The organism is Dyella ginsengisoli LA-4 (assembly GCF_000334915.1).
GTDB lineage: Bacteria > Pseudomonadota > Gammaproteobacteria > Xanthomonadales > Rhodanobacteraceae > Dyella_A > Dyella_A ginsengisoli_A.
Window position 1 is genome coordinate 1 of sequence record NZ_AMSF01000025.1, and the last position, 57,671, is coordinate 57,671.

48 protein-coding genes and 1 pseudogene are annotated in these 57,671 nt (G+C 68.8%); 24 read left to right on the forward strand and 25 right to left on the reverse strand.

The window, feature by feature from the left end; translation table 11 throughout:
• Positions 1 to 365 precede the first annotated feature (365 nt).
• Complete coding sequence (gene tyrS / locus C693_RS0107040; protein WP_017461552.1) at positions 366 to 1,577, reverse strand: tyrosine--tRNA ligase; 1,212 nt, start codon at positions 1,575 to 1,577, stop codon at positions 366 to 368.
• A gap of 180 nt (positions 1,578 to 1,757) precedes the next feature.
• Between tyrS and C693_RS0107045 the strand changes: the two genes are divergently transcribed.
• Positions 1,758 to 3,203, forward strand: a complete 1,446-nt coding sequence (locus C693_RS0107045; RefSeq protein ID WP_043598532.1) for an OapA family protein — start codon at positions 1,758 to 1,760, stop codon at positions 3,201 to 3,203.
• 7 nt (positions 3,204 to 3,210) lie between these two features.
• The gene (locus C693_RS0107050) at positions 3,211 to 4,329 is read left to right on the forward strand and encodes an anhydro-N-acetylmuramic acid kinase (RefSeq protein WP_017461554.1); all 1,119 of its coding nucleotides are present in this window, start codon (positions 3,211 to 3,213) and stop codon (positions 4,327 to 4,329) included.
• Here the strand turns inward: C693_RS0107050 and C693_RS21300 are convergent.
• The 3 genes from C693_RS21300 to C693_RS0107065 form a co-directional block, all read right to left on the reverse strand.
• Positions 4,311 to 4,640, reverse strand: coding sequence for a hypothetical protein (locus tag C693_RS21300; protein WP_017461555.1), 330 nt, complete (start codon positions 4,638 to 4,640; stop codon positions 4,311 to 4,313). The genes C693_RS0107050 and C693_RS21300 overlap by 19 nt on opposite strands.
• Positions 4,641 to 4,732: 92 nt before the next feature.
• Positions 4,733 to 6,031: an AmpG family muropeptide MFS transporter gene (locus C693_RS0107060; protein ID WP_017461556.1), complete on the reverse strand. Its 1,299-nt coding sequence runs from the start codon at positions 6,029 to 6,031 to the stop codon at positions 4,733 to 4,735.
• Positions 6,021 to 6,788, reverse strand: a complete 768-nt coding sequence (locus C693_RS0107065; RefSeq protein WP_017461557.1) for an exodeoxyribonuclease III — start codon at positions 6,786 to 6,788, stop codon at positions 6,021 to 6,023. The genes C693_RS0107060 and C693_RS0107065 overlap by 11 nt, the downstream gene beginning before the upstream one ends.
• A 144-nt stretch (positions 6,789 to 6,932) precedes the next feature.
• Between C693_RS0107065 and pyrE the strand changes: the two genes are divergently transcribed.
• Both pyrE and C693_RS0107075 read left to right on the forward strand, forming a co-directional pair.
• Entirely contained in the window at positions 6,933 to 7,580 is a 648-nt protein-coding gene (gene pyrE / locus C693_RS0107070) for an orotate phosphoribosyltransferase (RefSeq protein ID WP_017461558.1), read from the forward strand.
• A 73-nt stretch (positions 7,581 to 7,653) separates the two neighbouring features.
• Complete coding sequence (locus tag C693_RS0107075; RefSeq protein WP_017461559.1) at positions 7,654 to 8,304, forward strand: hypothetical protein; 651 nt, start codon at positions 7,654 to 7,656, stop codon at positions 8,302 to 8,304.
• Between the two features lie 9 nt (positions 8,305 to 8,313).
• Here C693_RS0107075 and C693_RS0107080 read toward each other — a convergent pair whose 3' ends face one another.
• The 3 genes from C693_RS0107080 to coaBC are packed head-to-tail and all read right to left on the reverse strand — an operon-like array spanning position 8,314 to position 12,317.
• The gene (locus C693_RS0107080; protein WP_017461560.1) at positions 8,314 to 10,644 is read right to left on the reverse strand and encodes a phosphomannomutase/phosphoglucomutase; all 2,331 of its coding nucleotides are present in this window, start codon (positions 10,642 to 10,644) and stop codon (positions 8,314 to 8,316) included.
• Positions 10,645 to 10,659: 15 nt separating this feature from the next.
• Positions 10,660 to 11,115, reverse strand: coding sequence for a dUTP diphosphatase (gene dut, locus C693_RS0107085; protein WP_017461561.1), 456 nt, complete (start codon positions 11,113 to 11,115; stop codon positions 10,660 to 10,662).
• Positions 11,112 to 12,317: a bifunctional phosphopantothenoylcysteine decarboxylase/phosphopantothenate--cysteine ligase CoaBC gene (gene coaBC / locus C693_RS0107090; RefSeq protein WP_017461562.1), complete on the reverse strand. Its 1,206-nt coding sequence runs from the start codon at positions 12,315 to 12,317 to the stop codon at positions 11,112 to 11,114. The genes dut and coaBC overlap by 4 nt, the downstream gene beginning before the upstream one ends.
• Before the next feature lie 153 nt (positions 12,318 to 12,470).
• On the opposite strand from coaBC, the gene C693_RS22970 reads away from it, so the two are divergent.
• From C693_RS22970 to C693_RS0107115, 5 genes are all read left to right on the forward strand, one after another.
• Complete coding sequence (locus C693_RS22970) at positions 12,471 to 12,617, forward strand: LysR substrate-binding domain-containing protein (RefSeq protein ID WP_198506848.1); 147 nt, start codon at positions 12,471 to 12,473, stop codon at positions 12,615 to 12,617.
• A gap of 81 nt (positions 12,618 to 12,698) precedes the next feature.
• Positions 12,699 to 13,370: a RadC family protein gene (gene radC / locus C693_RS0107100; RefSeq protein ID WP_017461564.1), complete on the forward strand. Its 672-nt coding sequence runs from the start codon at positions 12,699 to 12,701 to the stop codon at positions 13,368 to 13,370.
• Positions 13,371 to 13,854: 484 nt separating this feature from the next.
• Positions 13,855 to 15,543: an arginine--tRNA ligase gene (gene argS / locus C693_RS0107105; RefSeq protein WP_017461565.1), complete on the forward strand. Its 1,689-nt coding sequence runs from the start codon at positions 13,855 to 13,857 to the stop codon at positions 15,541 to 15,543.
• Positions 15,544 to 16,248: an SPOR domain-containing protein gene (locus C693_RS0107110; RefSeq protein WP_017461566.1), complete on the forward strand. Its 705-nt coding sequence runs from the start codon at positions 15,544 to 15,546 to the stop codon at positions 16,246 to 16,248.
• 22 nt (positions 16,249 to 16,270) lie between these two features.
• The gene (locus C693_RS0107115) at positions 16,271 to 17,026 is read left to right on the forward strand and encodes an SDR family NAD(P)-dependent oxidoreductase (RefSeq protein ID WP_017461567.1); all 756 of its coding nucleotides are present in this window, start codon (positions 16,271 to 16,273) and stop codon (positions 17,024 to 17,026) included.
• Positions 17,027 to 17,052: 26 nt separating this feature from the next.
• Here C693_RS0107115 and C693_RS0107120 read toward each other — a convergent pair whose 3' ends face one another.
• The 4 genes from C693_RS0107120 to speA all read right to left on the reverse strand — a co-directional run bounded on the left by C693_RS0107120 (position 17,053) and on the right by speA (position 21,856).
• Positions 17,053 to 18,255 (reverse strand): DUF3734 domain-containing protein, encoded by a 1,203-nt coding sequence (locus C693_RS0107120; RefSeq protein ID WP_017461568.1) that lies wholly within the window; start codon positions 18,253 to 18,255, stop codon positions 17,053 to 17,055.
• Positions 18,256 to 18,265: 10 nt separating this feature from the next.
• A complete protein-coding gene (locus C693_RS0107125; RefSeq protein WP_017461569.1) occupies positions 18,266 to 19,015 on the reverse strand; it encodes an acetoacetate decarboxylase in 750 nt (249 codons plus the stop codon).
• Between the two features lie 80 nt (positions 19,016 to 19,095).
• On the reverse strand, positions 19,096 to 19,881 hold the full coding sequence (locus C693_RS0107130) for a 3-hydroxybutyrate dehydrogenase (RefSeq protein ID WP_017461570.1): 786 nt from the start codon (positions 19,879 to 19,881) through the stop codon (positions 19,096 to 19,098).
• An 85-nt stretch (positions 19,882 to 19,966) separates the two neighbouring features.
• The gene (gene speA, locus C693_RS0107135) at positions 19,967 to 21,856 is read right to left on the reverse strand and encodes a biosynthetic arginine decarboxylase (RefSeq protein WP_017461571.1); all 1,890 of its coding nucleotides are present in this window, start codon (positions 21,854 to 21,856) and stop codon (positions 19,967 to 19,969) included.
• Positions 21,857 to 22,113: 257 nt separating this feature from the next.
• Here speA and speE point away from each other — a divergent pair, with 257 nt between their 5' ends.
• Entirely contained in the window at positions 22,114 to 22,968 is an 855-nt protein-coding gene (speE, locus tag C693_RS0107140; RefSeq protein WP_017461572.1) for a polyamine aminopropyltransferase, read from the forward strand.
• A 63-nt stretch (positions 22,969 to 23,031) separates the two neighbouring features.
• Here speE and C693_RS0107145 read toward each other — a convergent pair whose 3' ends face one another.
• Positions 23,032 to 23,196 (reverse strand): hypothetical protein, encoded by a 165-nt coding sequence (locus C693_RS0107145; RefSeq protein WP_026107247.1) that lies wholly within the window; start codon positions 23,194 to 23,196, stop codon positions 23,032 to 23,034.
• A 192-nt stretch (positions 23,197 to 23,388) separates the two neighbouring features.
• On the opposite strand from C693_RS0107145, the gene C693_RS0107150 reads away from it, so the two are divergent.
• The 5 genes from C693_RS0107150 to C693_RS0107170 all read left to right on the forward strand — a co-directional run bounded on the left by C693_RS0107150 (position 23,389) and on the right by C693_RS0107170 (position 28,143).
• The gene (locus tag C693_RS0107150; protein WP_017461574.1) at positions 23,389 to 24,441 is read left to right on the forward strand and encodes a hypothetical protein; all 1,053 of its coding nucleotides are present in this window, start codon (positions 23,389 to 23,391) and stop codon (positions 24,439 to 24,441) included.
• A 90-nt stretch (positions 24,442 to 24,531) separates the two neighbouring features.
• Entirely contained in the window at positions 24,532 to 25,164 is a 633-nt protein-coding gene (locus tag C693_RS0107155) for a ParA family protein (protein WP_017461575.1), read from the forward strand.
• Positions 25,165 to 25,212: 48 nt separating this feature from the next.
• Positions 25,213 to 25,686: a SixA phosphatase family protein gene (locus tag C693_RS0107160; RefSeq protein WP_017461576.1), complete on the forward strand. Its 474-nt coding sequence runs from the start codon at positions 25,213 to 25,215 to the stop codon at positions 25,684 to 25,686.
• Positions 25,683 to 26,252, forward strand: a complete 570-nt coding sequence (locus tag C693_RS0107165; protein WP_017461577.1) for a YceI family protein — start codon at positions 25,683 to 25,685, stop codon at positions 26,250 to 26,252. The genes C693_RS0107160 and C693_RS0107165 overlap by 4 nt, the downstream gene beginning before the upstream one ends.
• Positions 26,253 to 26,274: 22 nt before the next feature.
• The gene (locus tag C693_RS0107170; protein WP_017461578.1) at positions 26,275 to 28,143 is read left to right on the forward strand and encodes a phospholipase D-like domain-containing protein; all 1,869 of its coding nucleotides are present in this window, start codon (positions 26,275 to 26,277) and stop codon (positions 28,141 to 28,143) included.
• Positions 28,144 to 28,159: 16 nt separating this feature from the next.
• On the opposite strand, the gene C693_RS0107175 is transcribed toward C693_RS0107170, so the two are convergent.
• Together C693_RS0107175 and C693_RS0107180 are read right to left on the reverse strand one after the other, a co-directional pair.
• Positions 28,160 to 28,678, reverse strand: coding sequence for an energy transducer TonB family protein (locus tag C693_RS0107175; RefSeq protein ID WP_017461579.1), 519 nt, complete (start codon positions 28,676 to 28,678; stop codon positions 28,160 to 28,162).
• Positions 28,679 to 28,697: 19 nt separating this feature from the next.
• Complete coding sequence (locus C693_RS0107180; protein WP_017461580.1) at positions 28,698 to 29,981, reverse strand: acetyl-CoA C-acetyltransferase; 1,284 nt, start codon at positions 29,979 to 29,981, stop codon at positions 28,698 to 28,700.
• Positions 29,982 to 30,145: 164 nt separating this feature from the next.
• On the opposite strand from C693_RS0107180, the gene C693_RS0107185 reads away from it, so the two are divergent.
• Both C693_RS0107185 and C693_RS0107190 read left to right on the forward strand, forming a co-directional pair.
• Positions 30,146 to 31,276, forward strand: coding sequence for a hypothetical protein (locus C693_RS0107185; RefSeq protein WP_017461581.1), 1,131 nt, complete (start codon positions 30,146 to 30,148; stop codon positions 31,274 to 31,276).
• A gap of 69 nt (positions 31,277 to 31,345) precedes the next feature.
• A complete protein-coding gene (locus tag C693_RS0107190) occupies positions 31,346 to 33,871 on the forward strand; it encodes a sensor domain-containing protein (RefSeq protein WP_017461582.1) in 2,526 nt (841 codons plus the stop codon).
• Here C693_RS0107190 and C693_RS0107195 read toward each other — a convergent pair.
• The 7 genes and pseudogenes from C693_RS0107195 to C693_RS0107220 form a co-directional block, all read right to left on the reverse strand.
• Positions 33,868 to 35,253 (reverse strand): FAD-containing oxidoreductase, encoded by a 1,386-nt coding sequence (locus tag C693_RS0107195; RefSeq protein WP_017461583.1) that lies wholly within the window; start codon positions 35,251 to 35,253, stop codon positions 33,868 to 33,870. The genes C693_RS0107190 and C693_RS0107195 overlap by 4 nt on opposite strands.
• Before the next feature lie 118 nt (positions 35,254 to 35,371).
• Complete coding sequence (locus C693_RS0107200) at positions 35,372 to 35,833, reverse strand: GNAT family N-acetyltransferase (protein WP_017461584.1); 462 nt, start codon at positions 35,831 to 35,833, stop codon at positions 35,372 to 35,374.
• 15 nt (positions 35,834 to 35,848) lie between these two features.
• A complete protein-coding gene (gene ntrC, locus C693_RS0107205; RefSeq protein ID WP_017461585.1) occupies positions 35,849 to 37,249 on the reverse strand; it encodes a nitrogen regulation protein NR(I) in 1,401 nt (466 codons plus the stop codon).
• Positions 37,242 to 38,288, reverse strand: coding sequence for a two-component system sensor histidine kinase NtrB (locus tag C693_RS0107210; RefSeq protein WP_017461586.1), 1,047 nt, complete (start codon positions 38,286 to 38,288; stop codon positions 37,242 to 37,244). The genes ntrC and C693_RS0107210 overlap by 8 nt, the downstream gene beginning before the upstream one ends.
• 314 nt (positions 38,289 to 38,602) lie before the next feature.
• Positions 38,603 to 39,889 (reverse strand): hypothetical protein, encoded by a 1,287-nt coding sequence (locus tag C693_RS23600; RefSeq protein WP_157798569.1) that lies wholly within the window; start codon positions 39,887 to 39,889, stop codon positions 38,603 to 38,605.
• A gap of 162 nt (positions 39,890 to 40,051) precedes the next feature.
• Positions 40,052 to 40,372 (reverse strand): annotated as a pseudogene (locus C693_RS0107215) (IS5/IS1182 family transposase); the annotation flags it as partial.
• 96 nt (positions 40,373 to 40,468) lie between these two features.
• Positions 40,469 to 41,308: an energy transducer TonB gene (locus tag C693_RS0107220; protein ID WP_017461588.1), complete on the reverse strand. Its 840-nt coding sequence runs from the start codon at positions 41,306 to 41,308 to the stop codon at positions 40,469 to 40,471.
• A 219-nt stretch (positions 41,309 to 41,527) separates the two neighbouring features.
• Between C693_RS0107220 and C693_RS0107225 the strand changes: the two genes are divergently transcribed.
• The 7 genes from C693_RS0107225 (at position 41,528) to C693_RS0107255 (ending at position 52,954) form a co-directional block, all read left to right on the forward strand.
• Complete coding sequence (locus tag C693_RS0107225; protein WP_017461589.1) at positions 41,528 to 43,954, forward strand: DEAD/DEAH box helicase; 2,427 nt, start codon at positions 41,528 to 41,530, stop codon at positions 43,952 to 43,954.
• On the forward strand, positions 43,951 to 44,805 hold the full coding sequence (locus C693_RS0107230) for a ribonuclease H-like domain-containing protein (RefSeq protein ID WP_017461590.1): 855 nt from the start codon (positions 43,951 to 43,953) through the stop codon (positions 44,803 to 44,805). The genes C693_RS0107225 and C693_RS0107230 overlap by 4 nt, the downstream gene beginning before the upstream one ends.
• Before the next feature lie 128 nt (positions 44,806 to 44,933).
• A complete protein-coding gene (locus C693_RS0107235) occupies positions 44,934 to 45,989 on the forward strand; it encodes a LacI family DNA-binding transcriptional regulator (protein ID WP_017461591.1) in 1,056 nt (351 codons plus the stop codon).
• 267 nt (positions 45,990 to 46,256) lie between these two features.
• Complete coding sequence (locus C693_RS0107240) at positions 46,257 to 48,761, forward strand: TonB-dependent receptor (protein ID WP_017461592.1); 2,505 nt, start codon at positions 46,257 to 46,259, stop codon at positions 48,759 to 48,761.
• Positions 48,758 to 50,710 (forward strand): alpha-amylase family glycosyl hydrolase, encoded by a 1,953-nt coding sequence (locus tag C693_RS0107245; protein ID WP_017461593.1) that lies wholly within the window; start codon positions 48,758 to 48,760, stop codon positions 50,708 to 50,710. The genes C693_RS0107240 and C693_RS0107245 overlap by 4 nt, the downstream gene beginning before the upstream one ends.
• On the forward strand, positions 50,703 to 51,653 hold the full coding sequence (locus C693_RS21305; protein ID WP_017461594.1) for a PfkB family carbohydrate kinase: 951 nt from the start codon (positions 50,703 to 50,705) through the stop codon (positions 51,651 to 51,653). Before C693_RS0107245 ends, C693_RS21305 begins: the two co-directional genes overlap by 8 nt.
• The gene (locus C693_RS0107255; RefSeq protein ID WP_017461595.1) at positions 51,650 to 52,954 is read left to right on the forward strand and encodes an MFS transporter; all 1,305 of its coding nucleotides are present in this window, start codon (positions 51,650 to 51,652) and stop codon (positions 52,952 to 52,954) included. The genes C693_RS21305 and C693_RS0107255 overlap by 4 nt, the downstream gene beginning before the upstream one ends.
• Before the next feature lie 67 nt (positions 52,955 to 53,021).
• Here the strand turns inward: C693_RS0107255 and glnA are convergent, their stop codons facing one another.
• The 4 genes from glnA to C693_RS0107275 form a co-directional block, all read right to left on the reverse strand.
• Positions 53,022 to 54,431, reverse strand: coding sequence for a type I glutamate--ammonia ligase (gene glnA / locus C693_RS0107260; protein WP_017461596.1), 1,410 nt, complete (start codon positions 54,429 to 54,431; stop codon positions 53,022 to 53,024).
• Positions 54,432 to 54,626: 195 nt separating this feature from the next.
• Positions 54,627 to 55,910 carry an ammonium transporter gene (locus tag C693_RS0107265; protein WP_052329368.1) on the reverse strand — a complete coding sequence of 428 codons (1,284 nt, stop codon included), beginning with the start codon at positions 55,908 to 55,910 and terminating at the stop codon, positions 54,627 to 54,629.
• Positions 55,911 to 56,004: 94 nt separating this feature from the next.
• The gene (locus C693_RS0107270; RefSeq protein ID WP_017461598.1) at positions 56,005 to 56,343 is read right to left on the reverse strand and encodes a P-II family nitrogen regulator; all 339 of its coding nucleotides are present in this window, start codon (positions 56,341 to 56,343) and stop codon (positions 56,005 to 56,007) included.
• A gap of 69 nt (positions 56,344 to 56,412) precedes the next feature.
• Complete coding sequence (locus C693_RS0107275; RefSeq protein WP_026107248.1) at positions 56,413 to 57,174, reverse strand: TorF family putative porin; 762 nt, start codon at positions 57,172 to 57,174, stop codon at positions 56,413 to 56,415.
• Positions 57,175 to 57,671 lie beyond the last annotated feature (497 nt).

Here is a 57,671-nt window from a genome sequence, read left to right on the forward strand (position 1 = left end):
GTTTCTCGAATCGCCCCGAAGCGTTTCGCCTCAGGTGAGCCGCTCATTCTACATCGATTTCACTGCCCGTCAACACCTTCGTCACACTTGATTTCGAAGTTGTTGCCGCTCAGCCAGAAGTCGTTTTGGAAGAGAAGCGAGCCGCCTACTGTACAACATTTTTTCGATCTGGCAACACGAGCAGAAGAATTTCTTCAGCGATGTGTTTCCGGTCGAAGCAGTGTCGCCACGGCGGGGGGCGCATAGTAGGCACACCCCCATGGGTTGGCAAGCGTTTTCCCGAAGATTGTCTGGTCCGCCACGCAAGTCGTTGTCCGGAAAGGCGCCCGCCTCGAGCGCCGGCGTCGCTGGGGCGAGCGGCGGGCTCAGGAAGCCTTGAGGAGCACGCGGGCGAAGTTGCGCTTGCCCACCTGCAGGACGCCTTCGAAGCCCGCAACGAACACCTGCTGGGGATCTTCGACCACCTGGGCATCGATCTTGACCGCGCGCTCCTTGAGCTTGCGATTGGCCTCCGAGTTGCTCGCCGTGAGGCCCGCTGCTGTGAGCAGCGCCGGCAACCTGAGTCCATCGGCGGGGACGGCGATCTCGGACAACGGAAGCAACGACGTGTCGCCCTCACCCCGCACCACGGCGTGCCAGCCGGCAATGGCCTGGTCGGCGGCGGCCGCATCATGGAACCGGGTCACCAGCTCACGCGCGAGACGCAGCTTGGCGTCGCGCGGATTCAGGACGCCGCTGGCCACGTCGACCTTCATGCGAGCCATTTCCTCCAGCGACACCTCGAAGCTGAGCAGCTCGAACCATCGCCACATAAGCTCGTCGCCAATCTTCATCGTCTTGGTGACGATGTCGATCGCCGGCTCGTTGATGCCGATGTAGTTGCCCAGGGACTTGGACATCTTGTTGACCCCGTCCAGCCCCTCCAGCAACGGCATCGTCAGAACGATCTGGGGCGGCTGCCCGTGGTGTTCCTGCAGTGCGCGCCCCATCAGCAGGTTGAACTTCTGGTCGGTACCGCCGAGCTCGACGTCGCACTTCAGGGCCACCGAGTCGTAGCCCTGTACCAGCGGATACAGGAACTCGTGGATGGCGATCGGCTGCTGTCCCGCGTAGCGCTTGGCGAAGTCGTCGCGCTCGAGCATGCGGGCCACGGTGTGCTGCGCAGCCAGCTTGATCATGTCGGCCGCGGTCATCTGGCCGAACCACTCGGAATTGAAGCGCACCTCGGTGCGCTCCTTGTCCAGCACCTTGAAAACCTGGGATGCGTACGTTTCGGCGTTGGCGAGCACGTCTTCACGCGACAGCGGCCGGCGGGTGACGTTCTTGCCGGTGGGGTCGCCGATCATGCCGGTGAAGTCGCCGATCAGGAAAATCACCTGGTGCCCCAGGTCCTGGAACTGACGCATCTTGTTGAGCAGTACGGTGTGCCCGAGGTGGAGATCGGGCGCCGTCGGATCGAAACCCGCCTTGATCCGCAGCGGGCGACCCGCCTTGAGACGCTGCTCCAGCTCCTCGCGCTTGATGATCTCGTCCGCTCCGCGAGCGATGGTGGCCAACGCCTGTTCCAACTCGTTCATGCAATCCTCGGATTTAGTTGTCTAGACAGCCACTCGGGTGACCGACTTCACAGGGGTGAAGTTAATTGTGCGTTAACCAAGAACCTAGCGCAAACCATTGATGGAAAAGGCGTTGACACCCTTTACACATGGCCGTTACGGTACCGGCCGGTCGCAGGTTTTCGGGTGGGGTCATGCATTATGAGTGAGGGGTCGCAGGTGGCGCACGCGGCGCGCAAGCAGGCCATTCGCCGCAAGGCGCAGCGCAGGCACTCCCACTTTTACGAGCGTTGCTCGCACTGGTCGTTCAACCGCAACGGCGAAGCCGAGCCTATCCGCTGGCATCGCGAGCGCTGGGTGCTCGCCGCCACTGCATTGTTGATCACTGCGCTGTCCGGCTTCCTGCTTCCCGCCTGGGCATCGGCCATGCGCACGCCGCCGGCTGCCGAAGCACACACGCTGCTGCCGCTGGCGTTGCCGAAGGCGTCGCCGGCCACGACGCAGGCGCCGACCGTCGAGGACTGGCAGCGGGTCCAGGTCGAGCCGGGTCAGACACTTTCGGACATCTTCGCCAACCAGGGCCTGAGCATGTCCGATCTGCAGCGGGTGATGGACGCCGCGGGTGACGCCCGTTCGGCGCTGCACAGCATCCGCCCGCACCAGGAATTCGACTTCCTGCTCGGCAGCGACGGCAGCCTGAAGGGCCTGCGCTTCGACCGCGACTCCGCGACCCGCGCGATGGTCCGCTTCGACGACGGCACCGCCAAACTGACGCTGGAGCCGCGCGACATGGATACGCGCGAACACGTCGCGCATGGCGTGATCGACAGCTCGCTGTACGCGGCGGGAGCTCACGCCGGGATGAGCCCGGGCATGGTCGGCAAGCTGGCGGACCTGTTCAAGTACGACATCGATTTCGTGCAGGACCTGCGCGTCGGCGACAGCTTCACCGTCATCTACGACGACATCTATCGCGACGGCAGCTACTACACCGAAGGCGACATCGTCGCCGCGGAGTTCGTCAACCAGGGGCATCGCTACACGGCCTACCGTTTCAAGAAGGCCGATGGCAACTACGGCTGGTTCAGCGAGGACGGGCGCCCGATCCAGAAATCGTTCCTGCGCATCCCGGTCGATTTCACGCGCATCTCATCCACCTTCAGCGCGGCGCGCATGCACCCGATCCTTGGCCGCATGCGTGCGCACAAGGGCGTGGACTACGCCGCTCCCACGGGCACCCCGATCCATGCCGCGGGCGACGGCGTGATCAAGTTCCGCGGCTGGATGCGCGGCTACGGCAACTTCGTGATCCTGCAGCACAACAAGTCGATCTCCACGGCCTACGGCCACATGTCCCGCTTTGCGGCGGGCGAGCGCGTCGGCCAGCACGTGCGCCAGGGCCAGGTGATCGGTTATGTCGGCATGACCGGCCTGGCCACGGGCCCGCACCTGCACTACGAATTCCGTGTCAACGGCGTGCAGCGCAACCCGCAGACTGTGACGCTGCCCAAGCCCGAGCCGCTGCCGCAGGCCCAGCTCGCGAAGTTCGAAGCCCAGGTCGTGCGTCCGCAGCTGGCGCGTCTCAAGCAGGTGGACCAGAACGTCAAGCTCGCGATGGCCAACAGCCGCCAGCACAGCGACGAATGACCCCTGCGTGGAACCCGCGGATTCGCTTTATCTCGGCCTGATCTCCGGCACCAGCGCCGACGGCATCGATGCGGCGCTGGTGAGTTTCGACGGCGGCGCGCCGCGTCTGCTGCTTGGACTGACCCATCCGTGGCCCGAGGAACTGCGCCAGCAGATCCTCGGCGTCGCACAGGGGGAACTCCCGGTTGACCTCGACCTGCTCGGGCGACTGGATGTCGCCATGGGCTACGGCTTCGCCGAGGCGGTGAATCGCGTGCTGGACGCGGCCGGGGTGACACCCGATCGGGTCCGCGCGATCGGCTCGCATGGACAGACCCTGCGGCATCGGCCGACCGGCAGGCATCCCTTCACCCTGCAGCTCGGCGATGCCAGCGTGATCGCCGAACAGTGCGGCATCGACGTCGTCGCCGACTTCCGTCGCGCCGATGTGGCCGCAGGTGGCCAGGGCGCGCCACTGCTGCCGGCCATGCATGCCATGTTGCTTGGCCAGCCGGGGGAGGCCCGGGTGGTGCTCAATCTCGGCGGCATCGCCAACATCACCTGTCTCGGTGTCGACGGCAGCGTGCTCGGCTTCGATACCGGCCCTGCCAACGGGCTGATGGATGCATGGTGCGCCCGGCATCGCGGTGAGCCGTTCGACCGGGATGGCCAATTCGCCGGGGAGGGGCGCACGGATGAGGCGTTGCTGCACACCCTGCTCCAGGATCCCTACTTCGCGCTGGCGCCGCCCAAGAGCACCGGCCGCGAACATTTCCACCTGGCCTGGCTCGAGCAGCAGCTGGCCGGGCGTGCGATCTCGCCCGCCGACGTGCAGGCCACATTGCTGGAACTGTCCGCGCGCAGCGTCGCCGACGCGATCGCCGGGCACGCGCCCGACACCCGGCGGGTGCTGGCCTGCGGCGGGGGCGTGCACAACCGCGCATTGATGGAGCGCCTCGCCGTGCGGCTGGCGCCGGCAGCGTTGCAAAGCACCGCAAGCTACGGCGTGGATCCGGACTTCCTGGAGGCGATGGCGTTTGCCTGGTTGGCGCGGCAGCGGCTGCTGGGACGGCCCGGCAACCTGCCCGCGGTCACCGGCGCCCGCGGACCGCGCATCCTTGGCGCCATCTACTCCGCATCCCGCTGAGCGGGGCCGTGTTCTTCGTCGCCAAAAGGCGACGCGGCGACACTCACCAACTGGCTCGCGGGCGCCACCGACAGCGCCTGGACCGCTTCGTGGAAGGCCGCACGCTCGGCCGCGTCCCAGTGGCCGCTGAGTACCACCGCATCGGCATCGATCAGGTTCTCGGAGAAGGCGACCCCGCCGTCGCTCATGCCCAGGCCGTGCCGGAGGGCATGCAGCACCACGTCATTGATCGACCAATGGCGCGACTTGGCCAGCGCCTTGATGCGCTCGGCCATCACGTTGTCGATATGGCGTACGACGAGATCCGGCATGGGCGCCACTCCAAGTCACGCATGCCCCCTGTGCGCAGGATGGTCGCACAAACCCGCCGGCCGCTACCACGTACCGGGCTCCGACGCGCGACTCAGCGCACGTCGTGGCCGGCATCCCGGAAGCGTCTGCGGATCAAGGCGAACAGAACCACCGCCGGCACGATGCCCAGTACCGTGATGACGAAGAACCCGCCATAACCGACCGCCATCGCGATCTCGCCGGCGAAGAACCCCAGCACCTTGCCCGGCAGGTTAACGAGGGAGCTGAGCAGCGCGTACTGCGTAGCCGTGTGCTCGCGGTTCACCAGAGAGGAAAGGAATGCCACCGTGGGCGGGCCGAGCATGCCCAGGGTGAGGTTCTCGCCCGAGATCACCAGGGTGAGCATCCACAGGTTGCCGTGGTGCTGCATCAGCAGCAGATAAAGAAGATTGCTGGTGCCGCACAGCACGATCATCACCGCCAGCGAGCGCCAGGCACCCCATCGCGCCACCATCGCACCACCGATGAACACGCCGACGATGCCGATCCAGATGCCGTAGATCTTGGTGATCGCGCCGATCTGCGTCTTGCTGAAGCCCATGTCGCGGTAGAACGGGCTCATCACACCGCCGATGGTGGCCTGCTCGGGCATCTTGAACAGCAGGATGAACGCCAGCGTGAGCAGCGCCAGCACGGCACCGTAGCGGCGGAAGAAATCGATGAAGGGATCGACCACACCCAGCTGCATCGCATCCAGCCAACGCGGTGGCGAGCGGCGCAGGACTTCGGGTTCCCTGGCGACGAGGGTCATGGCGATCGGCGGCAGCATGCAGGCCGCCATGCCGGCATAGATCACCGGCCAATGCACGTGGTCGGCGGCGATCAGCGCCAGCGCGCCTGCGGTGAGCAGGCCGATGCGATAACCCAGCGAGTAGGTGGCGACCAGCGCGCCCTGTGCCTCGATCGGGGCGATCTCGATGCGATAGGCATCGATGGCGATGTCCTGGGTGGCTCCGAAGAATGCCACCGCCAGCGTCGCGGCGACGAAAGGAGCCAGGTGCGCAGGGGTCAGCCAGGCCATCGCCAGCAGGCCAAGCACGACCCCGGCCTGGGCAAGCAGCAGCCAGCCGCGCCGCTGTCCCAGCCGCACGAAGCCCGGCAGGCGCCAGTGGTCGAGCAGCGGCGCCCACAGGAACTTCAGCGCGTAGGTCATGCCGGCGCTGGCGATCATGGTGATCTCCGACAGCACCACGCCGTGCTCCTTCAGCCAGTACGCCAGCGTGCCGGCGACCAGCAGGAACGGCAGGCCGGAGGAGAACCCGAACACCGCCATGGTCCACGCCGCCGGCTGGGTGAACGCCTGCCAGATCGACGGGCGCGGGGCCGGGGTGGCCACCGGCTCAGTCGGCATAGTCGACCGTGTACGGCGCGTGGTCGGAGAAGCGCTGGTCGCGGTAGATCGAGCAGTCGCGCAGGCGGTCGCGCAGCGCGGGCGAGACGATCTGGTAGTCGATGCGCCAACCCACGTCATTCTCCCGCGCGCGCCCGCGGTTCGACCACCACGTGTAGTCCTCGCCTTCCGGCCGGAGCGTGCGGTAGCTGTCGACCCAGCCGCGCTCGACCAGGCCGTTGAGCCAGTCGCGCTCCTCCGGCAGACAGCCGGAGTTCTTCTGGTTGGACTTCCAGTTCCTGATGTCCTTTTCGCTGCGCACGATGTTCCAGTCGCCGCAGATGACGTACTGGCGGTCGCTCTTCAGCCAGCCGTCGAAGATCGGTGCGATCCATTCCATGGCGCGGAACTTGAACTGCTGGCGCTCCTCGCCGGACGAACCGGAGGGGAAGTACAGCGACACCACCGAGAGCTTGCCGAAACGCGCCTCGATGTAGCGCCCCTCGTTGTCGAACTCGTCCCAGCCCAGCTCGGTGAGCACCGTGTCCGGTTCACGTTTGGCGTAGATCGCCACGCCGCTGTAGCCCTTCTTGCTGGTGGCGTCGCGGTAGAAACAGTGGTGTCCGTCGGGACGGAACATCGGGTCGGTGAGCTGGTCCTCCTGCGCCTTGGTCTCCTGCAGGCAGACCACATCGGCCTCCTGGGCGCGAAGCCAGGGAAATACCCCCTTGGTCGCCGCCGAACGGATGCCGTTGGCGTTGAGGCTGATGATGCGCATGCGTGCTCCTGCAGTCCGGCTTACGGTCAGGCCGGCATCATAGCAACCGTTGCAGCGGCACTCCGGGACCGGCTCCGAGCGTTACCATGACGCTTTGCGGTGGCGCTGCCGCCGCATCCCCGACCCAGCAGACCGGAATTCCCCGTGCACGATTACCAGCGCGACTTCATCGACCTGACTCTTCAACGCGAGGTGCTGCGCTTCGGCGAGTTCACCCTCAAGTCGGGGCGGATCAGCCCGTACTTTTTCAATATGGGACGGATCGATTCCGGCGCTGCGCTGGCCCAGCTGGGCCGGGCCTACGCGGCGACCATCCAGGCTTCCGGCCTGTCCGTGGACATGCTGTTCGGCCCCGCCTACAAGGGCATCGCGCTGGCCGCGGCCACCGCCATTGCGCTGGCCGAGCAGCACGGCCGTGACCTTCCCTGGGCCTACAACCGCAAGGAAGCCAAGGACCACGGTGAAGGCGGCACCCTGGTCGGCGCGCCGCTGCAGGGTCGCGTGCTGATCGTTGACGACGTGATGACCGCGGGCACCGCCGTGCGTGAATCGCTGGCGCTGATCCGCGCCGCCGGTGCCGAGCCGGCCGGCGTGCTGATCGCGCTGGACCGGCAGGAGCGGGGCCAGGGCGAGCTGTCGGCGGCACAGGAAGTAACGGCGGAATTCGGCATTCCGGTGATCGCGATCACCCGGCTGGACGACGTACTGGCCTACGCCGGCGAGCGGCCGTCGCTCGCGGCCGAGCATGCGCGCCTGCTCGCCTATCGCGCCCGCTACGGCGTGACCGGGTAAGCGAAAAGCTCCCCCGAAGCCCACCGTTCCGACCGTCGCGATCGCTATACTCCGCTCGATACGGAGGGGTTACATGCGCAAGTTCCTGATCGTTTCCGCCCTGTTGTCGGTCGTCGTCGGCACCACTGCCATCGCTCAGCAGAAAGGCAGTGCCGTGCAGTACCGCTGGCACGATGCGCATGGCCTGTTGCACTACAGCGACAGTCTTTCCGCCGACGCCATGGCCAACGGTTACGACATCGTCGACAGCCGCGGCATCGTCGTGCGCCACGTGGAGCGCCAGCTCACGGTGGAGGAGCGCGCCGCCGCAGAGAAGCTGGCCGCCATCGCCGCCGCCAAGAAGCAGGCCGAAGACGAACAGCGTCGCAACGACGATCAGATGCTCGCGGCCTATCCGAACGAGCCGGACCTGGTGAGCATGCAGAAGGACGAGCTCAATTCGATCGACCAGCAGATCTCGACCACCCGCAAGAGCCTGGCCACGCAGGAACAGGCGCTGGCCGACCTGCTCGGGCGAGCCGGCGAACTGGAGCGCGCCAAGCAGCCCGTGCCCAAATACCTCAACGACCGCATCGCCACCCAGCGCGGGGTGGTCGGCTCGCAGCGCGCCCTGCTCGAACGGCTGCAGCAGTCCTACGTCAACACGCAGCTGCGGCAGGAAAGCCAGCTCAGCCGGTATCGCGAACTGAAGAAGCAGATCGCCGGCGGCGATTCCGGCCACTGACCGTTCCGGTCAGAACGGCAGCTTCAGGCCGGGCTTCACCAGGAACAGCTGCTCGCGGAAGACCTGCTGGATGCGCTTGAGCGCGGTCGGGTTGTCCGCATCGAAGCGCAGCACCAGGGTCGGCGTGGTGTTCGACGCCCGCACGAGACCCCAGCCATCCGGCCAGTCGGCACGCACGCCGTCGATGGTCACCAGCGTGGCGTCCGGGAAGCTGGCCTTTTCACGGAAGGCGTCCATGAAGCGCTTCTGCTCGCCCTCCGCCAGGTCGATCTTCAGCTCCGGGGTGGATACGCCCTTCGGGCAGGTGGCGAAGATGTCCTCCGGGCTGCGGTCCTCCAGGTCGCCGGCGAGAATCTCCAGCAGCCGCGCGGCGGCATAGATGCCGTCGTCGAAACCGTACCAGCGCTCCTTGAAGAAGAAGTGCCCGCTCATCTCGCCGGCCAGCTCCGCGCCGGTCTCGCGCATCTTCGCCTTCATCAGCGAGTGGCCGGTACGCCACATCAGCGGGCTGCCGCCGGCGTCGAGAATCTGCCCCTTGAGGTGGCCGGTGCACTTGACGTCGTAGATGATCGTGGCACCCGGCTGGCGCGCCAGCACGTCGCGCGCGAACAGCATCAGGATGCGGTCCGGGTAGACGATCTCGCCTTCGCGGGTCACCACGCCGAGCCGGTCGCCGTCGCCATCGAACGCCACGCCAAGGTCGGCGCCCGTCTGCTTCACGGCAAGGATCAGGTCCTCGAGATTGGCCGGATCGGAGGGGTCCGGGTGATGGTTCGGGAAGCTGCCGTCAACATCGCAGTACAGCGGCACCACTTCGCAGCCGATGCCCTCCAGCACCTGCGGAGCGACCATGCCCGGGATGCCGTTGCCACAATCCACCACCACCTTGAGCATGCGCTCGGCCTGCACGTCCGAGGCGATCCGCTCGATGTAGTCGGGCACGACATCCAGATTCCGGGAGCTGCCGTGCCCGTCGTCCGGCAGGTCGCCTTCCACGATGCGACGGTACAGGTCCTGGATCGCCGCCTCGGCCAGCGTTTGCCCGCCGACGACGATCTTGAACCCGTTGTACTCCGGCGGATTGTGGCTGCCGGTGACCGCCACGCCACAACCGGTGTTGAGCCGGAATGCCGCGTAGTACACCACCGGCGTGGGCACCGCGCCGATGTCGATGACGTCAATGCCTGCCAGCTGCAGGCCTTCGGCCAGGGCCCCGGCCAGTTCCGGGCCGGAGCTGCGGCCGTCGCGGCCGACCACGATCTCGCGCAGACCCTGCTCGCGCATCATGCCGCCGATCGCCTGGCCCAGCCGCTTGGCCACGGGGCGGTCCAGCGTCTTGCCGACCACGCCGCGCACGTCGTAGGCGCGGAAGATCGATGGGTCGATGGTCACCACCGGCGGAGGCGCCTTCGGCGGCGCTCCCTGAGACGGCGGTGAAGGCGGCGGGATGGCCGGACGCGCCCGCTCGCGACGCGGTGGCAACGGAACGTCCTCCACCGCCGGCTCGGTCGCCTCGCTGCCCGGGCTCGCTCCCCGCAAACGCAGCAGCCATACGCCGGCACCCAGACCGAGCAGGCTCAGCAACGCGGCGAGCGGCCATTGGCGCGGCAGCACGATAAAGGCCGCCGGCAATGCCGCCGTGACGCTGAACGCGCTGTTCGGCACCGGCTCGCCGCTATCTTCCTCGGGCACCGCCGATGCGTTTCCGTGCGACAGCAGGCCGAGGTCGGTGCGGTCGTCGCCCTGGCGCAGCTCGATGCGACCGCCGGCCGGGGACACCGCATCGAAGGCCCTGGCCACCGGCTCGAACGGCATTTCCACCCACGCCCAGGCGACTGGGTGCTGCAGCGGACCGACCGGCATGGCAAACGAGACATGACGCCCGTCACGGGCATTCACCGATTCGGCCAGGGCCGGGCCATCGATGCTTTGCGCGGTGATCAACTGGGCGGCCTTGGCGTAGCCGAACTCGCGATAGTTGGCGTGCAGCACTTCACCCAGGGACGGACTGTAGAACTCCACCACCCGTGACCCGGGCACGGCCGCCTTCACCGCCGCCACGGCGGCATTGGCGTCGGCTGCCAGCGTGGCGGGATCGACCTGATCCAGCGCGTTACGGACCGCGCGACGCTGGCTGTCCAGCGCGGCCGACACGGCCCTGACCGCTGCGGCCTGGGCCTGATGGACGCGATCGTTGGCGTGTCCCTCGTTCGCGATCAGCCATGTTTGCCAGCCGGCAAACAAGCCGAGCACGACCAGCAGCGTGCCGACGGCCAGCGGCAACAGACGCCTCCAGTCGACCTCGGCCAGTGCGTTGGCCTTCCCCCAGCTCAAACCCATCCCCGCCCCCGCAGATCAGTTGATTCCGGTCGATCCGAAGCCGCCCTGCCCCCGTTCCGACGGTGCGAACTCTTCCACCACCTTCAGCCGCGCCTGCGCTACCGGCACGAGCAGCAGTTGTGCGATGCGGTCGCCCACCCCGATGGTGACCGGCTGGGCGCCGCGGTTCCAGCACGAAATCATCAGCGGCCCCTGGTAGTCGGCGTCGATGACGCCGACCAGGTTGCCCATCACCAGGCCCTGCTTATGCCCCAGACCGGACCGCGGCACGATCAGCGCACACCAGCCGGGATCGCCGATATGGATCGCGAAGCCGCTCGGCACCAGCAGGGTCTCGCCCGGAGCGAGGGTGGCCGGGGTCTCCAGCGCGGCGCGCAGGTCCATACCTGCGCTGCCCATGGTGGCCGGTTCCGGTAGCGGAATACTGTGGCCCAGTCGCGGATCGAGGATCTTCAGTTCGACGTCGATCACGCGCGCGCCCCCTGGAAGCGCTCGGCCACGCAGGCGACCAGTTCACGGGCCAGCTCGGCCTTGCCGGCCCGCGGCAGTTCGCGCGAACCGCCGTTCCAGTAGAGGGTGAGCGCGTTGTCGGCGGTCTCGAACCCCAGTCCCTCGCCCACCTGGTTGGCGGCGATCATGTCGAGCTTCTTGCGGTGCAGCTTGTCCTGCGCGTAGGTCGCCACGTCGTGCGTCTCGGCGGCGAAGCCGACCAGGAACGGATGCTCCGGCAACGCGGACAGGCTGGCCAGGATGTCGGGGTTTTCCGCCAGGGTCAGCACCAGGTCGGCACCGGCCTGCTTCTTCAGCTTGCACGGCGCCACCTGCTGCGGACGGTAGTCGCCGACCGCCGCCGCGGCGATGTAGATGTCGGCACCGTTCGAAGCCTCCAGCACCGCCGCATGCATCTGCGCCGCGCTGCGCACGTCGATCCGCTGCGCCACCCCGGCCGGCGTCGGCAGGCCCACCGGTCCGGCCACGAGCGTTACCCGGGCACCCGCCAGGGCGCAGGCCTCGGCCACGGCGAACCCCATCTTTCCGGAACTGCGGTTGCCGATGAAGCGCACCGGGTCGATGTCCTCGTAGGTCGGGCCCGCGCTGACCACCACGTGGCGGCCGGCCAGCAGGCCGCTGCCGAACGACGCTACCAGCGCGTCGCGCAGATCCATCGGCTCGAGCATGCGGCCGGAGCCGACGTCGCCGCAGGCCTGCTCGCCGGCGGCCGGGCCCAGCACGGTCACGCCGCGCGAGCGCAGCGTCGCCAGGTTCGCCTGCACCGCCGGATGCGCCCACATCTGCTGGTTCATCGCCGGCGCCACCGACACCGGGGCGGCGCTGGCCAGGCACAGGGTGGTCAGCAGGTCGTCGGCCTGCCCTTGCGCCAGCCGGGCCAGCACGTCGGCACTGGCCGGGGCGACGAGGATGCGTTCGGCCCAGCGCGCCAGTTCGATATGGCCCATCGCCGCCTCGGCCGATTCGTCCCACAGCGACACCCGCACCGGCGCGCCGGAGAGCGCCTGGAAGGTGGTCGGCGTGACGAAGTGGGTGGCGCCCTCGGTCATCACCACGCGCACCTCGGCGCCGAGGTCGCGCAGGCGACGGACCAGTTCGCAGGACTTGTAGGCGGCGATGCCGCCGGACACGCCCAGCAGGATGCGGCGGTGGGCAAGACTCATGGATGGGCCCGTGGTTCGTTTGGCCCGGTAGCTTACCGGAATCGCCCGTCGCGGCTGAGCTTGGTCGGGCGGGCGATCCCGGTGTGCGTCACACCACGGCCCGGGGTGCCAGCGGGTCACCCAGGCCAAGCCTGAACGGCGAGGTCCAGCGCTCTGGTCGAAGTGCTGCCCGACTTTCCCCCGGAGCCGTCCCCGGTCTACGTGCTTTACCCGCAGAACCGCCAGCTGTCGCCGCGGGTGCGGGTATTCATCGACTGGCTCAGCGCGGAGTTCGCCCGGCATCTGCCCGCGCCCGCCTGACCGCTTGGCGCGCGGTCGGCCCACGTCGCGGGTCGCGCTTTCCCGATGGGTGCGCGCTTTGGGCACCGGCACGCTGTGCGGATGAGCATCCGCCACTGGCCCGAAACCGAACGACCCCGCGAAAAGCTGCTGGCCCGCGGCTGCGCCGCGTTGACCGATGCCGAACTGATCGCCGTGCTGCTGGGCAGCGGCATCCCGGGTACCGACGCGATCGCGCTGGGCCGGGGCCTGCTGCAGGACAACGGAGGACTCGCCTCCCTGCTTGGCGCTCCAGCGGAGGCCATCAGCCGGCGCGGCATCGGCCCAGCCAAGCGCGCGCGCCTGATCGCTGCGCTGGAACTGGCCCGCCGCGCGCTGGGCGAACAGCTACGCGAACGCCCGGCGCTGAGCAGCCCGCGGGACAGCGGGGATTATCTGCGTGCGCAGCTGCGCGATCGTCCCTACGAGGTGTTCGCCTGCCTGTACCTGGACAACCGACACCGCGTGCTGGCGTTCGAGGAGCTGTTTCGCGGCACCGTCGACGGCGCCAGCGTGCATCCGCGCGAAGTCGTGCGCGCCTGCATAAGGCACAACGCCTGCGCGGTGATCTTCGCGCACAACCATCCGAGCGGCGTGGCCGAGCCCAGTGCGGCCGACCGGGCGATCACCCGCGAGCTGCGTGACGCGCTGCAGCTGATCGGGGTGCGCGTGCTCGACCATCTGGTCATCGGGGCCGGCGCGCCCGTGTCGATGGCCGAGCGCGGGCTGATCTGAGCATCAGCGGATCGCGAGGGTCAAAAAAAAGGGCGATGCAGGCTCACGCCGCACCGCCCATGCCGTTTTTTGGGGAGGGTGGAGAACACGGTATCTCCTGGCGCCCGACGACTCCGGGGAGGATAGGTCGTCGAGCACGGGGCGCAGTGTGGCGGCGCCGCATGACAGGTGCGTGACGCTGGCGCGTCGTGCGCGGGACAACGCAGGTACGCGGAAAGTTATGCACATTTCGCCAGGAAGGGCATTTGCGGGACCAACATGACCCGCAAGCAAGATACTTGCTTCAAAATATTGAAATTAATACATTTTTGCACATTCGCCACGATGAAAACGGCACGGGAGCCCGGCTGGGCCGACAAACGTGTCACCTTTCCCACAGAGTTATCCACAGGCCTGCTCCCGCACCGCATCAGGACCGCTCCGGGCTGACGCTCAGCCTTGCTCTGTTAGCATTGCCGGTCCAATTGCTTGCCGACCCCGACCCGTGAAAGATCAGCTGCGCGCCCTGCTGCTGCAGGCCCTCGACGGCCTGCGCACCGATTCCACCCTCCCCGCCGATCTCGTGATCCCGCATTTCGTGATCGAGCGAGCGCGCAGCCGCGAGCACGGCGATTTCGCCACCAACCTGGCGATGCTGCTGGCCAAGCCGGCCCGGGCCAAGCCACGCGAGCTGGCCGAAAAGCTGGTTGCGGCGCTGCCGGCCAACCCGCTGGTGGCGAAAGTCGAGATTGCCGGCCCCGGCTTCATCAACTTCTTCCTCGCCGTCGAGGCCTACCACGCCGAAGTGCGGCGGATCTTCGCCGAAGGCGATGCCTACGGTCGCAACGCCAGTGGCGGCGGGCATACCGTGGGCGTGGAATTCGTCTCGGCCAATCCGACCGGGCCGCTGCATGTCGGTCACGGCCGCAACGCCGCGCTGGGCGACTGCGCGAGCCGCCTGCTGGCGGCCACGGGCTGGAACGTGAAGCGCGAGTTCTACTACAACGACGCCGGCGTCCAGATCGCCAACCTGGCGATCTCGACCCAGGCCCGCGCGCGCGGGCTGGCGCCCGGGGACGCGGGCTGGCCGGAAGACGGCTACCGCGGCGACTACATCGCCGACGTGGCCAGGGCCTATCTGGCCGGCGACAGCGTGACGGTGGAAGACCACACCGTCACCGGCGCGAAGGATCCGGAGAATCTGGACGCGATCCGCGCGTTCGCCGTGGCCTACCTGCGCCGCGAGCAGGACCTGGACCTGAAGGCCTTCGGCGTGGGCTTCGACACCTACTACCTGGAGTCGTCGCTGTACGCCGACGGCAAGGTGGAGGAAACCGTGCGCGAACTGACCGCGCACGGCCATACCTACGAGGAAGGCGGTGCACTGTGGTTGCGCACCACCGATTTCGGCGACGACAAGGACCGCGTGATGCGCAAGTCCGACGGCACCTACACCTATTTCGTGCCGGACGTGGCCTATCACCTCAGCAAGTGGCAGCGCGGCTACGAGAAGGCGATCACCGTGCTCGGCTCCGACCACCACGGCTCGCTGGCCCGGGTGAAGGCCGGCCTGCAGGCGCTGGACTGCGGCATTCCCAAGGGCTATCCGGACTACATGCTGTACCAGATGGTGACGGTGATGCGCGGCGGCGAGGAGGTGAAGATCTCCAAGCGCGCCGGCAGCTACGTGACCCTGCGCGACCTGATCGACGAGGTCGGCCGCGACGCCACGCGCTACTTCCTGATCGCCCGCAAGGGCGACTCGCAGCTGGTGTTCGACATCGACCTGGCCCGTTCGCAGACCAACGACAACCCGGTCTACTACATCCAGTACGCCCACGCCCGCGTGTGCAGCGTGCTGCGCCAGGCGGCGGAGAAAGGCCTGGCCGTGGACCTCGACGCCGGACTGGCGCAGCTGGCCCGACTGGACAGCGAGCACGAGCAGGTGCTGCTGACCGAGCTGTCGAAGTACCCCGAAATGGTTGAGGCCGCGGCCGAGCACCTCGAACCGCACCTGATCGCCGGCTGGCTGCGCGAGCTGGCCAACGCGTTCCACGCCTACTACAACGCGCACCAGTTCCTGGTCGAGGATGCCGAGCTGCGCAACGCCCGCCTGGCGTTGTCCGTGGCCACCCGCCAGGTGCTGAGGAACGGTCTGGACCTGTTGGGCCTGAGCGCCCCGGAGAGCATGTAAATGGCAGCACGCAAGGGCAAGGGCCGGCAGGCCGTCCGCCACAAGAAGGGCGGCATCCCGGGTTGGGCGATCCTCGCCGTGGGCATCCTCGGCGGTGCCCTGCTGATGGTGATGCTGATGCGCAAGTCGCTGCTGCCGATGGCGCCGACCGGGCCGCAGCCCAACCCGCAGGCCACCGCCCAGCGCGGCAGCGATCCGGGCGCGGTGGCGCCGGGCAGCGCCGCCACGACGCCGAAGAAGCCGCAGTACGACTTCTATTCGCTGCTGTCGGAGAAGGAAGTGCGCATCCCCGACTCGGTGATCAGCGCCCAGGCGCGCGCCGAGCAGCAGAAGCAGCAGCAGGCGCGCGAGGCCGCGGCCGCCCAGATCGCCGCCCAGCAGCAGGCCAGCGTGCCCCCGCCGCCGCCCGGCGTGACGCGCGAAAACGTCACCGCCGCACCGGCCGCCGCCGTCCAGGCACCGGCCGCCGGCAGCGGGTACCTGTTGCAGGTCGGCGCGTTCCCGAATGCCGCCGACGCGGAAAGCCTGAAGGCACGACTGGCGCTGCAGGGCTTCGTTGCCAACGTGCAGTCGGTCACCGTGGGTGGCCAGGTGTTCCATCGCGTGCGGCTGGGGCCGTTCCGTTCGGCCACCGAGCTGGAATCGGCCAAGCAGCGGCTGGCGAACGCCGGCATCAACGCGATCGCCCTGAAGGAAGGCCACTGAGCCACTTAGCGAGTCCCGAACGATGAACACCAAGACCGCACTGATCACCGGCGCCACCTCCGGCTTCGGCGCCGCCGCCGTGGACCGCTTCGTCGCCGGCGGCTGGCGCGTGGTCGCCACCGGCCGCCGCGCCGAGCGGCTGCAGAAGCTGGTCGACAAGCATGGTGCCGACCGCGTGCATCCGCTGGCCTTCGACATGCGCGACGAGGCCGCGATGCGCGCGGCGATCGCCGGGCTGCCGGCCGAGTTCGCCGGCATCGACCTGCTGGTGAACAACGCCGGGCTGGCGCTGGGCACCGCGCCGGCACAGCAGGCGGACCTGGCCCAGTGGAAGCAGATGATCGACACCAACATCACCGCCCTGGTGACGATCACCCACCTGCTGCTGCCCACGCTGGTCGAGCGTCGCGGCGCGATCGTCAACATCAGCTCGATCGCCGGCAGCTACCCGTACCGGGGCGGCAATGTATACGGCGGCAGCAAGGCCTTCGTCAGCCAGTTCACCCAGAACCTGCGCACCGACCTGCACGGCACCGGCGTGCGGGTGAGCTCGATCGAGCCGGGCATGGCGCAGACCGAGTTCACCCTGGTGCGCACCGGCGGCGACCAGTCCGCCTCGGACCAGCTCTACGCCGGGGTCGATCCGATCACCGCCGAAGACATCGCCGGGTCGATCTGGTGGATCGCCACCCTGCCGCCGCACCTCAACATCAACCGGCTCGAAGTGATGCCGGTGAACCAGTCGGCCGCCGGCCTGCAGGTGCATCGCGACGCCTGACGCCCCGCCGCCTGCCGGCAGACCGATCAGCCCCGATGCACGTCGTGGGTCACGAACGGATGCTCGGCGTCGGGGTAGTCCAGCCAGTGCGGATGGGCCAGGGTGTGGCGCATGTCGTCCAGTCCGGCGCGCCAGTGGCGGCGCATGCTGTTGGCGCTGAACTCGTAGTCCTTGTAGTGCCCTTCGTACGGCTTGTCGCGGTAGATCAGGTGCACCAGGTTGGTCAGCGCTCCGGACGAGCGCGCCTGCGCCCGCACGAATGCCGGATCGTCGCGGCGGGACTCGGGTACCAGCGTCATCAGGTCGTGCAGCAGGCGCTGGTGCTCGTGCTCGCGCGCCATGTATTCGGTGACCAGCCGGGTGCGGCTGGAGAACTGGATGTCCTTGCTGCGCGAGGCGACCTGCGGCAGGTCGTGCGGCAGCTCGCCCATCGCACTCCACAGGTCGACCTGGAAGATCAGCGCATCGTGGGCCGGGCGGTCGCGCAGCACCTTGTACAGCGGCGTGTTGGAGACCATGCCCCCGTCCCAGTAGAACTCGCCGTCGATCTCCACCGCCGGAAAGCCCGGCGGCAGCGCGCCGGAGGCCATGAAGTGCTCGGCGCGCAGGGCCTGCCGGGTGCTGTCGAAGTACTCGAAGTTGCCGTTGCGCACGTTCACCGCACCCACCGAGACGCGGATCGTGCGCGGGTCGTTGATCCGGTCGAAATCGACCAGCCGCTCCAGCGTGCTGCGCAGCGGCCCGGTGTCGTACCAGCTGGCCAGGTGCGGCCCGCGGCGCCACGGCGCCAATGGGGGAATCGGCATGCGCGGCAGGAAGAAGCCCGCCTGGCCTTCCAGCAGCGCGCGCATCGCCGCCATGCCGCTGAGGCCGTGCTGCAGCGGCAGCGGCCACGGCAGGTCGTCGAACTCCGGCGACGCCAGCGGTGCCGGCAGGAACGGCGGCTTGCAGATGGTCTTCCAGAACTCGCGCAGCTTCGCCACCCGGTGTTCCGGCGCGTTGCCGGCGATCACCGCCGCGTTCAACGCGCCGATGGAGATGCCTGCCACCCAGTTCGGCAGGCGACCGCTGGCATGCAGGCCTTCGTAGACGCCGGCCTGGTAGGCGCCGAGGGCGCCTCCGCCCTGCAGCACGAGGGCGACGGTGGGGTACTCGCGCGCGGCCGGGGTCGCCGCCTTGCGCGGTGCGGCGGGCTTGCGGGCGCGGGACCTGGATGGAGGGTTGGTCATCGCATGTTCCTCAGGCGACCGGATCGGCAAGGTAGTCATGCACCACCTCGCCGAGCGCCAGGGTCAGGTCGCAGACGAAGTGCAGGGCCGATTCGATCTTCAGCACCGGCAGATCGGCCACCGGTGCCAGCGCATGCGGATGCAGCTCCAGCGAGGCCGGCCCGGCCCAGGCCCCCCTCAGCGTGATGTCGGTGGTGAAATAGCGCACCAGCTCGCAGATGCGCGGCGTGCCGTCGACGTGCGGGATGATCTTGAGCAGGAAATTCGGCGCCTGCAGCGCCGCCATCACCGCGGCATGGTCGGCCTGGCGATGCTTGTAGCCCATGGTCGCCTTGGCCACGCGCACCTTGCCGTAGTCCAGCGTGCCGACCAGGGTGTCGGTTTCCACCTCCAGCTCGGGCGACGCCAGCTTCTTCGGGAAACCCCACAACTCGCGCCCACCGGCGATCGGCGGGTGGTCGTTGAGGTACATCGAGTGCACGTAGCCGCCGTGCACACCCTGGAAACGCACCGGGATCACCTGCCCGCTCTCGGTGTAGTCGCCGAAACCGGTGGAGTCCGGCATGCGGATGAATTCGTACTTCACCAGCGGCTCGGTCACTTCCAGCGGCTCTGGCACCACCGCGCGCAGGGCATCGAGGTCGGTGCGGTAGGTGATGACCAGGAACTCGCGATTGACGAAACGGTAGGGCCCCGGCGGAAACGCCGGACTGGTCAGCGGCATGGCGAACGCGTTCGCCCGGACATCGGCCTGCTTCATGCGTGATCACTCCATCGAAAACACGGCACAAGGGCACGACGCGGCAGCCCTGCCGCGTCGTGGCGGTTCCACTCGGGGTGTTACTGCATGTACCAGCCGTGGCTGACCACGAACGACTGCCCGGTCAGCGCGGCGGACGGGAAGGTGGCCAGGTAGAGCGCGGTCTGCGCGATGTCCTCGACCGTGGTGAACACGCCGTCCACGGTGTCCTTGAGCATCACGTTCTTGATGACCTGGTCTTCGCTGATGCCGAGCTCCTTGGCCTGCTCCGGGATCTGCTTCTCCACCAGCGGCGTGCGCACGAAGCCGGGGCAGATCACGTGCGAGCGCACGTTGTGCGGCGCGCCTTCCTTGGCCAGCGCGCGGGCCAGGCCAAGCAGGCCGTGCTTGGCGGTGACGTAGGCCGACTTGAGCTTGGAGGCCTCGTGCGAATGCACCGAACCCATGTAGATCACGATGCCGCCCTGGTCGCCCTTGTACATGTGCTGCAGGGCGGCCTTGGTGGTGAGGAAGGCGCCATCGAGATGGATCGCCAGCATCTTCTTCCAGTCGCTGAAGGCGAACTGGTCGATCGGGTTGATGATCTGCACACCGGCGTTGGAGATCAGGATGTCCAGCCGGCCGAACGCGGCCACCACCTTTTCGGTACCGGCGTTGACGGCGGCCTCGTCGGTGACGTCCATCACCACGCCGATCGCCTTGCCGCCGGCGGCGGTGATCTCCGCCGCCGCGGCATCCGCGGCCTGCTGGTTGATGTCGGCGATGGCGACCGCGGCGCCTTCCTTCGCATACAGCTCGGCGATCGCCTTGCCGATGCCGCTGGCTGCGCCGGTGATCAGTGCAACCTTGCCGTCCAGACTTGCCATGAGCGTTCTCCTGTGGGTCTCGGGGAAGTTTTGCAGTGCATCATTCTGCGCCCCTTGTCGTGACAGGAAAAGCGTGGCGGCCGGATCAGTCCGTTTCCGGCGCCAGATAGGTGTATGCCGTCAGGCCCGCATCCAGGCTCGCAAAAAGCTGCGCCGCCGGCTCGCCGTCGATACCCGCCGCCGCGATGCGCTCGCGATAGCTGCGGCGCAGCGCGGCGAGGTCGTAGCCGACGTAGTCCAGCATCAGGTCGGTGGTGTCGCCGCGACGCTTGTGGGCGAAGGTGAAGCCCTCGCCCTCCGCGCGCACGTTCACCGCGTCGGTGTCGCCGAACAGGTTGTGGATGTCGCCCAGGGTCTCCTGGTACGCGCCGACCATGAACAGGCCCAGGCAGTAGCTCTCGCCGCTCTTGAGCGGATGCAGCGGCAGGCTCACGTCCACGCCCTCGGCGTCGACGTAGTGGTCGATGCGGCCGTCCGAATCGCAGGTCAGGTCGACGATCACGCCACGGCGCGTCGGCGCCTCGTCCAGCCGCGCGATCGGCGCGATCGGGAAGATCTGCTCGATCGCCCAGATGTCCGGCACCGACTCGAACACCGAGAAATTGACGAAGTACTTGTCGACCAGCTTCTCGTCCAGCTCGTCCAGCGCCTGCCGGTGCGCCCGCTCACCCGGCAGCAGGCGGGCGCGCACCGCGTTGGCGATGGCGTAGTAGGCCTCGTCCAGCCGCGCGCGGTCGGCCAGCGGCAACTGGCCCAGTGCGTACAGTGCCTGGCCCTCGGCCAGGTGGTGCTGGGCCTCGTGGAACAGCTCCAGCGGCGGGCGCGCGTCCAGCTCCTCGTAGACCTCGCGCAGGTGGCGCAGCACCGGTGGCTCGTCCGCGCGCGGCGGCGGGATCGCGCCGGCCGGCACGCTCTCCACCTCGCTCACGTCCACCACCAGCACCGCGTGGTGAGCGGTCATCGCGCGGCCGGCCTCGGTGAGGATGTGCGGCGCCGGCAGGCCCTCGGCCGCCACCGCTTCGGCCAGCGACTGCACGATGGTCGCGGCGTACTGCTCGATCGAGTAGTTGATCGAGTTGTGGCTGCGCGAGCGCGAGCCCTCGTAGTCCACGCCCAGACCACCACCGACGTCGACGATCTCCAGCGGCACGCCCTGCTTGCGCAGCTCGACGAAGTAGCGGGTCGCCTCGCGCATGCCGTTGGCGATGTCGCGCACGTTGGAGATCTGCGAGCCCATGTGGAAGTGCTGCAGCTTCAGCGTGTGCTTGAGCCCGGCCGCGTCCAGCCGTTCGATCAGGGTCAGCACCTGGCTCGGCGACAGGCCGAACTTGCCCTTGTCGCCGCCGGTGTTCTGCCATTTGCCCGCGCCGATCGAGGCGAGCCGCACGCGCACGCCGAGCAGCGGCTCCACGTCCAGCGCCTTCGCCTCGGCGAACACGTGGTCGAGCTCGGACAGCTTTTCGATCACGATGTGCACGCGCAGGCCGAGCTTCTTGCCGATCAGCGCCAGGCGGATGTATTCGCGATCCTTGTAGCCATTGCAGATGACGATGGAACCGGGCCGCGCCATCGCCAGCACCGCCATCAGCTCCGGCTTGGAGCCGGCTTCCAGGCCGAAGCCCTCGCGGCCGGCGTGCACCAGCTCGCTCACCACGCTGTGCTGCTGGTTGACCTTGATCGGGTAGATCGCGGTGTAGCCACCCGCGTATTGCCACTCGGCGATCGCCTTGGCGAACGCACCCTGCAGCCTGGCCAGACGGTCGGCCAGGATGTCGGGAAAGCGCACCAGCAGCGGCAGCCGCAGCCCTTCGTCGCGCGCCTGCGCCACGATGCGCGGCAGCGACATCGACGGGCCGGCGGCGCCGCGCGGGCGCATGACCATCTCGCCGGCCTCGCCGACATCGACGTAGCCGTCGCTCCAGTGCGGCACGGCATAGGTGTGACGGGCGGCGGCGCGGTCCCAGGAACTCGCCATGGACGGAATCTCCTTGTGCAAACGGAAGTCGCAGCGGCGAGCCTTGACGAGAGCAGGAGGTCTGCCGGCCGGAAGCCTCGCACGCCGCGGGGCCGGAAGGACCTTCGGCGCCCTGCACGGCCACGGCCGGGGAGCGCCAGACGCGCATTGTAGCGGGGCCGGATGACTGGTGCGTGTCCCCGGCCCAGGGGGAACTGGCTACAATACGCGGTCTTTACGCATCCCCATCCCCTTACGCGTCGCCAGGAACACCCGTCATGTCGCAGCAATCCAGCTGGTTCACCGAAGCCCACCAGGCCTCCGGCTCCTCCATCGGCTTCCGCGTGGAGAAGCAGCTGCACGCCGAGAAGACCCCGTTCCAGACCATCGAGATCCACCAGACCACCGACTGGGGCAACCTGATGGTGATCGACGGCTGCGTGATGCTGACCAGCCGCGACAACTTCCTCTACCACGAGATGATGACCCACCCGGCGTTGTTCACCCACGCCCGCGCCAAGCGCGTGGTGATCATCGGCGGCGGCGACTGCGGCACCCTGCGTGAAGTGCTCAAGCACGAGGAAGTGGAGAAGGCCACCCAGGTGGAGATCGACGAGCGCGTCACCCGCCTCGCCGAGCAGTACTTCCCGGAACTGTGCGAGTCGAACAACGACCCGCGCGCCGAGCTGCTGTTCATCGACGGCATCAAGTACATGGCCGAGGCGGAGCCGGAATCGCTGGACCTGATCATCGTCGACTCGACCGACCCGGTCGGCCCCGCCGAGGGTCTGTTCAACGCCGCGTTCTATGCCAGTTGCTACAAGGCGCTGCGCCACGGCGGCATCCTGGTGCAGCAGTCCGAGTCGCCGCTGGCGCACATCGAGCTGATCAAGTCGATGCGCGCGGCGATGCGCACGGCCGGCTTCAGCGCGGTAAAGACGCTGCCGTTCCCGCAGCCGTGCTACCCGACCGGCTGGTGGAGCTGCACCATGGTGCGCAAGGGCGGCGAGCTGTCCGGCTTCCGCGAGCGCGGCGCGGCAGCCAAGAATTTCGCCACCCGCTACTACAACGCCGAGATCCACAAGGCCGCGCTGGCGCAGCCGGAGTTCATGCGCGAGGCACTGGGCGAGTAAGCCTGCCCGGCGCGGCGGCCACCGCGCAAATCGGATGGCCGCCCCGGTATGCCCGTCGATGACTCAGAACAGCGTCTGGCGCACCTTCGGCAACAACACCAGCGCGAGTGTCGCCAGCGGTCCGAACAGCAGCGACAGGGCGAACCACAACAGGCCGCTGCGGTTCTTGCCCTGCGCGAGCCCGGCGTTGACCAGGGCAAGGGTCCCCCACCCAGCGAACCAGGGCATGGCGCCGTCGAGATGATTGAAAGTATCCACTCGCGTCTCCGGTGATCGCACGATGGCGCGCGTCATGCGCGGCAAAGACTCCGATGGTAACAACCCGGGACGGCGCGGGATGACCTCGTCGACCCGCGGATCAGCCAGGCTTAATCCGCAAGCGGTACGCTTGCCGCTTTGCATGCCAAGGGACCTGCATCCATGCGAGCACGCCAACGACTGGCCATCAGCCTGATACTGGGCCTCGCGGGCCTGCCGATGGCCACGATGGCCCGGGACAAGGCGGCGCCCCCGCCGGCCGCGACCCGCGCGCAGGCGCTGGTCGGTTTCCAGCGCGACCTGGTGAGTGTGCTGGCGCCGCGCGCCGACGCGATGCCCCTGCTCGGCGCCGCCCTGCTGGCCCGGCCGTTGCCGAACCAGCCGTCTTCGACGAACTTCCACGCCCTGATCACCCGCGCCGCCCGGGCCGACGACGCCAGCCCGGCGGCACAGTGGGCCCGCCTGACCGACTGCGACGCCGCAGCCCGGACCTGCCCGAACGCCGACGCGCTCGCCGCACTCACCGCCGAAGCCGGCGACAATGCCGCGGTCTGGCTGCTCAAGCTGGGTCAGGACAGCGCCAACGAGCGCAGCGACGACGCCCGCGAGGACCTGCGTCGTGCCGCAGGAGCCAAGCTCTACGACGACTACACCGGCACCGCGCTGCAGGCGCTGGCGACCACCGTCGGCACGCTGCCCCCGCCCCCGGCAGCGATCGATCCCGGCTCCGCGGCCGGGGCCTGGGGCGTCCAGGTGGTGATGGTGTTCGGGGTCAGCGGACTGCTGCCGGCCCCCCAGCCGGGTATGCAGGCGACCGCACGCCTGTGCGAAAACGGCAAGGATGATCCGGCGATCCGGCAGAGCTGCCTGCAGCTCGCCCATCTGCTGGAGTGGGGCTCCAGCCCGCTGGCGCGCTCGCTCGGCCTGCACCTGCGCGAGACGCTGTCGGACGACCCCGAGGCCCAGGCCGCCGCCCGCGCGGAGATGACCAACCTCGCCTGGGAGGTGCGCAACTTCGCCGCCTTGTCCGCCCGTGCCGCCGGCGACAAGGCACTGGCGCAGCACCTGCTGGCGCTCGCGCGCAACGGCGGCACCGAGATGAGCCTGATGCTGGCGGCGCTGCGCGACGAGGGCATCCCGCTCGACGCCCCGGGCGCCAGCGAGGCCGCCGCGATCTCACCCGCCGCAGCCGCCGCGTCGACCGTCACGCCCTGAGCGCGGAGCCGCCCTCCCCATCGCCCCGGGTTCCCGCCGCATCGCTCTCACAGTAGGCTTGGCCCCACTTACCCGCGCGGAGTCAGGCCGATGCTTACGGTGCTGGTGGCAAGCAGCAAGGGCGGTTGCGGCAAGAGCACGGTGGTCACGCAGCTCGCTTCGCACTGGTCCCAGGCGGGCAAACGCACGGCCATCATCGACGCCGACCGGCAGCATTCCTCGTTCCGCTGGGCGGCCCGCCGGCCCGAAGGCGTACCCGGCGTGCTCGCACTGGAAGGCGGTCGCAAGTCGCTGGGCAAGCTCCCGGGCGACACCGAGCGCACCCTGATCGATACCCCGGCGGGTGTCACCGAACGCGAGCTGGAGCCTTACCTGGAAGCGGCGGATGTGCTGCTGGTACCGGTGTTGCCCTCGAGCTTCGACATGGACGCCACCCTCGCCTTCATCGAGGAACTCGGGCAGATCCCGCGCATCAAGCGCGGCAAGCTGCCGGTGGCGCTGGTGGCCAACCGGCTCAAACCCTGGACGCACGCCAGCCAGGATGCAGTCGCCCAGCTCGGCGAGGCGACGCCCTTCCCGATCGCCGCTCAGCTGCGGGACAGCCAGGCCTACGTGCTGCTCGCGGCCCTGGGCAAGGGTATTTTCGATTACCAGTCGGAGAACGTGCGCAGTCATCAGGACGACTGGAAGGCCCTGTTGCGCTGGATCAAGCGCGCCCATTGAACCAAACCAGGCCAGGGCGCGACCCGCCCGGCCGATCCGGAGTCATGCATGCTCGAACTCATCCTGTTGCGCCACGCCGAAGCCCTGCCCGCCAGCCCGGGCGACGATGATCGCGAGCGGCGACTCAGCGGGCACGGCGAACAGGAAGCGCGCGCCGCCGGCAGCTGGCTGGCACGGCACGGCGCGCGTCCCCAGCGGGTGCTCTGCTCGCCCGCCGAGCGCACCCGCGCCACCGCGCAACTGGCGATGGAGGCACTCGATCACGCGCCCGAGCTGGCCTACGCGGAGGAAATCTACGACGCCACGCCAGGCGAGCTGCTCGCCCTGCTCGACGAACACGAGAGCGTGGCCACGGTCATGGTGGTCGGCCACAACCCGGGCATCGAGCGACTGGTCGCCCTGCTGGTGGAGGGGCGGTCGGACGAGTTCCGCGGCATGCCGCCCGCCGGCCTGGCGGTGCTGCACCTGAACGGCGCGCTCGAACCCGGCAACGCGCGACTGGACGCCTTCTGGTCACCATGAGGGCCGCGGCCTGGTTGCCGCTGCTGTTCGCGCTGCTGTTCCTGCCTGTCGCCGCACCCGCCGCAGACTACCGCATCGACAGCGCCCGCTCGCACGCGGAATTCAGCGTGCGTCTGCTGTGGGTCCGGCAGATCAGCGGGCGCTTCACCCATATCGAGGGCGATGTCACGCTCAATCCACTGCGTGACACCGCGGTGGTCGAGGCCACGGTCGACGTCCACAGCGTCGCGATGACCTCGTCGCGGCTGCGGCGCTGGGTGCTCGATCCGGAATTCTTCGACGTGCGCCTGTTTCCGACCATCCGCTTCCTCTCCGCACCACTGCCGGTACGCGCGCTCGACCAGGGCGGGCCGCTGCCGGGCTGGCTGACGCTGCGCGGGGTGACCCGGCCCGTGCAGTTCCGGCTGGAGCCGGCCAGTTGCACCCTGCGCCGGGACACGACGTGCCGGATCGAGGTCCGCGGACAGATCCGGCGCAGCGACTACGGGATGAACGCACACCGTACGGCAGTCAGCGACACGGTCGATCTGGGCCTGCTGATCACGCTGGACGCGGCCGCGCACTGACACCGCAACGTATCATCCACGGATGTCGAAACACTTCCTGCTCCTGGGCGCCGTGCTGGCGCTGGCCCTGCAGGGCTGCACCGTCTCGCGCCTGCATGTGCGGCAGGCGCAAGCCATCGTCGCCGAGACCACGCCGCCGTCTTCCGACTGCTCCGGGGCCGACCACTGCGCGCGACCGTCACCCGTGCTCGCGGCCGCCGAACAGGCGATGGCGCAGTCCACGCCCGACCATCCGCAGCACATCGTGACCCTGCTTGCCGACAGCGAGGACGCGCTGGCCGCGCGCATCAACCTGATCCAGGCGGCGAAGCACTCGATCGACGTGCAGACCTACATCTGGGACCAGGACGACGTCGGCCAGCTGGTGCTCGACCAGCTGGTGCAGGCTGCCCGGCGCGGCGTGCGCGTGCGCATCCTCGCCGACCAGTTGTTCTCGTTCGGCAACCTCGCGCTGCTGAATCGGCTGGCGCGGGTGGACAGCCACCTGAAGGTGAAGCTCTACAACCCGACCTTCCACGATGCCGAGACCGACCCGGCCGAGTTCGCCGCGGGCATCGTGTGCTGCTTCATGAAGTTCAACCAGCGCATGCACAACAAGGTGCTGCTGGTTGACGACACCGTCGGCATCACCGGCGGACGCAACTATCAGGACCGCTACTTCAACTGGGACGGCGACTTCGACTACGTCGACCGCGACGTGATGGTCGGCGGTCCTGCCGCGCGCGACATGGCGGCGAGTTTCGAGCTGTTCTGGCACCACAAGCGCTCGGTGCCGCTGACCCGGCTGCGCGACGTCAACCAGTACATCCGGCGTCATCCCGCGGCGCCCGGGTGGCCGGCGCCGACCTTCCGCCACCCGGAACGCGTGGCGCGGCTCGAGCAGGACGCACAGGATCCGCTCTGGCTGCACGCGCACCTGCTGGCACCGGCCTTCCACACCAGCCAGGTCGAGTTCTTCAGCGACCTGCCGGCCAAGACCGACGCGCCCACCCGCAGGCACGCGCTGGATTTCACCCATCACGTGATGCAACTGGTCGCCAGCGCGAAGCACGAAGTGGTGCTGCAGACGCCCTATCTGGTGATGAGCAAGCAGGCGCAGCGCATCTTCAGGACCATGCACAAGCGCCCCGACCCGCCGCGCATCCGCGTGTCGACCAATTCGCTGGCGTCCACCGATGCGTTCGCGGTCTACGCGCTGTCGTACAAGCATCGCAAGCGCTACCTGCGCGATTTCGGTTTCCAGATCCAGGAGATGAAGCCGCATGCCGAGGCCGCCGAGGAGGACTACGCCATCGCCAACGCCGACCTCCCGCCACGCCTGGCTGCCGCCACGGGCCGGCGCGAGCGCTACCCGGGCGTGGAAACGCGCGCGATGTTCGGCAGCCGCGGCAAGCGCAACCGCCCCGCGCCGCTGATCGAGCGCGGCCTGCGCTTCGGCCTGCACGCCAAGTCGATCGTGGTCGACGACAGCTTCGCGATGGTGGGCTCGCACAACTTCGATCCGCGCTCGGATCACTACAACACCGAGGCCGGCGTGATCGTGCACGACCGCCAGTTCGCCAACGCGGTGCGCGCTTCGATCCTGCGCCTCACCGGACCGGACAACGCCTGGGTGATCGCGCCGCGGCGGGTGGACGTGCCGGTGCTCTCGCAGGTCAACCAGGCGATCGGCGACATTTCCGAGAAGCTGCCGCTGTTCGATTTCTGGCCTTACCGCTATGCGACCAGCTACGACCTCAAGCCCGGCTGCACGCCGATGGCGCCGAGCGATCCGGCGTTCTTCAGCTGCTACGAGCCGGTCGGCGACTTCCCCGGGGTCGCGCTGTCGTTCAAGCTGATCTATACGCGCCTGATCACCGCCTTCGGCGCCGGGGCGAGCGGCATCCTCTAGGTCATCGGGCGCGTGCTCAGGGCGAGGCGGGCGCCGTGCCGAAGTGCATCGGCAGGTCGCCGCTGAGGCCGCCGGGATGATCCGGCGGCACGGCGAATCGCCATTGCGCCACCATCGCCCGCGCATGCGCATCCAGCACCGTATCGCCGCTGGATCGGGCCACCCTGGCATCGAGCACGCGGCCGGCACCATCCACCTGCAGGTGCAGCACCACATCGCCGGCCAGGTGTCCGGCCAGGCCGGCATAGCGGGCCGACAGCGACGGCATGCTGACCGGCACCAGTTCCGGCGGCGGCGGCGACGGCGCGGCGCCGGGACCGATCGCACGCATGCTGGCGACGCGCCGGGGCGTGCGGCGTTCGCGGTCGGCACGATAACGGGTGGCCGGTGGCGCAGTGTGCTCGGCGATGACCGGATGGTGCGGGCCGACCCAGCCGGCGGTTCGCCCGGACAACCATTGCGTGCCGAGCACGCCCACCAGCAGCGCCAGCAGGCTGAGCAGCGAGGTCACGCGCAGGCGCGGGGTGATTCTCACCGCAAACCCGCCCGGAAAGTCAGCGCTCGAGGATCGCCGTCACGCCCATGCCACCGGCGGTGCAGATCGAAATCAGGCCGCGGCCCGACCCCTTCTGTTCCAGCAACTTTGCCAGCGTGGCGATGATGCGCGCGCCAGTGGCGGCGAACGGGTGACCGGTGGCCAGGCTGGAGCCGTGCACGTTGAGTTTCGCCGGATCGATGCTGCCGAGCGGCGCATCGAGACCGAGGCGCTGCTTGCAGTAATCGGCGCTCTCCCACGCGCGCAGCGTGCACAGCACCTGCGCGGCGAACGCCTCGTGGATCTCGTAGTAGTCGAAGTCCTGCAGCGTGAGTCCATGACGCGCCAGCATCCGCGGCACGGCGATCGTCGGCGCCATCAGCAGGCCCTCGCCACGGACGAAATCCACCGCCGCCACTTCGGCGTCGCGCAGCCACGCCTGCACGGTCAGCCCATGCTCGCTGGCCCATGCCTCGGTACCCAGCAGCACCGCCGCGGCGCCGTCGGACAGGCCGGTGGAGTTGCCGGCGGTGAGCGTGCCGTGGCCGGAGCTCTTGTCGAACGCCGGCTTCAGCGCGGCGAGCTTCTCCAGCGTGGAATCCGGACGCAGGAAGCCGTCGCGCTTGAGGCCACGGAACGGCACGATCAGGTCGTCGAAGAAGCCCGCGTCGTAGGCGGCGGCGAGCTTGCGGTGGCTTTCCAGCGCCAGCTCGTCCTGTGCCTGGCGCGCGATGTGCCACTCGCGTGCCATCCTCTCGCAGTGATCACCCATCGACATGCCGGTGCGCGGTTCGGCCACGCCCGGAAACGCCGGCTTGAGCTCGCCGAAGGAGAAGCCGCGGAACGCCGTCTTCAGCTTGTCCAGCGGGGTCCTGGCGCGGTTCACCGCCAGCAGCCGCTTGCGCAGGCGCTCGCCATAGACGATCGGCACGTCGCTGGTGGTGTCCGAACCGGCAGCGATGCCCGCCTCGATCTGCCCGGCGGCGATCTTGTTGGCGACGATGATCGCGTTGTCCAGCGAAGTGCCGCAGGCGCGCGCGGTGGTGATCGCCGGCGTGGTCGGCGCCAGACCGGAGGACAGCACCGCTTCGCGCGCCAGGTTCCACTCCGAGGACAGCCGGATCACCGAACCCAGCGCCACTTCGCCCAATTCCAGGCCATGCAGTCCGAAGCGCTCGACCAGGGCTCCCAGCACCTTCACCGACATGCCGAAATTGCCGACCTCGGCGTACGCCGTGTTGTTGCGGCAGAAGGGAATCCGCACGCCACCGATCACGCCGACGCGCCGCTGCGAGTTGTCCATGGTCTGAGAAACATCCGGCCGGGTATTGAGACTCCAAGGCTAACCCGCACCGGCTCCCCGGGAAAGCCCGCCGCGACGCCATCCGTGCGGCCCGGTTCAGCGCCGGCGCGGGCTGCCGGACCCCGCTGGTAGAATGATGGGTCTTTGCCGCCCGGAAGAATCCCTTGGAAAGCACGCCCCTCGAGGCCCTGCCGGTGGTCCTCGCGATCGAGACCGGCGCCCCGCTCCCGCGCGCCACGCTCACCCGCGACGAAGCCGCCGAGCTGGCCGCCCATGTCGCTGCCGACCTGCAGTCGCTGGTGCCGGCCGCCACCGACGCGCGGCTGGCGCTGGCCGGTGCGTTGTTCGACCCGGTGGAGCTGCTGCGTCCCGGCTTTCCGGTATGGGCCACGCTGGATGAGCTGGCCCGGCGCGTACCGCGCGGACACCTCGAGAACGTGGTCGCCTTCGGCACCCACGAGGGCCGCATGCCGGCGCAGCCGCTGGAGCCGGAGGCCATCTATGCGGACGGTCCGATGCGGCTGCTGCCGATCACCCTGCTCGCGCCCGAGACCCTCGCCGCCACGCTGGGCGAGCAGTTGGAAGTGGAGCTGGTCGGCCGCGGCGAAGCCGGGCAGCGCACCGCGGACTGGCTGATCCGCACGCTGGGCGTGCCGCTGGAGCACGTGCGCTACCTCAGCCGCAACGACCTGCTGGCGCTGACCTGCGTGCAGTACGAGCACGTCAACCTGGCGCCGCTGTGGACCCTGCTGGAAGCCGCGTTGCTCACGCCCTACCGCGAAGAGGCCACGCTCAGCGCGCGCGGCGTGCCCCTGCGCTACGCCGACGGCGGCGTACTGGTGCAGTCACCCGCGCAATGGCTGGCCTCGAACCGCGAAGAGGACCGTGCCCACGCATTTGCCGGCGCGATCTTCGAACTGCGGCAGTACGCCGCCCTGCTCGAGGCACACCACGTGCCGATGCGCCTGGCGCCGGTCGACGGTGTCCAGGCCGAGGCCCGGGACGGCTATCTGCTGGAGACCCTGGCAGCGGCCGACCCGGGCTACGATGCGCCGCGCCTGGTCGCCCACGAGGCGGCCGGTCTCGGCGTGGTCGCGGTCACCGCGGCACAGCGTGGCGAAGGCGGGCTCGCCCGCGTGCTCGCCCATGGCTACCCGCTGCAGCCGCAGGCACTGGGGCCGCTGGTGACGACGCTGGCCGAGCGCTTCGGTCTGGCTCCGGACCTGCACGCGCTCGGCCGCATCCACCTGGATGGCGCCGGCCGGCTGGGTGCACCGGACACGCCGCTGCACTGACACCGTGCATCCGGACGCCGGGCAGCGCATCATGCGCAGGCCTGCCACAGGCGTCGGGGAAGCTTCGGGGTGACAGCCAACCGCCACGATCCATCGGCCGCCGGTCACGACGACCGGTCGGGGAATGCTGTCTCCGCGCGCGGGGACGCCGAGCGCCTGCTGTCGCGGCTGCCGGGGCTGGTCGCCTGGCTCGATCGCGATCTGTGCGTGGGTTACCTCAACGACAAGTACCGCGCCTGGACCGGCAGCGATCCGGCCGCGGTGCTCGGGCAGCCGATCGGGGCATGGCTCGGCGCTGCCGGCGGCGAAGCGATCCGCCCGGCCCTGGAAGCGGCATTGCAGGGCGAGGCGGTCGACTTCGACGGCCATCTGTTCGACGACCCGGCCCGTCGCTACGTGCATGCCAGTCTGCGACCGGACCGAGACGCCGACGGCACGGTGCACGGCGTGATCGCGCTGCTCACCGACACCACCGACCGCCATGCGCTGGAACAGCGCCTGCGCGAGAGCGAGCAGCGCTTCTTCGGCGCGTTCCAGCATGCGGCCATCGGCATGGCGCTGGTGCATCCGGACGGGCGATTCCTGCGCGTGAACACCGCGGTCTGCCAGATGTTCCAGTACACCGAGGAAGAGTTCCTGCAGCTGGACATCGCCTCGGTCACCCATCCCGACGACATGTCCGACGACGACGAGCTGCGCGACGAGCTGCTCGCCGGCAAGCGCGACTCGTACCAGATGGAGAAGCGCAACATCCGCAAGGACGGCCAGGTGGTCTACCTGCAACTCAGCGTGTCGGTGGTGCGCGACGCCGCCGGCGAGCCGCTGTATTTCGTCTCGCAGGCGCAGGACATCAGCGCACGCAAACGCTTCGAGGACGAGCTGTTTCGCGAGCGGGAGCTGGCCGAGGTCACGCTGAGCTCGATCGGCGACGGCGTGATCACCACCGATCTGCAGCTGCGCATCACCTCGCTCAACCCGATCGCCGCGGCGATGACCGGCTGGCCCCGCACCCAGGCGCTGGGGCAACGGCTGGAGGACGTCTTCCAGCTGCAGGGCGATGCCGAAGGCGAGACCGTGGCCAATCCCCTGCGCGAGGCGCTGGCGCGCAACGCCATCGTCGATCTCGCCGGCAAGGCGGTGCTGCGCCACCGCAACGGCTTCGTCACGCCGGTGGAGGATTCGGCCGCACCGATCCACGACCACGCCGGCAACGTGATCGGCGGCGTGCTGGTGTTCCACGACATCAGCGAGACGCGCTCGCTGGCGCTGAAGATGATGCACCTGAGCCAGCACGATCCGCTCACCGGCCTGCCGAACCGGCAGCTGCTGCATGCGCGCATCGAGCAGGCGATCGCCAATGCGGAGCGGCGACGCCAGCGCGGCGCCGTGCTGCACCTGGACGTGGACCAGTTCAAGCGGATCAACGAGACCTGGGGGCATGACGCCGGCGACCGCGTGCTGCAGGCACTGGCCGGCCGCCTGCGCGCGCTGCTCGGCAACGACGACGTGCTGAGCCGGCTCAGTGGCGACGAGTTCGTGGTGCTGCTGCCGCAGATCGAGGCCCCCGCCGATGCGGCGAGCATGGCCGAGCGCCTGCTCGAGGCATGCGGCGAACTGCGGGCGGAGGGGCTGGCCACGCTGGAGCTGCGCGCCAGCATCGGCGTCACCCTGTTCCCCGACGATGGCAGCGATGCCGAACTGCTGCTGCACAACGCCGACAGCGCGATGTACGAAACCAAGGTCGGCGGGCGCCACGGTTACCGGTTCTACACGCCGTCGATGCGCGAGCGCGACAGCGCGCGCCGGCGCATCGAGGATGGCCTGCACACCGCCCTCGCGCGCGACCAGCTGCGCCTGCTGTACCAGCCCAAGGTCGACGCCGTGGACGGCCGCATCGTCGGCGCCGAGGCGCTGCTGCGCTGGTCCAAGGAGGACGGCGGCTGGTGGCTGCCGGACGAGTTCATCCCGATCGCCGAGGACAGCGGACTGATCGTTCCGATCGGCGCCTGGGTGCTGCGCCAGGCGTGCCGGCAGGCCAGGGCCTGGCAACGCGAAGGCCACGGCATCCCGGTCTCGGTCAACGTGTCGCCGGTGCAGCTCGACGATCCGGGGTTCCTCGGTCATCTCGATGCCGCGCTGGTGGAGTCCGGTCTCGATCCGCACCTGCTCGAGCTGGAGCTGACCGAGCGCGTGGTGGTTTCCGGCAGCCGGGCCACCGGCGCCCTGCTGCGGGCGATCCGCCGCCTGGGCGTACGCATTTCGCTGGACGATTTCGGCACCGGTTACTGCAGCCTGTCCTACCTCAAGCACTTCCCGGTGGACGTGCTGAAGATCGACCGCGCCTTCGTGCACGACATCATCCAGGACAGCGAGACGGCGGCGATCACCACCGGCATCATCGCGATGGCGCGCAGCCTGCACAAAGACGTGGTCGCCGAGGGCGTGGAGACGCTGGCGCAGAGCGAGTTCCTGCGCGACGCGGGCTGCCCGGTGCTGCAGGGCTACCTCTACGGCGCCCCGATGGATGCCGCCCTGCTGGAGGCGCGGCTGCGCGAGCAGGCCCCCGGTCCGGGCGCGCCAAGCGACGACCGTTAGTCGTCCCCGGCCGGCTGCAGGCCGAGCACCACGGTCGGCCAGAGTTCCGACACGGTGGGATGGATCGGCACCGCCCAGCGCAGCGCGTCCAGCGGCTGGTCGGCGCTCATCAGGTCGAGCACGCCGTGGATCGCCTCGTCGCCGCTCACGCCGAGGATCGCCGCGCCGAGCACATGCTTTGTCTCGGCATCGGCCACCAGCTTCATGAAGCCCTGGGTCTGGCTGCGCTCCACGGCCCGGCCGACCCGCGTCATCGGCCGCTTCGACACCAGCAGCGGTCGGCCGCTGGCGCGCGCCTGCGCCTCGGTCATTCCGACCCGGCCCAGCGGCGGGTCGATGTACAGCGCATAGCCCGGCACCCGCTGCGCCAGCGTGCGGTGCTCGCCGTCGAGCAGGTTGGCGGCGAGGATCTCGAAGTCGTTGTAGGCGGTGTGGGTGAACGCGCCGCGGCCGTTGCAGTCGCCCATCGCCCAGATCCCCGGCACGTTGGTGGCGAGGGTGTCGTCGACGGTGATGTAGCCGCGCGCGTCGGTGGCCACGCCGGCGCGGTCCAGGCCGAGGTCGTCGGTGTTCGGCCGGCGTCCCATCGCCAGCAGCACGTGGCTGGCCACCACCTCGGGCGCGCCCTCGCGGCAATCCACCTTCACCGCCACGCCGTCGGCATGCGGCGCGAAGGCGATGCACTCGGAGCCGGTGCGCACGGCGATGCCTTCCGCTTCCAGGATCTCGCGGATCGCCGCGGAGACATCCTCGTCTTCGCGGGCGATCAGCCGGTCCTGCCGCTCGATCACCGTTACCTGCGCGCCGAAGCGGCGGAACATCTGCGCGAACTCCAGCCCGATGTAGCTGCCGCCGACCACGGCCAGATGCCGCGGCAGCGTGTCCAGCTGCAGGATCGAGGTGTTGGTGAGGAAGTCGATGTCCTGCACGCCCGGCAGCTCCGGCACCGCCGCGCGTCCGCCGACGTTGAGGAAGATGCGCGGCGCGCGGATCGCCTGCCCGTCCACCTCCAGCGTGTCGGCAGCGACGAAGCGGGCGTGCCCGCGCAACAGGGTCAACCCGTCCATGCCGTCGAGCCAGCGCTGCAGGTTGCCGCGTGCGTCGAGGGTCACCTTGCGGGCGCGCGCCATCACCTTGGGGAAATCGATCCCCACCGGGCCTTCCAGCACCACGCCATAGTCGGCGCTGCGCCGCGCCAGGTGCGCCACCTCGGCACTGGCCACCAGCGCCTTGGTCGGCATGCAGCCGGTGTTGACGCAGGTGCCGCCGAGCCAGTGCCGCTCGACCAGCGCCACACGCATGCCGGCGGCGGTGAGCCGGCCGGCGAGCGACGGCCCGGCCTGCCCGGCCCCGACCACGATGGCGTCATAGGCGGTGCTCATCGCCGCACCGCCGGGACCGCGGGCGGAAAGAGAGAAGGAACAGCCATGGTCGGAGGCCTCGCGCGGACGGGATCGAGCGCCCCATTCTCCGGCCTGGCCGTTTCCCCCGGGTGAAGGCTCAGCCGGCGGCGGCGAGCGCCTGCTCGTACATGAAGTAGTGGCAGCGCTCCATGCCCAGGCCTGCGTAGGTGGCCTGGGCCCGCTCGTTCTCGGTTTCCACGTACAGCCGCAGGCCCACCGCCCCGGCCGCGCGGGCGCGACGCGCCACGTCGGCATACAGCGCGCGGAACACGCCGCTGCGGCGCGCGGACTCCGCCACGTACACGCTCTGGATCCACCAGAAATCGCCGCAGCGCCAGTCGCTCCACTCGTAGGTCACCATCAGGCAGCCGGCCGGTTTGCCGCCCAGTTCAGCGACGAGGTAGAAGCCGCGGCGCGGTTCGTCGAACACCGCGGCCATGCCGCGCGTGAGCACGTCCGGGTCGAGCCGCTTGTGCTCGGTCTCCCACGCCATCGCGGCGTTCCATGCGATGAGGTTCGGCAGGTCTTCGCGTCGGGCGTCGCGGACGGTCACGGTCATGCGGGTGTCTCCGGATCAGGTCTTGTTCGGCCGCCGCGTGCGCGAGGCGCCGAGCTTGCGGGTGAGCGTATTGCGACCGACGCCGAGCGCGGCGGCGGCGTGCTGGCGGTGGTTGTCGTGGGCGCGCAGCGCGGCCTGCATCAGGGTGTGGTCCAGCGCCTCGCGGGCGCGGGCGTGGATGTCCGCCTCGCCCCGCGCCAGCGCCTGTTCGGCCCAGTCGCGCAGCGCATGGGTCCAGTCGTCGCCACCGGCGCCGGGGGCCGCGGTGCCCAGATCACCGGGCAGGATCTCCGCGCCCGGCGCGATCACCGCGAGGCGTCGGCACAGGTTCTCCAGCTCGCGCACGTTGCCGGGAAAATCGCGCTGGGCAATCGCCTTCAATGCGGCCTTGCCGAAACGCTTGGGCGGCAGCTTCAGCTCCACCGCCGCGGCGGCGAGGAAATGCTCGGCCAGTTTCGGGATGTCGCTGCGGCGCTGGCGCAGCGGCGGCAGCTCGATGCGCACCACGTCCAGGCGATGCAGCAGGTCGGCGCGGAACTGCCCGCTGGCCACGCGTGCGGCCAGATCCTGATGCGTGGCGGCGACGATGCGCACGTCGCCGCGCATCAGCTCGCGCCCACCCACGCGGTAGAACTCGCCGCCGGCCAGCACGCGCAGCAGGCGCGTCTGCAAGGCCAGCGGCATGTCGCCGATCTCGTCGAGGAACAACGTGCCGCCCTCGGCCTGCTCGAAGCGGCCGGCGTGGCGGCGGGTGGCGCCGGTGAACGCGCCGGCCTCGTGGCCGAACAGCTCGCTCTCCAAAAGCTCGGATGGAATCGCCGCCGTGTTGAGCGCCACGAACGGCTTGTCGCGCCGCGCGCTCTCCTCGTGCAGCGCGCGCGCCACCAGCTCCTTGCCGGTGCCGGTCTCGCCGGTGATCAGCACGCTCAGGTCGCTGGCGGCGACGCGGCCGATCAGCCGGAACACCTCGCGCATCGCGCTGCTCTCGCCGAGCAGGGTGTGGCGCGGCGTCTCCAGCTTCGCCGGCGCCGGCGGCGGGGCGACGTCGGCCAGCGCGCGTTCCACCGCGGCCACCGCCTGGTCCAGGTCGAACGGCTTGGCCAGGTAGTCGGCCGCGCCCTGCCGGTAGGCGGCGGCGGCGGTGGCCACGTCGGTGTAGGCGCTCATCACGATCACCGGACCCACGCCCTGTGCCTTCAGCTCGCCGAGCAGGGCCAGCCCGTCCTCGCCGGGCATGCGCACGTCGGTGAGCAGCAGCGCGGGGCGGGCGGTCTTGAGCGCGTCGCGCACGCTGGCCACGTCGCCGAACTCGCGCACGGCGTGGCCGGCGTCGCGCAGCGCCTCGGCCAGCACGAAGCGCACGCCGCGGTCGTCGTCGACCACCCAGACGTCGCGGGAGGCGGGGGCATCAGTCATCGGTCACATCCGTCGGGGTGTCGGTCGAAGTCCGCTGTGGCGGCGGCAGCGGCAGGTAGAGCGAGAACACGGTTTCGCCGGGCCGGCCCTGCCAGCGCAGTTCGCCGCCGTGCTCGTGGGCGATCTCGCGCGACAGCGCCAGGCCGAGGCCGGTGCCGTCCGGCCGCCCGGACACCAGCGGCTGGAACAGCGTGTCGCGCAGCGCGGGCGGCACCCCGGCGCCGTCGTCGATCACGTCCACCCGCAGCGCGCTGCGCAGCATCCGCTCGCCCAGCCGCACGCCGTGTTCGGCCCGCGTGCGCAGAGTGAGCGTCTGCGCGCCGGCCTCGCGCGCATTCCGCGCCAGGTTCAGCAGCACCTGCAGCAGGCGGTCGGCATCGGCGGGGAAGTCCGGCAGGCTGGGGTCGTAGTCGTGGCGCAGCGTGAGCGGCGCAGGCTCGGCTTCCAGAAGATCTTCCAGCCGCTCCAGCAGGTGATGGATGTTCACGCTCGCCAGCCGCGGTGCACCGTCGTGATGCAGCAGGCGGTTGGCCAGCGCGCCGAGCCGGTCGGCCTCAGCGATCACCATGCCGGCGAGCGCCTTCAGGTCGTCGTCGTCCAGCCGCCGCTGCAGCAGCTGCGCCGCGCCGCGCAGGCCGGCCAGCGGATTCTTCACCTCGTGCGCGAAGCCGCGCAGCGTCGCCGACAGCGGCGAGGCCGCCGCGGCCGGCTCGGCCAGCACGTGCACTTCCAGCAGCAGTTGCCCGTCGAACGGCTGCAGGCTCAGGTCCGCCTGCCACTCGGTGCCGCGCTGGGTGGTCAGCGCCACGCCACGCAACTGCAGCGCCCGCTCCTCGGCCAGCGCCCGCCGCGCCTGCGCCAGCACCGCCTCATCGTCGGCGAACATCAGCGCCGCCGGCTGCCCGACCAAGCTGCGCGTCCCCAGCGCCAGCCGCTCGGCCAGCGCCGGATTCAGCCACGTCACGCGCAGCTCCGCGTCGACCAGGGCCAGCCCGGTCGCCATCTGCTCCGCCAGCGGGCGCCAGGATGCGTTGTTCATTGCACCATCATGGGGGAATGCATTGATTTGGTGCAATATGAGGCGCTTCGGTTAGGCCACCAGGCGCTCATCGTGCGGAGGTCAGACTTGCAAGCGAGAAAAGGGGATGTGGCCAACTAAGCCAAATCGGACTTCACCTGCAAGGCGACCCCAAAATTAATTTGCTACGCCCCCTTTATTCGTCCCCTTTTGGCCCGCTGCGAGGCGCGAGGCGCGGAGGCTTCTCAGCAGCCTGCTAGGCTCCCGATCGTGCCGTCTCGCCGTGGATGCAAAGCGCAAAAGTGTTTCGCCATCCCGCGGATATGGAGTCACGGTTATCGCTCACCACACAATATGCCGTCGTCGTAATCGAAAAACCATTTAGTGAAAAAGCTATAAGGTAGAACCACGTCAATACCAACCGGATTAGGACGAACAATAGCATTCACCAAAAAAGCCCGATCACCTAAAGTCAACGGTAAAGAAACCGTTTTGTCGCTTGACTTGCCAGGCTCAATGACTCCCTGCAAAAGCAATCTTTTGTAAGCCGATGGGCTAATCAAAACGCCGATACTGTTGCCCAAATCCGGCATCACACTCACCATCTCTCCTCGCACGCTTCCAGGTAACGACACATTACCTTCAACCAAGATAGGAGAAAATCTAAATCCGAGCCTGATACAAGTACCTCCACTCATACCAACCTCACCCTTAGTGAGTCCCGAACCGATACCAACAACGTCATTCTCATAATCAATGAATAGGCGTCTCACCCTATAAAAGAAATCGAAGCCTAAGACATTAACTGATGAATATTCATGGCACGAGCTACTACTACGCCACAACTCCATTCCAGGCACACGAAGGGCACCCAAATCGAATCCAGCGATCTTACCTCGCTCCAGATAGGCGGTACATTGATCCAAGGTGCCAACGTTAATTCTCCATCCAAAACTCGAAAATCCTAGCACGTTGGCCGAACTCGTACTTATAAAGCTCGGCGCCCCCGAATCAAGGAGAAAATGAACCTTCTTTGAACCCTTTTCGGCGACAATGGCTGGCAGTCTGACTTGCGACTTATCATCCGATCCGACAGGGAGCATGACCGGATGCATTTTTAGGTAAACAACAGGGGGCAATGATGGAGCGTACTCAATTGGCTCAAGTTTTTTGTTTTTGAACAAAGCAACTGATGCAGCGTTGCCTGAGAGATATGCGTCAAGCTGATCAAATATTGGCTGATCGGCGCCTTTTGATACCCCTGCCTGACCCGCCCAATGAAGCCCTATGTCTGGCCGACCGGCGGCATCTGCAAATGCAGAAGCCACTGCAGAACAGAGTCTTGCCAAAGCAACATCACGTTTTATGAGCGCCTCACCATGGCATTGCGATGCGTAACCCATCGCCAGAATCGGATCGAACTTCTGCATTGCCTTGACAGCGCGCCAAAGATTTTCATTTAGCTTCTTCGTATGCTGATATCGCGCGGCAAGCTTGGGAGTAGCCCACGTAAGCTCGTGTACCGCATTAACCAAGCGGCTGCCATCAATTTGATGAGCAAATAATGTGTTGCAAAAAAGTAAGAGTATTGCAAAAGTCCGAACTATTCTCCTAGAATTCATAATATCTACGCTAGATAGCACCTAAGGATGATTAAAATAAACCCCGGCACGTGGTGACGAGGCGTTTCGGGATCGAAGGCACGCTCCACGCGCCATCGAATGTACGACATAGTTGCTTCGCACGGCGGCACCAAGGCGCGGCAGCGTGCCGTGCAGGCGCATTTATCCTGCCGTAGCCAGCAGATACCGACGCGCCATCCACAGGTTGACCAACGCAAACAGCCTCGTGACCTGCGCTCCGTTCTTCGCCAGTTCCCGGTAGCGGGCCTTCACATGACCGAACTGACGTTTCACCAATCGGGACGGGGGCTCCTCGATCGCGCGGGTCGACGCCTTGGCATATTCCAGCTCTTCCATGATGGCGCGCAGTTTCGTGTCCTCGATGGATTTGATCGTGCTTCGCTTGGCGGCGATCCACCAGCGACGCCCGCGCTTGGGCGGTACCGGCTTCTCGGCACCGACGTAGCCGGCGTCGCCGAACACCGCGAAAACAGGGGTCAGGTTCGCCTTTAGCAGCTAGATAAAGCGTCCCGACCCGGGTTTTCTCAAGCGCCAGCTGCGTATGGCTGCAGTGGCAGATCAACCGTGATCAAAAGAGGACCGCAGCACCGGCCCCGCGCCTTCGGTATAGCTGCCATCGTCAGCGAGCGCATCGGCCGTGGCCATGCTGGGTTTGTCGACCCACGGCGCTGGCGTGTACGGACCGGGCACATAGGTTCGCCATACGCGGTCGACCCTGGGAGCGCCCGACTCGTTGAGGGTGTAGACGATCGGCACGTGCACGGTCCAGCTGTCCTGGCTGGCGAGCCGACCGGTAGTCGGCACCCGGTAGGTCCAGCGGCGGGCGGCATCGAGTGAGGCCTGTGCCATCAGCTTGCGATATTTCCGCAGCACGCCGTCCGGCCCGGTGTTTTCCAGGTTGACCTGCTCGGCCACGGCGTCGGTGACGTGGCCCTCGCGATCGATGTGCAGCGCCAGGTAGACCGATCCCTGCACGCGGGCCTTGATGGCGGCCATCGGATAGTGGGGAGCAATCGTCTTCTGGTTTGCGCTGTACAGGTTGTCGGGCGTGTCCTCGTTACTGCCGCCGAACGTGGCGCCCTTGATGCGCGCGGTGAAGTTGCCGTCCGCGTTTTTGGTGAGGATCACCCGCACGTGCATGCTCGCCTTGGCGAGGACGGGCTGGCCATCGCGCAGTACCGGATCGAAGTGCCACGTCAGTGCCACCTTGCGCACCAGATCGGCGATGGGTTGGCCGTACTTCTCCGGGTGCTCCACGGTGGCGAGCTGCACTGAACCGTCCTTGGCCAGCACGATGGTGCCGTCGACCACGGCGGAGGATTCCAGATTCTTGGTGGGACCTGCATAGGCGGCTGCCGCGGTGAGGGCGAGCAGCGCTGCGAACATGATCTTCTTCATCGGCGCCTTCCTTGGTGGATGGTGTGTTCGTGCGGGTGAGGCGGTCGCCTGCCCGGGTTCCGCCGCAATGTCGAGCGAAGAACCTGGGCTGTCAACAACGATGATCGGAACGGCTCTCCCGACAGTGCCCACCCGTTCCGACCTCTTCTCTGCGAGACGTCTCACGCGGTGAGACCTGTCACCGCTCTACTGCGATGCCCGCCCATCGCGAGCCACGCCATGAACGCCCTGATCGATCCGGCCCACCGCGCCGACGAGGCTGCTGCCGACGAACTGGTGCTGCGCGGCCCCGCCGACGGCGGTGCGCTGGCGGCGCGGCTGGCCAAGCGCTACGCCGGGCGGGTGACCGGTTCGTTCGTGGTGCCGGGGCGCGAGGGGGCGTACGAGCCGCTGCCGGAGGATCTGCCGCCGGCGCTGGCCGATGCCCTGCGCGCGCGCGGCATCACCCAGCTCTACAAGCATCAGGGCGAGGCGTGGGCGGCGGCGCAGGCGGGGGCGCACGTGGCGGTGGTGACGCCGACGGCCTCGGGCAAGTCGCTGTGCTACACGCTGCCGGTGGTGGCCGCGGCGATGCAGAGCCACGCCAAGGCGCTATACCTGTTTCCGACCAAGGCGCTGGCGCAGGACCAGGTGGCCGAGCTGCTGGAGCTCAACCGCGCCGGCGAACTCGGGGTGAAGGCGTTCACCTTCGACGGCGACACGCCGGGCGATGCGCGGCAGGCAATCCGCCTGCACGGCGACATCGTGGTGAGCAACCCGGACATGCTGCACCAGGCGATCCTGCCGCATCACACCAAGTGGGCGCAGTTCTTCGAGAACCTGCGCTATGTGGTGATCGACGAGGTGCACAGCTACCGCGGCGTGTTCGGCTCGCACGTGGCCAATGTGATCCGCCGGCTCAAGCGCATCTGCGCGTTCTACGGCGTGCGCCCGCAGTTCATCCTGTGCTCGGCGACCATCGGCAATCCGCAGCAGCACGCCGAGGCGCTGATCGAGGCGCCGGTGCATGCGATCACCGAATCGGGCGCGCCCTCGGGCGACCGTCACGTGCTGCTGTGGAACCCGCCGGTGGTGAACCCCGACCTCGGCCTGCGCGCGTCGGCGCGTTCGCAGAGCAACCGCATCGCGCGGCTGGCGATCAAGGCGGGGCTGAAGACGCTGGTGTTCGCGCAGAGCCGCAGCATGGTCGAGGTGCTCACCAAATATTTGAAGGACGTGTTCGACCACGACCCGCGCAAGGCGCCGCGCATCCGCGCCTACCGCGGCGGCTACCTGCCGACCGAGCGGCGCGAGGCCGAGCGGGCGATGCGCGCGGGGAACGTGGACGGCATCGTCAGCACCTCGGCGCTGGAGCTGGGCGTGGACATCGGCGCGCTGGACGCGGTGGTGCTCAACGGCTATCCCGGCTCGGTGGCGGCGACCTGGCAACGCTTCGGCCGCGCCGGTCGCCGGCAGCAGTCGGCGCTGGGCGTGCTGGTGGCCAGCTCCGATCCGCTGGACCAGTACCTGGTGCGTCACCCGGAGTTCTTCGAGGGCGCGCCGCCGGAGCACGCGCGCATCGCGCCGGACCAGCCGCTGATCCTGCTCGATCACATCCGCTGCGCCGCGTTCGAATTGCCGTTCGTCGGCCACGAGGTGTTCGGCAACGAGGTGGCCACGCCGTGGCTGGAAGTGCTGGGCGAGGAAGGCGTGCTGCACCGCGAGGGCGATCGCTGGGAATGGATCGCCGACAGCTATCCGGCCAACGCGGTGTCGCTGCGTTCGGTGGCCGACGGCAACTTCGTGGTGGTGGACCGCACCGGCGGGCGCCAGACCATCCTCGCCGAAGTGGACTACTCCGCCGCCGCACTGACCCTGTACGAGGGCGCCATCCACATGATCCAGGCCACGCCCTACCAGGTGGAGCGACTGGACTGGGAGGGGCGCAAGGCCTACGTCACGCGCACCCACGTCGACTACTACACCGACGCCATCGACTACACCAAGCTGAAGGTGCTGGACGCCTTCGGCAGTGCGCCGGCCGGGCGCGGCGACGCGCATCACGGCGAGGTGCACGTGGTGCGGCGCGTGGCCGGCTACAAGAAGATCCGCTACTACACGCACGAGAACATCGGCTACGGCCCGGTGAACCTGCCCGACCAGGAGCTGCACACCACCGCGGTGTGGTGGCAGCTGGACCAGCGCACCCTGCAGCAGGCCTTCGACGAGCGGCAGCAGGCGCTGGACGGTTTCCTCGGCGCCGCCTACGCGCTGCACATCGTCGCCACCGTGGCGGTGATGGCCGAGTCGCGCGATCTGCAGAAGGCGGTGGGCAGCGGCGACGGCGCGTGGTTCGTCAGCAGCGACGCCAGCGGTCGCGGCCAGCTGCGCGGCGCGGACGGCCAGCCCACCGCGTTGGAACCCGATGCGCCATTCACACCCACGGTCTACCTGTACGACGCCTTCCCCGGCGGCGTGGGGCTGAGTGCGCCGCTGTTCGAGCGGCGCGAGGATCTGGTCGCGCAGGCGCGTTCGCTGCTGGAGCGCTGCGATTGCCACTTCGGCTGCCCGGCCTGCGTGGGGCCGGTGCTGGCCGTGGACGAGGCCGCCGAGCGTGCCCCCAAGGCCTTGGCCGCGCGCGTGCTCGCCCTGCTGGCCAGCCTGTGAGTGCGTTGCGCGACCGGTTGCGCGGCCTGCGCGCGCAGGCCGGCCAGAGCGTGGCGGCCGCGGCACCGGCACCCGCGCCGCGCCAGACCACCATCGAGGACCTGCGCTGGCTGCTCGGCGTGCGCGCCCGCTCGCGGGCCCGTCCCACCACACCCTTCCCGGCGCGCGACCGCGAGCTGTTCGGCGAGGAGATCGCGCCGGGCCTGCGCTACACCGAGGAACACGTCGACTGGCCCGGCCCGCCCGCGCCCATCGACACCCGCTTCGCCCGCCGCGAGGAGATGATTGACCCGGCGCGCCTGCTGCACTTCGACACCGAGACCACGGGACTGGCCGGCGGCACCGGCACCCGCGCCTTCATGATTGGCGCCGCCGACTGGTGCGGCGGCCGATTGCGCCTGCGCCAACTCACCATCACCACCATGGCCGCCGAGCCGGCGATGCTGCGTACCTTCGCCGAGTGGCTGGCGCCGGACAGTGTGCTCGTCAGCTACAACGGCAAGTGCTACGACGCACCGCTGCTGGCCACCCGCTACCGCCTCGCCCGGCTGGCCAACCCGCTGGCCGGACTCGATCACCTGGACCTGCTGCATCCGGTGCGCCGCCACTGGAAGGGCCAGTGGGAGAACTGCCGGCTGGCCACCGCCGAACGCCAGCTGCTGGGCGTGCTGCGCGAGGACGACCTGCCCGGCTCGGAAGCGCCGGCCGCCTGGCTCACCTACCTGCGCGGTGGCCCGGCGACCAACCTGCGCCGCGTCGCCGCGCACAACGCGCAGGACCTGAAGAGCCTGGCCGGTGTGTTGCTGCGGCTGTCGGCGCTGGGCGGGGTGGCGGCTCGCGAACCAAGCTAGGCACGCCGCCCGGCACTGCATTAGGCTGGGCGCTTGCCCGTGAAGTGCCCGCAGGTCGCGAACGTCATGAATGTCATGTCTTTCCGTTCCCCTCTTGTGCCGGACCAGGCCGCGGGGAGACAGGCCGCATGAGCCGGCGCACCGCGCCGCCCGATCCGCGCAAGCGCATGCAGATGGCCGACCTGGCCCGGCTGGCCGGCGTCTCGGCGTCCACCGTATCGCGCGCCCTGGCCGGCAGCCCGCTGATCAGCGAGGACACCCGCGAACGCATCCAGACCCTGGCGCGCCAGTTCAACTACACCGTCAACAGCGTCGCCACCGACCTGCGCTCGGGCGTCAAACGCACCATCGCCGTGGTGGTGCCGTACGAACCGGGCACGCGACAGAGCTTCGCCGACCCGTTCCTGCACGGCATGATCGGCGCGCTGGCCGACGCCCTGACCGAGCGCGGCTACGAGATGCTGCTGTCACGCATCGACGCCGAGCGGCTCGATGCCGCCGCCTCGCTGGTGGATGGCGGACGCGCCGCCGGACTGATCCTGATCGGCCAATGGCGCCACCACGACCAGCTCAACGCGATGGCCGAGCGCGGCCTGCCGCTGGTGGTGTGGGGCGCCAAGCTGCCGCGCCAGCAGTACTGCACGGTGGGTGGCGACAACCTGCAGGGCGGGCGGCTGGTGGCCGAACACCTGATCGTGCAGCACCGCCGCCGGCTGGTGTTTCTCGGCGATACCGGGCTGCCCGAGGTCGCCCAGCGCTTCCGTGGCTTCACCGCGGTGCTCAAGGAGCATGGCGTGGAACTCCAGCTGCGCGCCAACGTGCCGTTCCTGGTCGAGAGCGGGCGGCAGACCATGGCCGCGCTGCTCGACGAACAGCCCGACATCGACGGCGTGTTCGCCAGCAGCGACCTGCTGGCGATGGCGGCGATCGGCGCGTTGCGCGAGCGCGGCCGCCGCGTACCCGAGGACGTGGCGGTGGTCGGCTACGACGACGTCGAGCTGTCGCGCCACTTCAATCCCCCGCTCACCACGGTCAGCCAGCCGATCCACGAAGGCGGCGCCGCCATGGTGGAACAGCTGCTGGCGCAGCTCGCGGGCGAGGCGGTGACCCGCGCCCGGGTGCTGGATACCCGCCTGGTGGAGCGCGAAAGCAGCCGCGCCGCCGGTTCGCCCGCCCACGGTTGATCGTGCAGCGCAGCACGAAACCGGCTCTCCCGGGCATTGATGCAAACGATTGCACCAAGGGCACAAACCGCATGCCCCAGCGCCTTCCTTCAGCGGCTTTGAGCTGCTAAAAACGTTTTCATGCAAGGCGGCGGAGCCCTGCTGCAACGCGCATTGCAATCGATTGCACTGAAGCCGACGATGGATCCGCAACCGATCCGGAGGTCGGCCCGCCCGGGGTATCGAGGGGATGAGGCGCGGCTTCTTTCACCGCATGGGGAGAGAACGATGAACAAGCACGCTGTCCGCAAGCACGCGCTCGCCGTCGCCGTGGCGCTGGCCCTGCTGCCGGCCCTGGCGATGGCCCAGGACGCCGCCGGCGACGCCCGCCCGACCAGAAACGACGCGTCCACCGCCAAGGCCGAGAAGAAGGCGGTCAACCTCGACCAGATGGTGGTCACCGCCTCGCCGGGCGCGCTGAGCAAGATGAGCTCGAGCATTTCGGTGAGCTCGCTGGAGGCCGACCAGCTGGCCGACAGCGGCGCGCAGAGCGCCTCGGACATCCTGCGCGACGTGCCCGGCATCCGCGCCGAATCGTCCGGCGGCGAGGGCAACGCCAACATCTCGGTGCGCGGCCTGCCGGTGGCCTCCGGTGGCGGCAAGTTCGTGCAGTTCCAGGTGGACGGCATGCCGGTGCTGGAGTTCGGCGACATCGCCTTCGCCACGCCGGACACCTTCCTGCGCCCGGACTTCAACATCGACCACGTCGAGGTGGTGCGCGGCGGCTCCTCGTCGGTGTTCGCCAGCAACGCGCCCGGCGCGGTGTTCAACTTCATCACCAAGACCGGCCAGGAAAAGGGCGGAGACATCGGCCTCACCACCGGCCTGAACTACGACAGCAAGCGGCTGGATTTCGACTACGGCCAGCCGGTGAGCGACAGCACCCGTTTCCACTTCGGCGGCTTCCTGCGCAGCGGCGAAGGCCCGAAGAGCGTGGACTACACCGCGCAGTCCGGCGGCCAGCTGATGGCCAACGTCACCCACGACATCGACGGCGGCTTCCTGCGCCTGAGCGCCCAGCTGCTGGACGACAAGGCACCGGTGTACCTGCCGGTGCCGGTGTCGATCACCGGCAGCAACGGCAACCCGACGGTGCGCTCGCTGCCGGGCTTCAACCTGCGCGACGGCGCGCTGCAGTCGCCGTACTTCCAGCGCGACCTGGCGATCGACGCGAACGGCAACCGCAAGGTCACCGACCTGTCCGACGGCTACCACTCCAAGGTCCGCGCGTTCGGCGGCGAGGGCAAGTTCGACCTCGGCGACCAGTGGACCCTGCACGAGCAGTTCCGCATCGCCTCCAACAGCGGCGACTTCGTCGGCCCCTACCCGGCCGAGGTGAATACCGCCGACGCGCTGGCGCAGGAGATCGGCGGCGCCGGTGCCACGCTGGCCTACGCCACCGGCCCCAACGCCGGCCAGCCGGTGGCCGCCGGCACGGTGGGCGGCAACGGCCTGGCCACGCGGGTGCACCTGTTCAACGTGTCGCTGCCGAACATGGACAACGCCACCAACGACCTGAAGCTCAAGCGCGACTTCCAGCTCGACAGCGGCCCGCTCTCGCTGCTGCTGGGCTACTACCACTCGCGCCAGGACATCGTGCAGGACTGGCACTGGAACACCTATCTGGAAACCGTGCAGGGCAAGGACGCGAGCCTGCTCGACGTGTATGACGCCAACGGCAACAAGCTCACCCAGAACGGGCTGGTGGCCTACGGCACGCCGTACTGGGGCAACTGCTGCGTGCGCTCGTACGACGCGCACTACGACACCGACGCGCCGTACGTCTCGCTGTCGTGGCAGCCGGGCGCCTGGCAGATCGACGCAGGCCTGCGCTACGACCGCATGCGGGCGCGCGGCAGCTACGCCGGCGCCAGCGGCGTGACCCCGATCGACGTGAACAACGACGGCACCCTGCAGGTGCCGGAGCAGACCGTGCCGGTGGTGGACAACAACGCCGCCAAGCCGATCCGCTACACCAAGAGCCACCTGGAGTACTCGTTCGGCGCGAACTACCTGCTCACCGACGAGCTGGCCCTGTTCGGCCGCGCCAGCCGCGGCGCGCGCTTCAACGCCGACCGCCTGCTGTTCGGCGGCGGCCTGCTCGACAACGGCACCGCGCCGGACGGCGTGGCGGTGAACGTGGTCAAGCAGCTTGAGGGCGGCGTGAAGTGGAACACCCGCCACACCAGCCTGTTCGTCACCGGGTTCTACGCCACCACGCAGGAGCAGAACCAGGATGTCACCTCGCAGACGCAGTCCCTGATCAGCCGCAACTACAAGGCCCACGGCGTGGAAGTGGAGGGTTCGGTCGACTACGGCAGCTTCAGCGTGCGCGGCGGTGTCACCTGGACCCACTCGCGCATCACCAAGGATGCGATCACCCCGGCCAATGTCGGCAACGTGCCGCAGCGCCAGGCCACCTGGGTCTACCAGCTCGCGCCGACCTGGCATGTGGGCGACTTCGACCTCGGCGCCACCGTGCTGGGCACCACCAAGTCGTACGCGACCAACCCGAACGGGCTGGTGATGCCGGGCTACACCCAGGTGAACGCGTTCGCCCGCTACAACGTCAACGACCGCAACGCGATCACGCTGCAGGCCGACAACCTGTTCAACGCCACCGGCCTGACCGAGATCGACCAGAGCCCCGGCAGCGTCACCGCGAACGGCCTGAACACCGCGCGCTCGATCCTCGGCCGCACCATCTACGCCAGCTGGCACTACCGCCTGTGACCTTGAACGAAGCCGACTCCCCCGTGGCCGGGCCGTCGCGATCCGCATGGATCGCGGCGGCCCGCGGCCGTTTCCTCGAAGCCCTGCCCACCGACCGCCAAGCCGACGGGGCGCGGCGGTTCGACCGCGCCGGCGAGGCACTGGTCGACCGCCTCGCCTCGCTCTATGGCCAGCGCGAGGATTTCGCCGAGTGGCTGGGCGCGCTGTGTCAGGCGCTGGGTACTCTTGCCGCAGTACGGCCGCGCGACCTGGCCGCGCTGGACAGCCGGCGCGAATCGCAGCCGGACTGGTTCATCGAGCAGCGCATGCTGGGCTACTCGGCCTACGTGGACCGCTTCGGCGGCACGCTGGCCGGCGTCGCCGGGCGGATTCCCCACCTGGCCCGGCTCGGCGTGGACTACCTGCACCTGCTGCCGTTCCTGCGCGCGCGCAGCGGCGACAGCGACGGGGGCTTCGCCGTGGCCAGCTTCGACGAGGTGGACCCGGCCTACGGCAGCATGGCCGACCTGGACGCGCTCACCACGCAGCTGCGCGAGGCCGGCATCAGCCTGTGCTCGGACCTGGTGCTCAACCACGTCGCCGACGACCACGCCTGGGCCCGCGCGGCGATCGCCGGCGACGCGGACAAGCGCGCGTTCTTCCACGTGTTCGCCGACCACGCCCAGACGGATGCCTACGAGGCGACGCTGGGCGAGGTGTTTCCGCAGGCCGCGCCGGGCAACTTCACCCACGTGCCGGCGATGGGCGGCTGGGTGTGGACCACGTTCTATCCGTTCCAGTGGGACCTCAACTACGCGCACCCGCCGGTGTTCGCCGAGATGGCCCAGGCGATGCTGCGGCTGGCCAACCACGGCGTGGAGGTGTTCCGGCTCGATTCGGCGCCGTTCCTGTGGAAGCGGCCCGGCACGAACTGCCTCAACCAGCCCGAGGTGCACGTGGTGCTGGCCGCCCTGCGCGCCTGCGCCGCGCTGGTGGCGCCGGGCGTGCTGCTGAAGGCCGAGGCGATCGTCCCGGTCGAGCAGGTGATGCCGTATTTCGGCGAGGGCGAGCGGCGCGGCCAGGAGTGCCAGCTGGCCTATCACAGCGGACTGATGGCCAGCGCGTGGGCGGCGCTGGCCGAAGGCGACGCGGCGCTGCCGCGGCAGCTGCTGGCCGGCACGCCGGCGACCCCGCCGGGCACCGGCTGGATCACCTATGTGCGCTGCCACGACGACATCGTATGGAACGTGCTGCGTCCGCTGGTGGAGTCGGCAGGCGGGGAGTTCAACGAGCGCATCGGCCGCGCGGCGGCGTTCCTCGAGGGCAGGGTGCCGGGCAGCTTCGCGCGCGGCGCGGCGTTCCAGGCCGGCGACGACGACGCGATCCACGGCAGCAACGGCATGGCCGCGGCGCTGGTCGGGCTGCCGGACGATCCGCACGTGGCGCCGGACCCGGCGGCCGTGCGCCGCTTCGTGTTGATGCATGCGCTGGCGCTGTGGGTCGGCGCGGTGCCGCTGCTGTACATGGGCGACGAGCTCGGCCAGGGCAACAACGTCGAGCCGGCCGACCGCGCGCGCATCGCGGCGGACGGTCGCTGGCTGCAGCGGCCGCATCTGTCGGCGGCGGCGATGGAGGCGCTGGAGCAGCAGCGCGGCGTGCCCGCCACCACGTTCGCGGCGCTGCGGGCGCTGGTCGCGGCGCGGCGACGGCCCGGCTTCCCGGCGCGCGAAGCGGTGCAGGTGGTCGATGCCGGCCACCCCGGCCTGCTCGCGCTGCGACGCGGGCCCGATGCGCTGGCGCTGTTCCACTTCGGCCGCGAGCCGGTGACGGTCGATCTCACGGCACTCGGGCTGCCGACGGAGGCGCGCGGCGCGATCACCAGCGGCGTGGACGACACCGGCAACCTCCGCACGCTGACGCCGTGGGCCACGCTTTGGATCTTTCCGGAGCGGGAGTCGGACCATGCGTGAATCCTCGCGTCCACTGGTATTCGGCGAGGCGCTGGTGGACGCGTTCGCCGACGGCGTGGTGCCCGGCGGCGCCCCGTTCAACGTGGCCTGCCACCTGGCGGCACTGGGCCGTGCGCCGCGGCTGGTGACGCGGCTCGGCCGCGACCCGGCAGGCGACGCCCTGCGCGCAGCCGCCGCGCGCTTCGGGCTGTCGCTGGACGAGGCGCAGGCGGATGCGGAGACCGCGCGTGTCCTCGTCCACGAGCGGCCGGAAGGGCACGCGTTCGAGATTCCCGATGCGCAGGCGTTCGACCGCATCGACGCGACCGACGCGGTGGCGGTCGCGCAGCGCGCCGGTGCCGGCGCCTGGCTCTACTTCGGCACGCTGGCGCTGCGCGCCGGCCCATCGCGCCAGGCGCTGGCGGCGATCCGCTCGACGCTGCCGCACCGCGCCTACGTCGACCTCAACTGGCGCGAGGCGGGACCGGCGCCGTCTGTGATCCTCGACCTGCTGCGCGACGTCCACGTGCTCAAGCTCAGTGACGAGGAACTGGGGCGGCTGCTCGGCTGGCTCGACCTCGCCGGTCCGACCGGGATGCCGGCACCGGGCGACCGCGACGCCGGCATCGCCGCGCTGTGCGAGCGCACCGGCGCGCGCACCCTGCTGGTGACCCATGGCGGCGAAGGCGCCGTCGCCTGGGACGCCGGCGGCCACTGCACGGCCCGCGCACCGGCACCGCCGCTGGTGCGGATCGTCGACACCGTCGGCGCCGGCGACGCCTTCAGCGGCATGATGCTGGCCGGGCTGGCGCAGGGCGAGGCCGCCGAAGCGGTGCTGGAGGAGGCGGTGGCCTTCGCCAGCGCCAGCTGCGGCTGGCGCGGCGCGCTGCCGGCCGATCCGGCCGTGTACGCTCGCTGGCGCACGCCGCCGGATCACGCCGACATCGAGGGAGCGACCCCATGACGATGCGCAAGCCACGCCTCGCGTTCTGGCAGATCGTCAACATGAACGTCGGGTTCTTCGGCATCCAGTTCAGCTTCGGGCTGCAGCAGAGCAACATGAGCCCGATCTACAAGTACCTGGGCGCCAACGACGCCACCCTGCCCTACCTGTGGCTGGCCGGGCCGATCACCGGACTGCTGGTGCAGCCGCTGATCGGCGCGATGAGCGACCGCACCGACAGCCGCTTCGGCCGGCGCACGCCGTACTTCCTGATCGGCGCGCTGATCTGCAGCCTGTGCCTGCTGGCGATGCCGTTCAGCCCGGCGCTGTGGGTGGCGGCCAGCCTGCTGTGGATCCTCGACGCGGCCAACAACGTGACGATGGAGCCGTACCGCGCCTTCGTCAGCGACCGCCTCGACGCCTCCCAGCACAGCGCCGGCTTCCTCACCCAGAGCGCGTTCACCGGGCTGTCGCAGACGCTGGCCTACCTCACCCCGTCGCTGCTGGTGTTTGCCGGGCTGGACCTGACCGCGACCAACGCGCACGGCATCCCCTATGCAGTGGTGACCGCGTTCGTGATCGGCGCGGTGTTCTCGATCGGCTCGGTCGGCTGGTCGGCGTGGACCACGCCGGAGCTGCCGCTGGACGAGGCCGAGCGCGCGGCCATGCGGGCACGCCCGCGCTCGCTGCGCGCCACGCTGGCGGAGATCGTCGACGCGGTCCGGCAGATGCCGCCGACCATGCGCCAGCTCGCGGTGATGATGCTGTGCCAGTGGTACGCGATGTTCTGCTACTGGGAATACATCACGTTGTCGCTGGCGCGCACGCTCTACGGCAGCACCGACGCCGCCTCGGCCGGCTTCGGCGAGGCGGTGCTGGTGACCGGGCGCATCGGCGGCTTCTACAACGCGGTGGCATTCGTGGCGGCGCTGGCGATGCTGCCGCTGGCGCGACGGATGGGCGCGCCGGTGCTGCACGCGATCTGCCTCACCCTTGGCGGCCTCGGCCTGCTGGCGCTGCCGCTGATCCACGACCCGTGGTGGCTGCTGCTGCCGATGCTCGGCCTGGGCCTGACCTGGGCCAGCCTGATGGGCAACCCCTACGCGATGCTCGCCGGCTGCATCCCGCCGGAGCGCGCCGGCGTGTACATGGGCATCTTCAACGGCTTCATCGTGCTGCCGATGCTGATCCAGATCCTCACCGTGCCGCTGCTCTACCACCGCGTGCTCGGCGACAACCCGGAGAACGTGATCCGGCTGGCCGGCGCCGGCCTGCTCGCCGCCGCCGCGCTCGCGCTGCGCGTGCGGCGCCCCGCGCACTGACCGGCACCTGCCCACGAAAAAGGGGAGCCTCGCGGCTCCCCTCCTTCGTCGCGTCCGACCGCAGCGGTCAGATCGCGTAGTACATCTGGAACTCCAGCGGGTGGGTGCTGGCGCGGTAGGCGGTGACTTCCTTCATCTTCAGCTCGATGTAGGCATCGATGAAGTCGTCGGTGAACACGCCACCGGCCTTGAGGAACTCGCGATCCTTGTCCAGCGCTTCCAGCGCGGCGTCGAGGCTGGAGCACACCTGCGGGATGTTCTTCTCCTCTTCCGGCGGCAGGTCGTACAGGTCCTTGTCCGACGGTGCACCCGGGTCGATCTTGTTCAGGATGCCGTCCAGGCCGGCCATCATCAGCGCGGTGAAGGTGAGGTAGCCGGACTGCAGCGGATCGGGGAAGCGCACCTCGATGCGGCGGCCCTTCGGGCTGGACACGTACGGGATGCGGCAGCTGGCCGAGCGGTTGCGGGCCGAGTAGGCCAGCATCACCGGCGCCTCGAAGCCCGGCACCAGGCGCTTGTAGCTGTTGGTGCCGGAGTTGGAGAACGCGTTGATCGCCTTGGCGTGCTTGAAGATGCCGCCGATGTACCACAGCGCGGTCTGGCTCAGGCCGCCGTACAGGTCGCCGGCGAACAGGTTGTTGCCTTCCTTCGACAGCGACTGGTGCACGTGCATGCCGCTGCCGTTGTCGCCGACGATCGGCTTGGGCATGAAGGTGACGGTCTTGCCGTTCTGGTGGGCGACGTTCTTGATCACGTACTTCAGGGTGATCAGCTCGTCGGCCTTCTTCACCAGCGTGTTGAACTTGACGCCGATCTCGCACTGGCCGGCGTTGGCCACCTCGTGGTGGTGCACCTCGACGGTCTGGCCGAGCGCCTCGAGCACCTTGCACATGTCGGCGCGCAGGTCACCCAGCGAGTCGACCGGGCTGACCGGGAAGTAGCCGCCCTTCACGCCCGGACGGTGGCCGGTGTTGCCCTCGTCGTACTTGAAGCGCGAGCTCCAGGAGGCTTCCTCGGACTCGATCTCGTAGAACACGCGGCCCATGTCGTTCTGCCAGCGCACCGAGTCGAAGATGAAGAATTCCGGCTCCGGACCGAAGAACGCCGTGTCGGCCACGCCGGTGGATTTCAGGAACGCCTCGGCGCGCTTGGCGATCGAGCGCGGGTCGCGGCCGTAGGCCTGCATGGTCGAGGGCTCGAGCACATCGCAGTGGAGCACCAGCTGCGGGTGGCCGCTGAACGGGTCGATGTAGGCGGTGTCGGGATCGGGCATCAGGATCATGTCCGACTCGTTGATGCCCTTCCAGCCCGAGATCGACGAGCCGTCGAACATCTTGCCGTCCTCGAAGGTGCTCTCGTCGATGGCGTGGGCCGGGAAGGTGACGTGGTGCTGCTTGCCCAGCATGTCGACGAAGCGGAAGTCGACGAACTCGACGTCATGCTCCTGGATCAGGTCAAGCACTTTGGCAACGGACATGGAAGAACCTCGGTGGTGGATTGGCAGCAGGGTTTTAGCAAGCGCCATGCCACCCCCGGGACCGGTCGCGCGCCGCGCAGGCATGCGGTTCGCGGGGACGGCCGGGCGGACTGACGCATCAAACGTGGGCAACGATAACTGGATTTTGCACTAAAAAGGGGCGCGCCCGTTCCACGACGCGGGCGCGCCCAAGGTTTACCCCTCGTAGGCGCTCTCGCCGTGCGAAGTGATGTCCAGGCCCTCGCGCTCGGCCTCGGCCGAGACCCGCAGCCCGAACACCGCCTTCACCACCAGGTAGGCCAGCACCGAGACCACGCCGCTCCAGACCAGGGTCACGCCCACGCCCAGCGCCTGCACGCCGACCTGCTGCAGCATCGTGCTGTTGCCGCTGCCGTAGCCGGTGCCGCCGAGCATCGGCGCACTGAACACGCCGGTGAGCAGGGCGCCGACGATGCCACCCACGCCGTGCACGCCGAACACGTCCAGCGCGTCGTCGGCACGCAGCAGCTTTTTCAGCCCGGTCACGCCCCAGACGCAGGCGAGGCTGGCCGCCGCGCCGATCGCGATCGAGCCCATCGGACCGACCGTGCCGCAGGCCGGCGTGATCGCCACCAGGCCAGCCACCGCGCCGGAGGCACCGCCGACCATCGAGGGCTTGCCCTTGTGCACCGCCTCGATCAGCAGCCACGCCAGCACCGCCGCCGCCGTCGCCACCAGGGTGTTGATGAAGGCCAGCGCCGCGCCGGCGTTCGACTCCAGGTTGGAGCCGGCGTTGAAGCCGAACCAGCCCACCCACAGGATCGCCGCGCCGACCATGGTGAAGGTCACGTTGTGCGGCTTCATCGACTCGCGCCCCAGCCCCAGCCGCGGACCGACGAAATAGGCGCCGACCAGGCCTGCGATACCGGCATTGATGTGCACCACCGTGCCGCCGGCGAAGTCCAGCGCGCCCCGGGCGAACATGAAGCCGTCCGGGCCGTACCAGACCATGTGCGCGATCGGCAGGTAGGCGAAGGTGAACCACAGCGCGCAGAACACCAGCACCGCGCGGAAGCGCATGCGCTCGGCGAACGCACCGACGATCAGCGCGCCGGTGATGCCGGCGAAGGTCGACTGGAACACCACGAACACGTATTCGGGCAACGCCACGCCCGTGGTGAAGGTCGCCGCCAGGCTGTCCTTGGTCACGCCCCTGAGGAACAGCTTGTCCAGGTTGCCGATGAAGGCATTGCCTCCGTTGAAGGCCAGCGTGTAGCCGTAGATCACCCACAGCACCACGATCATCGAGAACACCGTCATCACCTGCATCAGGATCGACAGCACGTTCTTCGAGCGCACCAGGCCGCCGTAGAACAGGGCCAGGCCAGGCACCGTCATCAGCAGCACCAGCAGGGTGGAGGTGAGCATCCAGGCGACGTCGCCCTTGTCGACGGTGGGCGCCGCCTCGGCGGCATGGGAGGCCGGCGAGACGAGCAGCATGCACAGCACGGCGAACAGCAGCGCCCAGGCCGGAAGCGCCCGGACGGAACGGGAAAGCGCGATCTGATTCATGGAAGACCTCGTGGAAGCGGAGTCAGAGGGCATCGGCGTCGAGTTCGCCGGTGCGGATGCGGACGACCTGCTCGACCGGGCTGACGAAGATCTTTCCGTCGCCCACGTTGCCGGTCCGGGCGGACTGCTGGATCGCCTCCAGCGCGCCGTCGAGCTGCTCGTCGGTGACCACCACGTCCACCTTCAGCTTCGGCAGGAAGTCCACGACGTATTCGGCACCCCGGTACATCTCGGTATGCCCCTTCTGGCGCCCGAAGCCACGCACTTCGGTCACCGTGATGCCGCTCACCCCCGCCGTGGCGAGCGCATCGCGCACCTCGTCGAGCTTGTACGGCCGGATGATGCAACTGACCAATTTCATGCCTGTATCCCCCTCATGCCTGTGTACACGTGAAGGACGGCGGCCCCCCGGCCACCGCCGCGGACCCGATCAGAACGACTTGCCGAGCGTGAGCACGCCGGTGGCGCGCCCGACGTAGTGGCCGTAGGCATTGCTGTAGACGCTGCGCGAGGCATTGGTGTCGTAGTAGCCCAGCGACACCGAGTAGCCGTGGTCGAAGGCCTTGGTCACGCCCACCTTCCAGTCGCTGTACGAGGCACCGGCGACGTTCTTCACGTCCTGGTGGCCGGCGTGCAGGTTGAGCGTCCAGCCCGGGCTGAATTCGACGTTGTAGGAAAGGTCGACGTAGCCGGAGTTCTTGCTGTCGGCGAAGCCGAACAGGTTGGTCAACGCATGCGAGTACTTCAGCGTCACGCCCTTGTAGCCCAGCGAGCCGTAGACCTCGGTGGTGTAGGGGCGGGTGAAGCCGCTCGGGTAGCTGCCCGGGTAGTAGTACTCGTACAGGCCGACGTCGTAGCTCCAGTCGCCGGCGAAGCTGCCGCGGAAGCCGGTGTAGAAATCCAGCTCCAGGCTGCTGGAGATGTGCGCGGCGTCGGTCGACGCATCGGACAGCCAGCTGATGTTGCTGCCCCAGGCGCCGACATACCAGCCGCTGGCGTGGTCGTATTCGATGCCCGGCTGAACCGCCGGTTTCCAGTTGGTCTGCGACAGGCCGCGGAACAGGTAGTCGTTGACCACCGCCACGCTGCCTGCCACCGAACTCTGCGGCGCGTCGTCCGCCATCGCCGGCATGGCGACCATCGCCGCCATCATTGCCGCTCCCCACATCGACCGCTGCACACTTCGCTTCATCGACCCTCTCCCGTGCCAGAGTGAGCGCCCCGTACACGGACGTCTGGACGTCCGTGCATGGAACGCATGACCAGGCCAGCGACGGTCGCCCCGAACAGGGGACGCGACCGCCCGACCGAGTTATCGGTAAGCAAGTAGCTCGCTACAGCGCGAAAGCGCCCTGACCCGTCGGGCCGGCGCAGCGGCCAGCCGGTCCCGCCACCGCGCGGCGCGGCCGGGCGGCTGGATCTCGGGTGTGTGGCGGATCGGCCAGCCGACGGGCGGCGGGCGATGAAGAGGCGGGCTCACGTCCAGCAAGCCGCATGATTCGGCAGGGGTCGGAAGCAACGACGGCGGCGTCGCGGATATCGCGCGCCCGGCCAGGCGAATGTCTCCCCACTGCCGGCTCCAGCTAATCGCAGGCGCGTGACTTGCGCTGCCTCGCGAAGCGGCCGGAGCTTTGCTGCAATTTGATCCTGCCTTATGACTTGCTGCATTGCAATAAGGTGACCTGGCCG

Coding starts and splice junctions, on each gene's coding strand:
- tyrS (WP_017461552.1), bottom strand. CDS start 1,577: ATGAACGAGTTGGAACAGGCGTTGGCCACCATCGCTCGCGGAGCGGAC.
- C693_RS0107045 (WP_043598532.1), top strand. CDS start 1,758: ATGAGTGAGGGGTCGCAGGTGGCGCACGCGGCGCGCAAGCAGGCCATT.
- C693_RS21300 (WP_017461555.1), bottom strand. CDS start 4,640: ATGCCGGATCTCGTCGTACGCCATATCGACAACGTGATGGCCGAGCGC.
- C693_RS0107060 (WP_017461556.1), bottom strand. CDS start 6,031: ATGCCGACTGAGCCGGTGGCCACCCCGGCCCCGCGCCCGTCGATCTGG.
- C693_RS0107065 (WP_017461557.1), bottom strand. CDS start 6,788: ATGCGCATCATCAGCCTCAACGCCAACGGCATCCGTTCGGCGGCGACC.
- C693_RS0107075 (WP_017461559.1), top strand. CDS start 7,654: ATGCGCAAGTTCCTGATCGTTTCCGCCCTGTTGTCGGTCGTCGTCGGC.
- C693_RS0107080 (WP_017461560.1), bottom strand. CDS start 10,644: ATGGGTTTGAGCTGGGGGAAGGCCAACGCACTGGCCGAGGTCGACTGG.
- coaBC (WP_017461562.1), bottom strand. CDS start 12,317: ATGAGTCTTGCCCACCGCCGCATCCTGCTGGGCGTGTCCGGCGGCATC.
- radC (WP_017461564.1), top strand. CDS start 12,699: ATGAGCATCCGCCACTGGCCCGAAACCGAACGACCCCGCGAAAAGCTG.
- C693_RS0107110 (WP_017461566.1), top strand. CDS start 15,544: ATGGCAGCACGCAAGGGCAAGGGCCGGCAGGCCGTCCGCCACAAGAAG.
- C693_RS0107115 (WP_017461567.1), top strand. CDS start 16,271: ATGAACACCAAGACCGCACTGATCACCGGCGCCACCTCCGGCTTCGGC.
- C693_RS0107120 (WP_017461568.1), bottom strand. CDS start 18,255: ATGACCAACCCTCCATCCAGGTCCCGCGCCCGCAAGCCCGCCGCACCG.
- C693_RS0107125 (WP_017461569.1), bottom strand. CDS start 19,015: ATGAAGCAGGCCGATGTCCGGGCGAACGCGTTCGCCATGCCGCTGACC.
- C693_RS0107130 (WP_017461570.1), bottom strand. CDS start 19,881: ATGGCAAGTCTGGACGGCAAGGTTGCACTGATCACCGGCGCAGCCAGC.
- speA (WP_017461571.1), bottom strand. CDS start 21,856: ATGGCGAGTTCCTGGGACCGCGCCGCCGCCCGTCACACCTATGCCGTG.
- speE (WP_017461572.1), top strand. CDS start 22,114: ATGTCGCAGCAATCCAGCTGGTTCACCGAAGCCCACCAGGCCTCCGGC.
- C693_RS0107145 (WP_026107247.1), bottom strand. CDS start 23,196: ATGCCCTGGTTCGCTGGGTGGGGGACCCTTGCCCTGGTCAACGCCGGG.
- C693_RS0107150 (WP_017461574.1), top strand. CDS start 23,389: ATGCGAGCACGCCAACGACTGGCCATCAGCCTGATACTGGGCCTCGCG.
- C693_RS0107155 (WP_017461575.1), top strand. CDS start 24,532: ATGCTTACGGTGCTGGTGGCAAGCAGCAAGGGCGGTTGCGGCAAGAGC.
- C693_RS0107160 (WP_017461576.1), top strand. CDS start 25,213: ATGCTCGAACTCATCCTGTTGCGCCACGCCGAAGCCCTGCCCGCCAGC.
- C693_RS0107165 (WP_017461577.1), top strand. CDS start 25,683: ATGAGGGCCGCGGCCTGGTTGCCGCTGCTGTTCGCGCTGCTGTTCCTG.
- C693_RS0107170 (WP_017461578.1), top strand. CDS start 26,275: ATGTCGAAACACTTCCTGCTCCTGGGCGCCGTGCTGGCGCTGGCCCTG.
- C693_RS0107180 (WP_017461580.1), bottom strand. CDS start 29,981: ATGGACAACTCGCAGCGGCGCGTCGGCGTGATCGGTGGCGTGCGGATT.
- C693_RS0107195 (WP_017461583.1), bottom strand. CDS start 35,253: ATGAGCACCGCCTATGACGCCATCGTGGTCGGGGCCGGGCAGGCCGGG.
- C693_RS0107200 (WP_017461584.1), bottom strand. CDS start 35,833: ATGACCGTGACCGTCCGCGACGCCCGACGCGAAGACCTGCCGAACCTC.
- ntrC (WP_017461585.1), bottom strand. CDS start 37,249: ATGACTGATGCCCCCGCCTCCCGCGACGTCTGGGTGGTCGACGACGAC.
- C693_RS0107210 (WP_017461586.1), bottom strand. CDS start 38,288: ATGAACAACGCATCCTGGCGCCCGCTGGCGGAGCAGATGGCGACCGGG.
- C693_RS23600 (WP_157798569.1), bottom strand. CDS start 39,889: ATGAATTCTAGGAGAATAGTTCGGACTTTTGCAATACTCTTACTTTTT.
- C693_RS0107220 (WP_017461588.1), bottom strand. CDS start 41,308: ATGAAGAAGATCATGTTCGCAGCGCTGCTCGCCCTCACCGCGGCAGCC.
- C693_RS0107225 (WP_017461589.1), top strand. CDS start 41,528: ATGAACGCCCTGATCGATCCGGCCCACCGCGCCGACGAGGCTGCTGCC.
- C693_RS0107235 (WP_017461591.1), top strand. CDS start 44,934: ATGAGCCGGCGCACCGCGCCGCCCGATCCGCGCAAGCGCATGCAGATG.
- C693_RS0107240 (WP_017461592.1), top strand. CDS start 46,257: ATGAACAAGCACGCTGTCCGCAAGCACGCGCTCGCCGTCGCCGTGGCG.
- C693_RS21305 (WP_017461594.1), top strand. CDS start 50,703: ATGCGTGAATCCTCGCGTCCACTGGTATTCGGCGAGGCGCTGGTGGAC.
- C693_RS0107255 (WP_017461595.1), top strand. CDS start 51,650: ATGACGATGCGCAAGCCACGCCTCGCGTTCTGGCAGATCGTCAACATG.
- glnA (WP_017461596.1), bottom strand. CDS start 54,431: ATGTCCGTTGCCAAAGTGCTTGACCTGATCCAGGAGCATGACGTCGAG.
- C693_RS0107265 (WP_052329368.1), bottom strand. CDS start 55,910: ATGCTGCTCGTCTCGCCGGCCTCCCATGCCGCCGAGGCGGCGCCCACC.
- C693_RS0107270 (WP_017461598.1), bottom strand. CDS start 56,343: ATGAAATTGGTCAGTTGCATCATCCGGCCGTACAAGCTCGACGAGGTG.
- C693_RS0107275 (WP_026107248.1), bottom strand. CDS start 57,174: ATGAAGCGAAGTGTGCAGCGGTCGATGTGGGGAGCGGCAATGATGGCG.